Raw genomic sequence first — 55858 nt, forward strand, 5'->3', positions numbered from 1 at the left:
CCGTCGATGTTTTCCTTCAACAGGCCTTCTTTCATCATCAGACCCAGATTTGGGCGAGACCGGCGCCAAGGGGCATCGGCTGACTTATAGATGATATGGCGCAGGTCATTCAGACGCCCCGGCTGCTGCGGGCGACCATCTGCCAGCCATTGCTCGCGGCTTTGCCCACCTTTCCAGGCGCGTGTTGTAAAGCCGAGGATTTCAACTTTTACAGAGCAGCGCTCCAGCGTTCGGGCCAGAACATCGGCGCAGATTGCAGCAATCGAGATCGGACGACCGCGCATCGAACCAGAGTTATCCAATAAGAGCGTTACAACAGTGTCACGGAACTCGGTGTCTTGCTCGACCTTGAAGGACAGAGGCGTTGTTGGGTTGGCTACAACCCGCGCCAGGCGACCGGCATCCAGAATGCCTTCTTCCTGATCGAACGACCAGCTGCGGTTCTGCTGCGCCTGCAGGCGGCGCTGCAGCTTGTTGGCTAAGCGGCTCACTGCACCCTTCAGCGGCTCCAGCTGTTGATCGAGGTAAGCGCGTAGGCGCTCCAGCTCGGCCTGTTCCGCCAGCTCTTCGGCCATGATCTCTTCGTCAAACTCGGTGTTGAAGACCTGATAGTCGGGATCAGCATCGGAAATCGGCTGCGGGGCAGGTGGCTCCAGAGGGGCCTCCCCATCCGGCATCTCTGCCTCATCCGCCATCTCCTCATCGGACATATCGTCCATGGTGACCTGCGCTTCAGAGCTGTCCTGCTGCTCTTCCTGAGAACTCTCAGGCGTCGCATCCGTGTTCTCTTCTTCGCTGTCGTCCTGACCTTGAGAATCCGGGTCGTTTTCTTCGTCCGGCTGCTCCTCGGCTTCATCCTGTTGATCTTCGTTCAGATCATCAGGGTCATCACCTAGCTGATCGCCGTATCCCAGCTCATCAATGATCTGACGCGCGAATTTCGCAAACTTCGCCTGATCTGACAGCATGTCTTGCAGATCTTCGAGCGTATCGCCAGCGTTCTGTTCAATAAAGCCACGCCATAGGTTCATGACATTTGACGCTGCAGGCGGCAGATCGCGCCCGGTTGCCAAATGACGGATCAAATAGTTTGCCGCCATATCCAGTGGCGCATCAGCCGCCGCTGTGATCTTGTCGAACTTACGCCCCAGCGCTTCGTTTTCGATTTTGGCGTCAATATTGACGGCGGTGCCCGGCATGTCGCGCGCACCCATGGCTTCGCAGCGCGCGATCTCCATGGATTCAAACAGCTGCCGTGCCATGCTGCCGCGCGGAGGCGCATATTTATTAAACGTATTGTCGTTGTGGTAACGGCGGTGCAGGGCGAGACTGTCAGCCGTTCCACGCGCAAGCATCACCTCATCGCGGGTCATGCGACGAGAAATCTGTGGCAGGCGCATCTGATCACCGGACAGACCAGAAGGATCAACGGTGTAGGTCACCGCTAATTCCGGATCATGCGCCATAACTTTGGTCGCTTCGGCCAGTGCCTTCTTAAACGGATCGGCCGGGTTATCAGATGGTTTTGACATTCCGCCTTATTCCTTCGTGCCTCAGCGCTCTCGCTCCCCAGATGCGAAAGAGCTTACAACGAACGGTCAGGGCGACGCCCGTCCCGCGGGTGGGTGCAAAGCGCCCGCCCATGGGGGCGGGTCGGGCGCTGCCCGGTCTGGCGACCGGGCGAAAGCCTTAGCCGATGCTCATGCTCGCCGCAGATTCCGGCAGTTCTTCGTCAAACAGACGCTGATAGAACTCTGCCACGGTCTGGCGTTCAAGTTCATCACATTTGTTCAAGAAAGTCAGACGGAAGGCATAGCCCACATCGCGGAAGATCTCAGAGTTCTGCGCCCAGTTGATCACGGTGCGCGGCGACATCACAGTAGAAAGATCACCATTCATGAAAGCGGTCCGGGTCAGGTCCGCCACGGTCACCATCTGACGCACGGTCTTGCGGCCGGCCTCGGTGTTGTAATGAGGCGCCTTCGACAGGATAATATTGGTCTCAGCATCGATGCTCAGGTAGTTGAGTGTGCTGACCAGAGACCAGCGGTCCATCTGCGCTTGGTTGATCTGCTGGGTACCGTGGTAAAGACCAGTGGTGTCACCCAGACCCACAGTGTTCGCGGTCGCAAACAGGCGGAAATGTGGGTGCGGGGTGATGATCTCGTTCTGATCCAGAAGTGTCAGCTTACCGTCTGTTTCCAGAACACGCTGGATCACAAACATCACGTCCGCGCGGCCTGCATCGTATTCGTCAAAGACGATCGCAACCGGGTTACGCAGCGCCCATGGAAGGATGCCTTCGTGGAATTCAGTGACCTGTTTACCGTCCTTCAGCTTGATCGCGTCTTTACCGATCAGGTCGATCCGGCTGATGTGGCTATCAAGGTTCACACGCACAGATGGCCAGTTCAGGCGCGCTGCAACCTGTTCGATGTGCGTGGATTTACCTGTGCCGTGGTAACCCTGGATCATAACACGACGGTTGTGGCTAAAGCCTGCCAGAATGGCCAGCGTGGTGTCTGGGTCAAACTTGTAGGTCGGATCAATCGGAGGCACGCGGTCGGTGCGCTCTGCAAAGCCCTTGACCTTCATGTCGGTGTCGATGCCAAACACCTCACGGACCGAAATCTCTTCGGTTGGTGTTGCGTTGATGTCTGTCATGCCGTCAGCCATGGCGCGGAATCCTTCTGTTCGCTACGCGTCGCGCGTCTTGTCTCCGTTCGCGGCCACAATATCGTTGGCTTGCCGGAGGGAAAGGGCAAAAGCGCCGTATCACCCCTTTACCACGCAAAAAATGACCGATTTTATGTTGGTGGACTCATAAGCAAATTTGATTGGCTTGTCGAGAATGAGACTTTAGGTCTCAAAAATGATAGGCAGTGCTGCATTCATCACAGGGATGTGACGCACGCATTCTTGAAAAGCCCGCGAGCTCTCTAGATCATCACCCTATCACAAGTTGAAGGATAGAATGATGAAAAGGCGTGAGATTTTATTGGGATCGGTGGCCCTGGGGCTTGTCGGATCTGGGCCAGCGGCGGCCGCTGGCGATTTTGAAATCACACGCAGCAAGGCGGAATGGAAAGCGATGCTGACCCCGTTGCAGTATAAAGTCATGCGCGAACATGGGACCGAGCGCGCCTTTTCCTCTCCGCTCGATAAAAACTATGAAAAAGGTGTTTATCACTGCCGTGGCTGCGACCTGAAACTCTATTCTTCCAAGCATAAATACGACAGCGGCACCGGTTGGCCAAGCTTCTACAAATCGCTGTCAAATGCTGTTGGTACGCAGCCTGATCGTTTGCTCTTGCGCGTCCGCACTGAAGTTCACTGCCGCCGATGTGGTAGCCACTTGGGGCATATCTTTGATGATGGTCCGAAGCCCACAGGCAAACGTCACTGCCTGAACGGGGTTTCGCTGGTTTTCAAAGCGGCATAAGGCAGCAACCTAGGCTGTGCGTTTTTCTAGGAAAAGACCAAACAAAAAGCCGCCCGGTGGGCGGCTCATTTCGTTCTCAAGCACTTACTTAAAGCTGTTTGAATCTTTGATCTGATCCCAGGCCCAGACAACCTCTTGCAGCTGTTCTTCTTGGCTCCGGTCCCCACCATTCATATCTGGGTGCAGCACTTTGATAAGCTTCTTATAGGCCTTGCGGATATCGGCCTTTGTCCAAGTGGCTTCCGCTTCCAGAATATCGATTGCGCGCTGTTCCGTCGGTGGCAGGCGGCGACCAGCAGAACGGCCAGGGTTTTGAGTGGCATTGCCACCCAGAACCTGATGGGGGTCTTCGATGCCCAAACGTGCCCAAGCGCGCGCCTCTGGGTCGCCCATCTTTTTGGTTTCCCGCTCCCAAACCTTGTCCTTGGATTTCTGCGCGTTGGTTTCCGCTTCGGTCTTACCGTCAAAGAAACTCCATTTGGCATTATACTCGCGCACGTGTTCTTTGCAGAACCAGCGGAACTCATCCAAGACGTCCGGTGCTTTAGGCGCGCGGAACTTCCCCGGCTCATTGCACCCAGGTGCTTCACAAACACGGGTAGATGTCGTGGATTCCCCAGACATGCCGCGACGCCCACGTGGGTTTTTCTTCTTCGCAGAAGAGACGGACATATCGAATCCGAAGGGATCTGGTTTCGGCATTCTCTCACCTTTTCGACTCGGAGCGGAGAGTTTAATCTATTGGTCACAAGATTGAAGAGGGCAGGTCAAAAAAATGAGTGTCAAAGACGAAATTTATGAGCGGTTGTCCGCTGCCTTTAACCCAAGTGCGCTTGAGGTTGTAGATGACAGCGAAAGCCACCGCGGCCATGCCGGTTATCAGGAAGGTGGTGAAAGCCATTTCAACGTGAGGATACGCGCTGAAGCTTTTGATAAGATGTCACGAATTGCGCGCCACCGCGCTGTGCACAATGCGTTGGGCAAAGAACTTGTCGGCCGTATCCACGCCTTAGCGCTGGATATTTCTGCCTAGATTATTCCGCCGCGATTTTGCGTTTGGAGCGTTTCTGAGTGGCTCGCCGACGCAACGCGGCTGGCAGCGCGCTCCGGTCGGGCTTCTGAGCGCGAAAGCTCTCTGAGGAGAAAAACGCATTTTCTTCATCCACGTCAGAATCTTCCTCAACCATATCCAATTCGAGTTCCGGCGCCGGTGTGACATCCTTCAGATCAGGTGAATGATCCTCGATCTGCTGCAGCGGCGCAGATGGGGCAATCTTGGGTGCGGTCGGCTCGGATATTGGCGTGGGTTCTGCGACAACTTTAGCTCTGCGGAATACCAGAACACTGCGGAAGGTTGTGGAACTGCTGGTCAGTCCGGTGCGTTCTTCATGGGGCAGGGTTTCACTGCGCTGATATTCCCAGCCATCAAGGGCCATGGAATTCATCACCTCTTCAATCGAATAGGCAAACTTGTCCTCGGAACGACGAATGCCACGCGCCTTCTGCCCCTTCGTGGGGGCCGGAACCACCTTGTACTCAAATCGATCCATGTTGGCCTGCCTCAGTTTTTGTGAAGCATAGTCGATCTTATCCACAAAGTCCGTGGGTTTATCCACAGAAGTGGCATGGAATTCAAAGTGTTGCGCTGAGGCCTCTTCAGAAGGCAACAAACAAAAAGCGGGCCCGAAGACCCGCTTTGTTGCAATATTTGTGAGGGCTTAGCCTTTCAGCTTTTGTGCCACCAGCTGGTTCACAGCCTTTGGGTTCGCCTTGCCGCCGGTCGCTTTCATAACCTGACCGACAAACCAGCCCGCGAGTTTTGGGTTCTCTTTGGCTTTTTCGACCTGCGCTGGGTTCGCGGCGATGATCTCATCAAGCGCTGCTTCGATTGCACCAGTGTCAGTCACCTGCTTCATACCGCGTTCTTCCACGATCTGCGCAGGATCACCACCTTCGGTGTAGACGATCTCAAACAGGTCTTTTGCGATCTTGCCAGAGATGGCATCAGAGCTGATCAAGTCAATGATGCCACCCAGTTGGGCAGGCGAAATTGGACTTTCGTTGATGCCCTTGTCGTCTTTCTTCAGGCGGCCGAAAAGCTCGTTGATCACCCAGTTTGCAGCAAGCTTGCCGTTGCGACCGTTCGCAACATCTTCAAAGAAGCTCGCGTTCTCTGCCTCTGCAGTCAGAACAGATGCGTCATATTCAGAGAGGCCGAAGTCATTGACGAAACGAGACTTTTTCTCGTCTGGCAGCTCTGGCAGGGAGGCCGCAATGTCATCAACCCAGCCTTGTTCGATTTCCAAAGGCAGCAGGTCTGGATCCGGGAAGTAGCGGTAATCATGCGCTTCTTCTTTGGAGCGCATGGAACGTGTCTCGTTTTTATCCGCGTCGTAAAGACGGGTTTCCTGATCCACGGTTCCACCGGCTTCCACAATCGCGATCTGACGACGCGCTTCGTATTCAATCGCCGCTTGGATAAAGCGCATGGAGTTCATGTTCTTGATCTCACAGCGTGTGCCGAGGTGAGAGAAGTCCTGCGTTTCTTGGTATTTCTCATACTGACCCGGACGGCAGATCGACACGTTCACGTCAGCCCGCAGGTTGCCGTTCTGCATGTTACCATCACAGGTGCCCAGATAACGCAGAATTTGACGCAGCTTGGTCACGTAAGCTGCGGCCTCTTCTGGGCCACGGATGTCTGGACGGCTGACGATCTCCATCAGCGCAACACCGGTGCGGTTCAAGTCGACGAAAGACATGTTCGGGTCCATGTCGTGCACGGATTTACCAGCATCCTGTTCAAGGTGGATGCGTTCAATGCGCACTTTGCGCGCCACGCCCGGACCCATATCGACGATGATCTCACCTTCACCCACAATCGGGTGGTAAAGCTGTGAAATCTGATAGCCTTGCGGCAGGTCAGGGTAGAAATAATTCTTACGGTCAAAAGCAGATTTCAGGTTGATGTCAGCCTTCAGGCCGAGACCAGTCCGCACCGCCTGTTCAACGCAGAATTCATTGATCACAGGCAGCATGCCCGGCATCGCCGCATCAACGAAAGAGACATTGGCGTTTGGCTCAGCACCGAATTTGGTGGAGGCGCCAGAAAAGAGTTTCGCGTTCGAGCTGACCTGCGCGTGCACTTCCATCCCGATGACCAGTTCCCAGTCATGTTTCGCGCCTGCGATGACTTTTGGTTTTGGGGTTTCGTATGTCAGGTCCAGCATCTGCCGTCGCTCCAATATATAGGTTCAGATGGCGTTCTAAGACAGGGCGCGGGAAGGGGCAAGAGGAGTGAACGACGTAGGGTGGTGTTTTACCCCTCCATTTTCCGAAACGTTAACGTGAGGTCGGGTGAAACCCCACCCTACGATCTATGTCTAAGGTTGAAACTCGGTAATCCATCCGGGCAAAGTGGATGGTCAAGCCAGCTTCAAGGTCTTTCATGGAGGGTTCATTCAAGGCTTTAGCTTTGTTCGAAACATGGCCTACCAACGATCCATCGGCTGCACGATCACAGATTTTAGAGTGTTACTTAGCCTTTTTCTGCGAGAAATTAGCGACGAGGTCGGCATTTCACGATGCCGCGCATATCGAAATTTATCTGTGTCCCCACAAATCTGGTAGATTCTTCGCTTTTTGGTTTGAAGTGAACTCGAACATCGGTCAGCGGAGCATCAATATCTAGGATTTCAGCACTTTTGGAACGAATATTGCTGTTCTTGACCAATGTCCGAAACGTTTTTTCAGCAAAAAGTCTGCAGACAGAGCGAGCGTCGTTCATTGGGTTATAATTTGCATTCGGGTCAAGTTGCAAAGTTAGCGTCAGCATGTTTTCATTGCTGTTGCCATAGCTCGTAAAAATACCAGAAGTAAGCACTGCTTTTGCTCCTGATTTCAGGAGAATTTTTTCCGCGGCAGCAGAAGAAGTCAAAATAAGAGTAGCGACTGCCACCAGGCCGAGGGTTCGAGACAAAAGGTTCATTCAATCGAGACTTTGGATGCATTGCCATCGGCGACGAGCCAGTCTTCCTTGTGATCGTACTATAAAAAGTGAGCTGACAGTGTTGGGCGAAGTTTAAGGCTGAATCTCCGTAATCCCATCCGGTCCAAAGTGGATCGTCAATCCCGCTTCAAGGTTTTTCATAAAGGGCTGCGCTACAGCGTTCATCGCAAAGTCGCGGCCCTTTTGAGCCAAGCGTTCAATCGAAACGCCACGTACACCGTTGTCAAAACCCAACTCTGCATGGCCCCAAATCAGCGGGTGCACTTCGCGCAGGGAATCCTGCACCACATCCTCAAAGGCAGCGCGCAGGGCCGCCAGTTGTTCAGATCCAGCACCTGTCTCGCGATAGCGCTGACGCGCAGCTTGCCATGCGCAGTAAAGCTGGGCGGCCATCAGATTAGCAGTCGCCTGATCGGGCTGCTGTGCCAGAATGTCTTTTGCGCCATCGACAAAATAGTCAGTGTCCACATGTTCCAAACCCTGTGGATCAGTGAGTAGTGCATCAAACCAGACCCAAGCGTAGGCACCAGCACCCCAGAGATCATAGGTGCGTGCCGCAGTGCGACGCGCCTGCAGATCAAGGCTGGCGAAGTCACCGTACCATTGCGGTAGCATATAGGTGCCAAGCGCCCGCATATGGCGCGGGTTTTCAGGGTCGAGATCAATCAGGTCTTCAAAGTCGTCAGCCACACGGTCCCCAGGATGCGCAGACCCTGGCAGGAGGGCACAGCGCGCAGCCGAGAGGGCTGCGGAATTCAATTCATGGGCGCAGAAGCTGTCCAGAATTTCTTCAGCCCGTGCAAAATGCGCCAGGAAGGCTTCGCGGTTGGCTGGTTTCAGATCAGCCTCAGCCACAGTCCCGCGCCAGGCCCAGCCAATATCGATGTGCATATGTGCGACAACCAACGCGATGGCATAGTCTTCCGGATTTTCGCTGAGAACCAACTCGAAATCTTCGATCCCGGCAAAGAAATTGGAATCTTCGGCGGGGCGGCCATGCAACAGGGCGTGTTCCGCAGCGCTCACCACATCAGCGCGGGCTCCAAAGAGCATCAGGTCCACCACAGGAGTACCTTTGACAGTCGTATCGCGAGATTTGTCCGCCATACGAATGCGCTCGCTCAGACAATCCCAACGGTCCTGACGTGCCAGGAACTGCGCATTCTCACGCACTTCATTGTCACCTTTCAGGCGCAGGGAGGCGTTGTTCACAGGAATTTTGATACGATCGACCAGATCTTCCGTTGTGACATCCGCTTCTGGCAGGAAAGCCAGAGGCGCATCATCACGCGGGGCAGAAAACTTACGCAATACAGCCTTGAGAGGCTCTGGAAGGCGTGGCTTCTGCAACACCGGTTTGGAAAAATCGAATTTCATCGCGGGCTCCGTTCGTCTTGGAGCCTTTGTCGCGTTCAATTTAGGCGGGAAATGGGCGCGCCGTGGGAAACTCGCGGACCATTGCACGTCGCTTTGCGGTGTGATTGGGGCAATTGGCAGGCGAACCCGCTAAATTGCCCCGATCAATGAAGGATTGTTCCCAAATTGCGCACAGTTAACGTTGAGTTAACAAAGATTAACCCAAAATGCGCGAGATCATCTCATGCGTGTCGCGGCTGAGATTTGGCACCGCCAGAATACGCTCAAGCTGGGATTTGATGAGTGCCTGACGTTTGTCGTCATATCGCTTCCAGGTCTGGAAAGATGTGCACATGCGCGCTGTTGTCTGGGGGTTCAGCGGATCAAGTTTGATCAGCCAATCCGCAAGCAGCTTATATCCCGCACCGCTCTCGTGGTGGAAGCCGGCGTGGTTGGCGGCCAAAGCGCCTAAAGTGCCGCGGAAGCGGTTTGGGTTCTTCATGTCAAAGTCAGGATGCTGAGTGAGGCGCTCGGTCACCGCAGCAGTTTCTTCCGGCTTGGCCAAGGAGATTTGCAGGCCGAACCATTTGTTGATGACCAGACGGTCTTCTTGCCATTGGTCATAGAAGGCTTGGACCTCGGCATCGCCTTCACCCTCACGAACCAAGGTCGCCAGCGCAGCGATCTGCTGAGTCATGTTGTCAGCCGATGCATATTGCGCGCGGGCTTTCCCGACATCCCCCAGCTTGCCCATCAAGGACATGGCGGCATTGGCCAGAGCACGCTGACCGCTGCCCCCGGCATCAGGTGCATAATCGCCATTTGGTTGGTTGTCGGCGTAAAGCGCAGGCAGGGCGTCGGCGAGGCTTTCTGCTTTCGCTTTGGATAGCGCTTTCGCGGCGGTGTGGATTTTCACCGGATCAGGGGTGTGACCCATTTCTGCAATCACGCCTGCCAGTTCGGTCTCGCTTGGCTGGTTCAACATAAGAGCGCGGTAAGCGGCATCCAGGGACGTGTCGGTGACAACGCGCTTGAGACCTTCCAGATAAGCCGCATCTGGTGCAGCATCTTCCAGGATCATCTTCAGCAGCGTATCGCGCGCCAGCTCTCGGCCTGCTTCCCAGCGGTTGAAGGCATCCGTGTCATGCGCCAGCAGGAAGGCACGACGGGAGTTGTCGATGTCTTGCTCGAGCATCACAGGCGCAGAGAAGCCACGCAGGATTGATGGCACAGGGCGCGCACCCAGACCGGTAAAGGTCATAGACTGCTCGGCCTCGGTCATCTCAAATATCTGAGTTGGGTGGGTCTCATCGCCGTTTGGATTGAGCAGACCCAATGCAATTGGAATGACACGCGGGTCTTTCACATCTTGGCCCGGTGTTGGCGCTGTGGATTGGCTGAAGTGCAGGGTGAATGTGCCGGCATCCGCGTCCCACGCCTCGCTTACCGAAACCTTTGGTGTGCCAGACTGGCTGTACCAGCGCTTGAACTGCGCCAGATCACGGCCTGTGCTGTCTTCAAAGACTTTGATCCAATCTTCAATCGTGGCCGCATCGCCGTCATGGCGCTCAAAGTAGAGGTCCAGCGCCTTGTAATAGGCGTCATGGCCCACGAGCGACTTCAGCATGCCGATGACTTCAGCACCTTTTTCATAGACTGTCGCTGTGTAGAAGTTGTTGATCTCCTGGAATTCCTCAGGACGCACAGGATGTGAGAGCGGCCCTTGATCCTCTTGGAACTGACGCGCACGCAGGGCGATGACGTCATCAATACGTTTCACAGGCTCAGAGCGCATATCGGCCGTGAATTGCGCGTCGCGGAATACGGTCAGGCCCTCTTTCAGGCAAAGCTGGAACCAATCGCGGCAGGTGATGCGGTTACCTGTCCAGTTATGGAAATACTCATGGGCAATGATCGCTTCGATGCGTTCAAAGTCCGCATCGGTTGATGTCGCTTGCGAGGCCAAAACGCAGGACGAGTTGAAGATGTTCAGCCCCTTGTTCTCCATCGCGCCCATGTTGAAGTCATCCACGGCCACAATGTTGAATATGTCGAGGTCATATTCACGGCCATAAACATCTTCATCCCATTTCATGGAATCTTTTAGCGCCTGCATGCCGAAGGCGCATTTATCCTCGTCACCGGGGCGGACATAGATATTCAGCTCAACATCTTTACCAGAGCGGGTTGTGAAAGACCCCGGATGGTTGATCAGATCGCCAGCCACCAAAGCAAAGAGGTAGGCTGGCTTCTTCCAAGGGTCAGTCCATTCTGCGAAACCATCGCCGGTTGCACCGGGGTTACCGTTAGACAGCATGACTTTTTCAGTGCCCTCAACGCGCACATCAAAGGTGGCCATCACGTCAGGACGATCCGGGTAGTAAGTGATCTTGCGGAAACCCTCTGCCTCACATTGGGTGCAGTACATGCCGTTAGACATATAAAGCCCCTCAAGTGCGGTATTGGTGGACGGCGAAATCTCGACCTCTGCTTCCCAGATGAAGGGCGCGCTGGGCACATCCACGGTGAGACCTTCGTCGGTCAGAACAGGGGAAACCTCAGCGCCATCGATCTTGGCAGAGATCAGCTTCAGCTCTTCACCATGCAGGAAAAAGGTCTTGTCGGTGGCGTCTGGATTTGGGCGAAAGGCAATGCGCGACAGAACCCGCGTCTCGGTTGGGTGCAGCTTGAAGGTCAGTGACACGCTGTCGATCAGGTAACCGAATGGGGTGTAGTCTTTCAGGTAAATAGTCTGCGGTGCAGCGTCGCGCATCTGGGGCTCCATGAATGATGTCTTGAAGCTAGATGTAATAGGTGGGGCGCGACCTGCAAGCGGAATGCTAGGTCAGTAGGGCTGACTATTTGGATTTTATCAGCGTGAAGCCATGGCTGGTTGTCAGTCGGTTCCGATTTTGACGACGCAGAGTATAGCAGGTTTCATTCCCGCCGCGCAGATTGACAAGTCTTGTGCAGACCGCATGGCCTTTGATCTGCCATGTTCCGCCTTCTGGCGCGCCGCTTTCGGTTTTGACAACGAGGCTTCCTCCGGCTGCGTAAGTCAGATTGCCTGAAAGACGACGCCCGTTGACCATACCAACATAGTCATAGCTTTGCCCGGACAGAGCGGTCTCTATTTGAGCACCATTCAAAGTCTGAGCAGCGAGAGAGGTGGTAAAGAGTGAAGCGACGACTGATATCGTCAGGACAGAAATGCGCATGTTCACTAACTCATTGGGGTCAATGCTGTTAAAATTGCGACAAAGGCCGATTGGCGTCAATGATTGGTTGAAATTTGGCAGAGCCTCGCGGCGATTGCAGCGAGGCCCCGTCGTATTCGATCGTAAGTTACGCTTTAGAACTTGCCGTTTTCATGCGCCATCTCTGAAGGGATTTCTTCCACTGTGTCCCAATGTTCTACAATCTTGCCGTCTTCAACACGGAAGAGATCAAAGAAGGCCGTCGGCGCGTCACCAAAGACACCTTCGGAGGCCGTAAAGACAAAGTTGCCCTGAGCAACGACCATATGAGTTTCGGTGTAGGCCAGTGTGGTGCCAGACTCAGCAAGGCCTGAGAGGAACGTGCCCAATCCTTCCAATCCATCGGCGACATAGGGATTATGCTGCATATAGGTTTCGGTAGAGATGTAGTTGGTGATCTTCTCAGGGGCCTTCCCGTGTAGCACGTCATGGACGAAGCCGGTCACCAGCGCCTTATTCTCTGTCGTTTTATCCAGATCGGTCACTTCAACAGAGCCATCTGTCATAGAGCGACCAGATGCGGTTTCTGCCAATGGGGCCTGAAGATTGTCCCAGTGCTCCACAACTTTTCCATCTTCAACGCGGAAGACATCGAAAGAGACAAGCGTGTCAGCTCCCAGAAGCTGAATGTTGTTAAAGGTGTTGTGAGTCACAACCAGATCACCTTCGCTGATCACACGGTGGGTGGTGGCCTCAAAGCCGCTTTCTTTCAGCGCAGGAAGAAAGCTAATGATCGCTTCTGCACCTGTCGGGATATTCGGGTTGTGCTGGATATAGCCGGGGGCCAGCAGCTCACGTGCGGCGTCCACATCAAAGTTCACAAAGAGCGCGGTCACAGCGCTGATGACGGTTTCAGTAGGGGTCATGTTTCCATCCTTTGAATCAGTTTTGAATTTCTGACCTAATGTGGTACCAAAAACATACCAAGTATCAATTACGCACTATTTAGGAACTAGGTATGCTTAAGGTAACTGCGGACTCAAAAATCGATGTCGACAATTGCCCCGTGCGGCAGGTTCTGGCGAAGGTCTCTGGCAAATGGCAGGTGCTAATCGTCCTTGCGCTCAGAGATGGCGCCCTACGCTTTGGTCAAATCAAACGTGAAATCGGGGATGTCACTCAGCGCGTTCTGACAGAGAACCTGAGAAACCTTGAACGGGACGGTTATCTAACTCGCGAGGTTGTGCCGGGGCCGCCCATTGAGGTGCATTATGAACTAACTGACCTTGGGATGGAGCTGAAGGAGCTTCAGAAAGCCATGGTGGTCTGGGCCGATCGTAACCACCCTGTGGTGCGCGATAATCGCGCAGCCTACGATCAGCGGCAGACGTAATGTCAGCCTGTATTGGCGCATTTTCTGGTAATTTTTGAAAACCAATATTGTTGCCCCAAATAGACTTCTACTCTAACCACAGATCGGGTTACGTCTGAAGGGGAGCATTATGGCGCGCGTTGAAATTCATCAGATGCAGGTTGATGCCAAGTTTGCGGCCTTTATTGAGGCCAAGGCTTTGCCGGGAACCGGTGTGTCTTCCGAGGAATTTTGGGCCGGGCTTTCAAAGTTGGCTCATGAGTTCGCACCCGAAAACCGGGCGCTCCTTGCCGAGCGTCAGGATCTTCAACAACAGATCGATACCTGGCATGTGGCGCGCAAAGGCCAGATCCATGATGCCACTGCCTATAAGGCATTCCTGAAAGAGATTGGCTATTTGCTCCCAGAGGGCGGCGACTTTGAGATCGAAACGCAGAACGTCGATCCAGAAATCGCTTCAACGCCGGGACCTCAGCTTGTCGTTCCAATCACAAATGCCCGGTATGCCCTGAATGCCGCAAATGCACGTTGGGGGTCACTCTACGACGCTTTTTATGGCACCGATGCGCTGGGCAGCCTGCCTGAGGGCAAGGGCTATGATGAGGCACGCGGGGCTCAGGTGATTGCCGCCGCAAAGGCACATCTTGATGACGCAGTACCGTTTGATGGGCTCAGCTGGGCAGATGTGACGGGTTTTGACTACCGCGACAGCATTTTTGTGGGGGTCTCCAAAAACAAAACCGCGCCGCTACTGGATCAATCCCAGTTCATTGGCATCAAAGAAGACCTGTCTGAGCTGCTCTTTAAAAAGAACGGGCTGCATCTGCGGGTCGTGATCAATCCTACGCATCTGATTGGTAAAACCGATCCTGCAGGTATCGCTGATGTGATCATTGAAAGTGCGATGTCCGCCATTATGGACTGCGAAGACTCTGTGGCCTGCGTGGATGCCGCCGATAAAGTGCTCGCTTACACGAACTGGCTCGGCCTGATGAAAGGTAACCTAGAGACCACGTTCTCCAAGGGTGGGAAAGACGTCACCCGGAAGCTTAACGACGATCTGAAATTCAACGCACCTGACGGAAGCGCAGTCGACCTGAAGGGCAGGGCGCTTTTGTGGATCAGAAATGTTGGCCACCTGATGACCAACCCCACAGTGCTTGATCGCGACGGAGAGGAAATCTTCGAAGGTCTGATGGATGCGCTTACTACAGTCCTGATCGCGAAACATGATCTGCGACGCGAAAGCGGCAACTCCGTGCACGGATCGGTCTATATCGTGAAACCAAAGATGCACGGGCCAAAAGAGGTTGCCTTCACAGATCGCATATTCAGTGAAGTGGAAGACATTCTTGGTCTGCCGCGCAACACAGTAAAGATCGGCATTATGGATGAGGAACGACGTACCTCTGTGAACCTTAAAGAATGTATCCGCGCCGCGAAATTCCGTGTGGCGTTTATCAACACGGGTTTCTTGGATCGCACGGGGGACGAAATCCATACATCCATGGAGGCAGGGGCTTTCCTACGTAAGGATGAGATCAAAGCCCAGGAATGGATTGCCGCTTATGAAGACTTGAACGTTGATATCGGCCTGGAATGCGGCTTGAAAGGCAAGGCCCAGATCGGCAAAGGCATGTGGGCGGCGCCAGATATGATGGCCGAGATGCTGAAACAAAAGATTGCTCACCCAGAAGCTGGCGCCACCTGCGCATGGGTACCAAGCCCAACAGCAGCCACATTGCATGCTTTGCACTATCATAAGGTCAATGTGCTGGAAGTTCAGGATGCACTTCGCAAAGGAGGGCGCCGTGCCACTGTGGATAGCATTCTGACTATTCCATTGGCGGGAGGCACCAACTGGTCGCAAGACGACATTCAGCGCGAGTTGGAAAACAACGCGCAGGGCATTCTCGGCTATGTTGTGCGCTGGATCGATATGGGGGTCGGCTGTTCCAAAGTGCCTGACATCAATGATGTTGGACTGATGGAGGATCGCGCCACCTGCCGGATCAGTGCCCAGCATATTGCCAATTGGCTTTACCATGATGTGGTCAGCCGTCAGGACGTGATGGATGCAATGCAGAAGATGGCTGTCGTCGTCGATGGTCAGAATGCTGGCGATCCCGACTACACGCCGATGGGACCAAACTTCGAAGGTATCGCCTTTCAAGCGGCCTGTGATCTTGTGTTTAAAGGGCGAGAGCAACCTTCAGGCTACACGGAGCCTGTGCTGCATGCGAGACGTCTCGAACTGAAGGCAACTCAACTTTAAGCCTTTTCATGCAAATAGTTTCGGCGACTGGGGTTGAAAGCTATTGCCTTTCATAGCGGTTCTAGTCCCTGCTAAAACTAAGTAACGATAATGGGCAGGGAGGCCATCATGGCAGACATTAATTTGCGCAAGGCGCGCACGATCATCCGTAAGACATTAGAAAAAGCACGTGAGATGGAGTTGCGCCCAATTTCTGTGATCGTGATGGATGCAGGCGGGCATATCTTGGCTTTTGAGCGTGAAGATGGTTCAGCTCCTGGGCGTTTTGGTATCGCGCAGGGTAAGGCCTATGGTGCGGTGATGCTTGGGATGGCGGGGCGCGCGCAGATGGCGCGTGCCGAGCAGCAGGCCTATTTCATGGCCGCCATCAATGGTGTCTATGGCGGACAGGTGGTGCCGGTTCCCGGGGGCCTTCTGGTGCGCGACAAGAAGGGCGTGATCATCGGCGCTGTTGGCGTCACCGGTGACACCAGTGACAATGATGCAGAGGCCGGTTTGGCAGGCATCGCCGGCGCTGGGCTGGAAGGCGAAGCGTAAACGCACAGAGCTAGAAAACGCGTGCAGTTCTGCACATCGGGTTGCGCGCGAAAAGCCTTTGGTTTGTGGGTGTTCATTGCATAAGTTCATCCTTGGAAAGGATGAACTCTATATGACTCGACCTATTGTTGGTATTATTGGCAACCAATATCTGATCAATGACCAGTACCCGGCCCATGCCGGAGGCAAGATGAACTCTGAGGCCATCGCAGGTGTTTCAGAATGCATGCCGCTTTTGATTCCCGCCGACCCTCGGTTTGTCTCTGTTCCAGAGTTGATGGAGGCCTGTGATGGCTTCCTATTAACCGGCGGTCGGCCAAATGTTCATCCAACGGAATATGGCGAAGACCCGACTGAGGCGCATGGTGAATTTGACCAAGCCCGCGATGCGATTGTATTGCCTCTGGTGCGTGCTTGCGTCGCCAGTGGACAACCGTTTTTAGCCATCTGCCGTGGCTTTCAAGAAGTCAACGTCGCCATGGGGGGCTCTCTTTATCCTGAAATTCGCGATTTGCCGGGGCGCATGAACCACCGCATGCCTCCCGATGGCACATTGGAAGAAAAATTCGAGCTGCGCCATGAAGTGACCTTTGCCAAAGACAGCGTGTTTCACGGGCTGATGGGGTTTGAAAAAGTCATGACCAATACGCTGCACGGGCAGGGGATCAAGCAGGCCGGTGATCGGGTGGAAATTGATGGGCATGCATCGGATGGCACACCGGAAGCCACCTATATCGATGGCGCGCCGGGCTTCACTCTGGCGGTACAATGGCATCCGGAATGGAACGCGGCTGATGATCCGGTCAGCAGACCCTTGTTCAAGTCTTTTGGTGAGGCTGTGAGGGATTGGGCGAAAGGCGCCCAACCCTTTGATGTCAAACGTCTCTGTGCCTGATTAAGCGGCTTTGGTCTGCATGCCGCGGACCATTTTCAGAACGGTACGGCGTGGCAGCAGAGGGGTGACCCAGTTCAGCAGGAAGGACAGGCGTCCCTCGTTGATGATCACAAGCTTACCTTTCATCATGCCGTCATAGCCGATCTTGGCAACGCTCTCTGCAGTTGCGCCTTTTTGATTGGCGAGACCAGTGTCGCCGAGGTCTGCTGCGGCAACGAATTCCGTGTTTACCAGTCCTGGGTTCAGGGAAGACACCGTCACGCCAAATTCACGCAGCTCTTCATCCAGGGCTTGAGAGTAGGACATGACGTAGGCTTTGGTCGCAAAGTAGTTGGCCTGGAAAGGGCCGGGCATCATCGCAGCCGTAGACGCCACGTTCAGGATTTTGCCACCTCCGCGCGCCACCATGTCTTTGCCAAAGGCGTGGGATAATTCGACCAAAGCGCGGACATTCAGATCGATCATTGCCTTCTCTGCGGCCCAGTCACGCTCTGTATGCAAGCCATGACCGCCAAACCCAGCATTGTTGATCAGGATGTCCACGTGCAATCCGCGTGTTGCAACCTCATCGATCAACATGCGCGCACCATCTTCTGCCGCCAAATCCAAGGCAATTGTGTGCACCGTCACGCCGTGTTTGCGCTCAAGCTCGTCTTTGAGGTCATTCAGGGCTTCTTCGCGACGGGCAGTGATGATCAGGTCACCGCCTTTTGAGGCGTGATAGCGGGCGAATTCTTTGCCGATACCTGAGGACGCACCGGTGATCAGAGCAAGATTGGTCATAGTAGGTCTCCTGAGTTTCGCAGGGCAGCGCGGTTGTGTTTCTGACTGTATGACATATTTGGTTTAAAGTGTCATTTTGTCAATTGACAAAATATGCGAAAACTGTCAGAAAGTTTCCTATGGATCAAAAAATCGAGCAATACCAAGACCCTAAGTTGAAAACTATTTTGTATGCGGCCTTTGATGCCTTCGCAAAATACGGGTTTAAGCGCACCTCTATGGCAGATATCGCCGAGGGTGCTGGCATGTCGCGCGCCGCGCTTTACATGCATTTCAAGAACAAAGACGACATTTTCCGCAGCATGATCGAAGCCTACTACGCCCAGTCCTGCGCCGATGTGGCTGAGGCTTTGAGCCGGGGTGGCGCGATCAGGGATCAGCTGAAGGCGGGTTTCTATGCGCAGTCTGGCGAAGCTTTCAAGGCACTGCTCGACTCTCCTCACGGGGCCGAAATCATAGATGTGAAATCCGCCGCGCGAGATGTGGTGAAAGAAGGTAATCAGGCTCTGAAACGCGTATATGCGGATTGGCTGGCGGTTCAGTCAGACTGCGGACGTGTGAATTTTCAGGCCATATCAGATGACCCTGCTCAAGTGGCCGGGGTCATGTTGAAGGCCTTGGAAGGGCTGAAGTCCGATGTGCCAACTTACGATGACTATTCAGAGAGATGTGATCTTTTGGCTAAGGTTTTCGGTCAGGCTCTGTCGACCTCGTAAGGTTGGGGGCACCTATTCCAACATCTCAAAGCGTTTGGGCTTCAGGAATTCCCAACTCCAAGCGTTTTTTCTTGGAAAGCCCAGAGGCCACCAGATCGTATGACACATCTATATGCGTCTTGAGCTCTGTGTCTGACAGACCCGGCTCATCGTAATTTTGCAGCCATTTCATGCCGCGCGAGGCCAGGTAAGGGGCCGGGCGTACACCGGGTTGTTCTTGTAAGACCTCAAAGGCCAAAGGCGTGACTTTGAAGGTAAATGCGTCGCGTCCATCAGCCCAGCCGCAGATTGCAAAAACCTTACCGCCGACCTTCCAAACATCTGCATTGCCCCATTGAACCACATGAGAAGTGGCGATTTTTGCGCCGCAATAGGCGTTGAACTCGTCTCGTGTCATGGGCGTCATCCTATGGGCTCGCGCTGAGAATTCAATTCGCTTCCATGACCAGAGTACTTAGCAAACGCAGAGAGCATTTCTGCGACGCAGAAAAAACACTTGCGTCGGTAATAAAATTACGCATATTGACCTCAGGTGCGAAATCTTCGTTCGTGTTCGATTTTGATTGGCCGGTGGGCAGCTGATCAAAAGGGCGCAGCAAGACGGAAACACATGACTAAAATGGAGACGCCCATGACATTAACCATCGCATGTTTGATTTCTATTTGTTTACTGGCGGTTATCGCCAAAACATCACCGACACCCCAGCGTGTCAAAGCAACGTATCGTCGTAAATAATCGACAATACCGAGCGGGTTTCGACAAAAATTGGGTCACAGGTTGTGACACAGAATCGCAAGGAAACGACAAATCCTTGTGAAAACTCGACCGGATTAGTAAAGGAACGTCGAGCGGCGAAGACCGTATCGGGGAATGGAAAGTTCTGAATAGGGGGACTGGAAACGTGAAAATCGGAACGCCAAGGGAGATCTTTGAGGGAGAAGCGCGTGTCGCTATGACCCCGGACTCCGCCAAGCAGCTTCAAAAGCTTGGTTATGAATGCGCAATCGAAAAAGGCGCAGGCGAAGCTGCGGGTTTTTCCGACGCGCTTTATGAAGCGGCGGGCGTAGAGGTCATCAAGACCCCAGCCGCGCTTTGGAAAGAAGTCGACATCATCGCAAAGGTGCGTCAGCCAGATGCAACCGAGATGAAGCGCCTGACAGCGGACAAGACGCTAATCTCCTTCTTCAACCCAGCGGGCAATGAAGAGGGCATGGAGACGGCCAAGTCCAAAGGCGCAAACGTGATTGCCATGGAAATGGTGCCACGTATTTCTCGTGCTCAGAAGATGGACGCCCTGTCCTCTATGGCAAACATCGCCGGTTATCGCGCGGTGATCGAAGCGGGTAACAACTTTGGTCGCTTCTTCACCGGTCAGATTACCGCGGCGGGTAAAGTGCCTCCGGCGAAGGTTCTGGTTGTCGGTGCGGGTGTTGCGGGTCTTGCGGCAATCGGTACCTCCACATCGCTTGGCGCGATCACCTACGCATTTGACGTGCGTCCTGAGGTGGCTGAACAAGTTGAATCCATGGGCGCTGAGTTCGTCTATCTGGATTTTGAAGAAGAACAACAAGACGGTGCCGCAACTGGCGGTTACGCATCTGTGTCTTCTCCTGAGTTCCGCGAAGCGCAGCTGGCGAAGTTCCGTGAACTGGCGCCAGAGATGGACATCGTCATCACAACCGCGCTGATCCCGAACCGTCCAGCCCCTAAGCTGTGGCTTGAGGATATGATCGCGGCCATGAAGCCGGGTTCCGTGATTGTCGACCTCGCGGCAGAGCGCGGCGGTAACGCCGAAGGCACTGTGGCGGACGAGAAAATCGTCACAGAAAACGGCGTGACGATCATCGGCTATACCGACTTCCCATCCCGTATGGCAGCGCAGTCTTCCAGCCTCTATGCGACCAACATCCGTCACATGATGACTGACCTGACCCCTGAGAAAGACGGTCAGATCAATCACGACATGGAAGATGACGTGATCCGCGGCGCGACGGTGACATTTGAAGGTGAGATCACCTTCCCACCACCACCGCCAAAGGTTGCGGCCATCGCGGCGCAGAAGAAACCAGAGGTCAAAGAGCTGACCCCTGAAGAAAAGAAAGCCGAAGAAGCGGCCGCCTTTAAAGCGCAGACAAAACAGCAGGTTACCCTGTTGGCAATCGGCGCAGGTCTGATCATGGGCGTGGGTCTTATCCCGAACATGCCCGCGAGCTTTATGCAGCACTTCATCGTGTTTGTTCTGGCGGTCTTCATCGGCTTCCAGGTCATCTGGAACGTGGCACACTCGTTGCACACTCCTTTGATGGCTGTGACCAACGCAATTTCCTCGATCATCATTCTGGGCGCGCTGATCCAAATCGGATCCGGTGGCTTCCTTGTGATCCTGCTCGCGGCTCTCTCGGTCTTTATGGCCGGTATCAACATCTTCGGTGGCTTCCTCGTCACCCGGCGCATGCTCGCCATGTTCCAGAAATCTTAAAGAGGGACAGGACACATGGAAAATTCATTCACAATGGCAGCCTACGTGGTTGCTGGCGTTCTGTTCATCCTCTCTTTGGGTGGTTTGTCTGGCCAAGAAAGCGCGAAACGCGCGGTTTGGTATGGCATTGTTGGTATGGCGATTGCGGTCTTCGCAACGCTGGTTGGCCCGGGTTCCGGCCTGTGGCTGCTGTCGATCCCACTGATCGCAGCGGGTGGTATCATCGGTTACTACGTTGCACAGAAAGTGCAGATGACCGAGATGCCTCAGCTGGTGGCGGCGATGCACTCGCTGGTCGGTCTGGCAGCGGTCTTTGTTGGCTTTAACGCTGAGATGACCATCAACCTTGTGGAAGCAGCGAAAGCGGCAAATGAGACCGTGGACGGTGCCTTTGCGAAGCTGGTTTACAAGAAAGAGCCAATCGAGATTGCGATCCTGAAGATCGAACTCGCATTGGGCATCTGGATTGGTGCTGTGACATTCACCGGTTCCGTGATTGCTTACGGCAAACTGGCGGGTAAGGTGACCTCTGCAGCGACCAAACTGCCGGGTGGTCACATCCTGAACGCAGCAGCTGCGGCTCTGTCTCTGATCTGCCTGATCTGGTACCTGAACTCTGGCGCAATGTTCCCACTGCTCATTCTGACCCTGGCGGCGCTTTTCATCGGGTACCACCTGATCATGGGCATCGGCGGCGCGGATATGCCGGTTGTTGTTTCTATGCTGAACTCCTATTCCGGTTGGGCAGCAGCAGCGATTGGTTTCTCCCTCGGCAACGACCTTTTGATCGTTGTGGGTGCGCTGGTTGGTTCCTCTGGTGCGATCCTCAGCTACATCATGTGTAAGGCGATGAACCGTTCGTTCGTCAGCGTTATCCTTGGTGGCTTTGGCGGCACAACGGGTCCAGCCATGGAAGTGGAAGGCGAGCAGATTGCTATCGATGCAGAGGGTGTTGCCACCGCTCTGGACGAGGCAGACAGCATCGTGATCATTCCGGGCTACGGTATGGCGGTTGCGCAAGCGCAGCAGAACGTGGCGGAACTGACCCGTCGTCTGCGTGCGAAGGGCAAAGAGGTTCGCTTTGCGATCCACCCGGTTGCGGGTCGTCTGCCAGGTCACATGAACGTTCTCTTGGCGGAAGCGAAGGTGCCTTATGACATCGTGCTGGAGATGGATGAAATCAACGATGATTTCCCGGAAACAGACGTGGCGATTGTTATCGGTTCCAACGACATCGTGAACCCAGCGGCACAGGAAGATCCGAACTCCCCAATCGCGGGCATGCCGGTTCTGGAATGCTGGAAAGCCAAGCAGGTGTTTGTCTCAAAACGTGGTCAAGGTACCGGGTATTCCGGCATCGAAAACCCGCTGTTCTACAAAGAAAACACCCGCATGTTCTATGGCGATGCGAAAGCATCCCTCGACACACTGCTGACCATGATCAGCTAAGTCTTAGGACAAAGGAAATTGAGAAGCCCTGCCAAATCGGTGGGGCTTTTCCTTTGTGTGTTACGCTAAGGCTGAACATGATGGAGTTTGGATATGCAAAAAGTCACAGGAATAGGCGGTTTCTTTTTCAAAGCCGAAAACCCGCAAGCCTTGGCAGAGTGGTATGACACCCACCTTGGTATTGATCCTGTAGGTGCCGTGCCTTGGTCGACGGAAGCAGGACACACAGTTTTTTCGCCTTTCGCCAAAGACACCGACTATTTTGGGCGCGACATCCAGCAATGGATGTTGAACCTGAGGGTCTCCGATTTGGCCGCGATGATTGCCCAACTCGAAGCTGCGGAGATTCCTGTGGAAACACGCGACGAATGGGACGGTGAATATGGTAAGTTCGCACGCATACAAGACCCTGAGGGCAATCCGATCGAGTTGTGGGAGCCTCCAGCCGCCTAAACAATTTTTGACCATTCGGGAAGGGAATTCCAATTCGGCGCTAATCCCAATCACTTAGCTTGAATTCCAATCGTGGGTATACAAATGTATTCCTGTAACGCACTGAAACACAAAAGAAATTTCTTTACAGCCCCATTTTCCAGTCTAGGGTGGCCTCTTGAAAGGGACTACTATGACTCCGATTGGCGACCATCCTCAACGCTTTGCGCTGTCTAATGAGCTGCACGCGCGGCCATTCCCCTCGCTTTTAGCGCCGGCAACCGCAGTGTTCCTGGCGATTAAGAAGCCCAAGGACGCGGCAGCGCGGGATCGAGATGAAGATTTGGCCTATTTGATCCAATTGCTTGACCGCTTTGGAGCGTCGCATCCCCGCCCGGGTGCAACGCATTATCAGGGCCAGATCGGGCGGCACCACCTGAAATGGGAACAGCATACGGAATTTGTGACCTATACGGTTTTCACCGAGGGGCTATCTTCCCGGCCGTTTGATCCTGCTGAGTTTGAGGTCTTTCCTGAGGATTGGCTGGAGGCTGCTCCGGGACAGCGATACACCTCTGCGTTGGTTCGGATTGCGCCACGACCGTCGCCGGAAAAAATCGCAAAACACCTGAAGAGTTGGTTTGTCCCTGAAAGCCTCGCTGTCAGCACGGTTCTGGATGATTCCGCATTGATCGCCGGTGACTTCCGCATCGATTCCGCGGGCCATTTGCGGTTTGCCGTCTTCCCAAGCGAGGACACAGGCCAGCAGCGTATTGGCCGCGTGGTGCAGCGGCTTTGTGAGATTGAAATTTATAAGTCGATGTCGATGCTCGGCTTCTCACGCGCCAAGGAAATGACAGAGCAGATGGGGCGCATCGAACCACGGTTGATGAACCTGATCGGGGAGATTGGCGAGACCGAGGCGGAAGAAACCCTGAACGAGCTGCTGGGAATTTCAGCGCAGCTTGAAGGGTTAGCCGCCAAAGCGTCATTCCGCTTTGGCGCGACAAAAGCCTACACCGCCATCGTGGAGCAACGAATCAAGGTGTTGCGCGAGGTGAGCTATGAATCGCGCCAAACATTCGCTGAATTTATGATGCGTCGCTATGATCCTGCCATGCGCACAGTGGAGTCGACTGAAGCGCGACTTCAATCGCTGGCGGATCGGGCCATGCGGGCAGGGGAATTGTTGCGAACAAAGGTTGACGTCTCTCGTTCAGCACAGAACCAAAGCCTCTTGGAAAGCATGGACAGGCGTGCGGATATGGCGCTGCGGTTACAGGAAACTGTCGAAGGATTGTCGGTGGTTGCGATCAGCTATTACGCGGTTTCACTCGCGGGTTACCTTTTCTACCCGCTGACATCGGCGCTCGGACTATCAAAAGGGATGCTTCTGGCGATGTTGACTTTGCCTGTGGTTGCCATGGTTTGGTTCATGGTGCGGAAAATTAAAGCGCGGATGCACTAGTTGCCCTAGGAATTCCAGCATGCTCCGCTAAGTTGATCCAGCATAGTGCGAGGATTTCCATGGCAGAGCGTCTGTCCCCCCGTGACCTTCTTGAAAAGCTGGTCAGTTTTCCGACTGTGAGTTCAGAAAGCAATCTGCCCCTCGTGGAGTGGATCGAAGCCTATCTGGCCTCCCATGGGATCACTGCAAACCGGCACTACGATGATACCGGCAACAAGGCCGCGCTTTTTGCGCATGTTGGGCCTGACAAGACGGGTGGCGTGGTGCTTTCGGGGCATACGGATGTGGTGCCTGTAGAAGGGCAGCCTTGGGAGAGCGACCCTTTTACGGTCTTGGAAAAGGACGGGCGGCTTTATGGCCGGGGCACCTGTGACATGAAGGGCTTTGATGCCTTGGCGATCTGGGCTTTGGTTGAAGCGCAGTACGCTGACGTGAAACGACCTCTGCAACTGGCGTTGAGTTATGATGAGGAAATTGGCTGCGTCGGTGCTCCTGGTATGATTGCGGCCATGCAAGAGGTGCTGCCAAAGGCGAGCGCCGTGATTGTGGGCGAGCCTTCGATGATGAAGACTGTTTCTGGTCATAAGGGCACGATGGGCTATCAAGTCCATCTGCGTGGCTTTGAGGTGCATTCCTCGATGCTGCACAGGGGGGTCAGCGCGATCATGTCAGGGGCCAAGCTGATCGACTGGGGCAATGTAAAAAACGCCGAAGGGCAGGCCGGTGAGCCGTCTGAAATGGCTTCGGTTTTTGACCCGCCCTTTACCACAGTGCATGTCGGCATGATCGAGGGGGGCGTGGCCCATAATATCACGGCCAAGGACTGCCGATTTGAGCTCGATTTTCGCACTGTGCCCGGTGATAGACTTGCTGAGTGGCAAGCTGCCTTTCTGGCAAAGGTTGACGAAGTGCAGGCTGAGATGCAGGCCGTGGTACCAGAGACCGGCATTGATCTGGTTGAGGGGTTCAACGTGCCGGCCCTGGCGCCAGAGGAAAACGGTGAGGCCGAAGCGCTGGTGCGGCGTTTGACCGGAGATAACTCGTCAAATGTGGTGAGCTACGCCACGGAAGGGGGCCAATTCCAAGAGGCGGGGTATTCGGCGGTGGTCTGTGGGCCAGGAGATATTGCACAGGCCCATCAACCCAATGAATACCTAGAGGTTTCACAGCTTGAGGCCGGTCAGGAATTCATGCACAAACTGATAAAAGAATTGGCGGGGTAGCCCCGCAAGTCGGAGACATTCATGCCCATCAAAAACCGCTTCGCTGAGCTATTGCCTGAAATCACTGAATGGCGTCGCGATATTCACGCCCATCCTGAAATCCTGTTTGAAACCCATCGCACATCCGCGCTTGTGGCTGAAAAGCTTAAAGAATTTGGATGTGATGAGGTCGTAACCGGTCTCGGTCGCACAGGTGTTGTCGGTGTGATCAAGGGACGGGAAAATGGATCTGGCAAGGTGGTTGGTCTGCGCGCTGACATGGACGCGCTGCCGATCCATGAAGAAACCGGCGTAGAATACGCCTCGAAAATTCCGGGCGCCATGCACGCGTGTGGGCACGACGGGCATACCTCCATGCTGCTGGGTGCTGCCAAATACCTCGCTGAGACACGGAATTTTGATGGGACTGTTGTGGTGATCTTCCAGCCCGCTGAAGAGGGCGGTGGCGGTGGCCGGGAGATGTGCGAAGACGGTTTAATGGACCGGTTTGGCATTCAGGAAGTCTACGGTATGCACAATTGGCCCGGGCAGCCTGCGGGACAGTTTGCCATTCGTCCTGGCGCATTTTTCGCAGCAACAGATTTGTTTGAAATCACACTGATCGGCAAAGGCACACATGCCGCCAAACCTCAGGACGGGGTCGACCCGACGGTCATGGCGAGCCATATCGTCATAGCCTTACAAAGCATTGCCAGCCGGAATGCGGACCCGATTGATCAGCTTGTGGTCTCTGTGACTTCGTTTGAAACCAGTTCAAAAGCGTTCAATGTGATCCCGCAGAGTGTGACAATCAAAGGCACCGTGCGCACGATGAGCAAAGACATGCGCTCTCTGGCAGAAGAGCGTATCAAGGCGATCTGCACGCTGCAGGCCGAAAGTTTTGGCGGGTCTGCAGAAATCAACTATATGCGCGGCTATCCGGTTATGGTGAACCACGAGATGGAAACTGACTTTGCTGCGGAGGTTGCAAAGTCCATTTCAGGCCAATGTGACGAAGCGCCTCTGGTCATGGGCGGCGAAGATTTCGCCTATATGCTGGAGGAGCGTCCGGGGGCCTATATTCTTGTGGGCAATGGCGATACTGCCATGGTCCACCACCCGAAATACAACTTTAACGACGATATCATTCCGGCCGGCTGTTCCTGGTGGGCGGAGATCGTAGAGCAGCGGATGCCGTTGAAGGGGTAGTTAACCACCCGTATGGCTCATGTGGCGGGTCATTTGCCCGTCTACAACCTGTCGGGAATAGTCGAAATCATGACCCTTGGGCTTCAGTGAAATCGCTTTGCGGATGGCCTCTTCTAAAGGGGCATCATCTTCGCTTGCACGCAAAGGCGCGCGCAGGTCGGCCATGTCTTCTTGGCCGAGGCACATATAAAGCTCACCGGTGCAGGTCAGGCGCACGCGGTTGCAGCTTTCGCAGAAATTATGCGTGAGCGGCGTGATAAAGCCGATCTTTTGACCGGTTTCTTCCAGCCGCACATAGCGCGCAGGGCCGCCGGTGCGTTCTGAGAGTTCGGTCATTGTATAGGATTTTGCCAGTTCGCGGCGCAGGTCATTGAGGGACCAGTATTGCCCGATCCGGTCCTCTTCACCCATGTCGCCCATTGGCATGACTTCGATCCAGGTCAGGTCCATGTCGCGTTCTGCACACCACTTGGTGATGGTGATCATTTCGTCTTCGTTAAACTCTTTCAGCGCAACGGCGTTGATCTTAACCCGCAGGCCAGCCTGCTGGGCTGCGTCGATACCTCGGATCACGTTTTCTAAACGTCCCCAACGGGTTACGCGTTTAAACTTATCCGGATCAAGCGTGTCGAGTGATATGTTCACACGGCGCACTCCGCAGGCATAGAGATCATCAGCAAAACGGTGGAGCTGGCTGCCGTTGGTGGTCAGGGTCAGCTCTTTTAGTGCCCCGGTGTCCAGATGTTTTCCCATCGCCTTGAAGAACGTCATGATGTCACGACGCACCAATGGTTCACCACCGGTGATGCGCAGCTTTTCAACGCCAAGGCGGACGAATGTTGAGCACATGCGCTCCAGCTCTTCCAGCGTCAGCAGGTCTTTCTTTGGCAGAAAGGTCATGTCCTCGGACATGCAATAGACGCAGCGAAAATCGCAGCGGTCGGTGACAGAAACACGCAGATAATTGATGGCGCGCTGGAATGGGTCGATCAAAGGGGTGGTCATAAGGTAAGATTTAGGCATCGGGGGCCCTTCGAGCAAGGTGTTTTGCCCCTTGGGAGGTGCGAAATGAGGGAGAGTTTACTGGGGTTAATGGTCGCATCACTGCTGATGGGTTGTGAGGATGTGTCGTTTCAGGGTGGCAAAGCAGAAGAACAGTCGGTCGTTCCTGATACAGCGGAGCTCGGTGCCATTCGTCCAGTTGCCCGGTCAGATGTGAACGCGCAGCGACAGGCCGCAATATCTGGCAATCTCGGAGAAACAGTGGCGACGCTAGTTGAGACGTTGCCCGGGCTCACACTGAAAACCCCGCTGGTGACAATGCGACAGGCGGGATCCATCCAATTCGGGGCAAAGCGATTGAATGTGACATTGATCCCGTTGGAGAGTGCAGAGGCATCCGGGAGTTTGATTTCTTTGGAGGCGATGGAGGCCATCGGCGCCCCAGTTACGGGGTTTCCGCAGCTGACCGTTTTTGGAATTTAGGCGGGCAAATGCCGCGCGGCTTCTTTGCGGGCAAAGGGTTTCATTCGTTCTGAATAGGTTTCCAAAAACGCGCGTGTCCGGTCCGCATCGTGTTTAGAGAGGTCGCGGAGCCACCAAGCAACGGCTTTCTGAATGAACCAATCATGGTCATCAACATAACCCGCAGCCCAGCCCAAGATGCGATCACGTGCTTCCAGCTCATGCGGCTTAGGAAAATTCTGTTTTGTCCAGGGCAGGGTGATCACCAGCGCAGCACGACGCGTCCACATGTGATCTGAGGTCGTCCATGTTTCTACCTGCTCAAGGCGGGAAGGATCTGCGACCAGACGTTTCTGCCCGGCCATACAGGCGTGATCCGCGATGGCCCAGCTGTCGAAGTCAGGCACCCAGGACTGAATGAGTTCCCAGGCGGCCTCATCCGGGCGCAGCCGCGCTTGGGTGAGCACTTTCGAAGCTGCAAGGCGGGCTTCAAAAATGTCGGTCTTCCAAAGCTCAGATGCCAACGTAACACGCTCATACACAGTCAGCGTTTGACGCCAAGTTTTCGTCAGGTCGTTGGTTGCGGGATTGGGTATACCGATCACTTCGCGGGTTTGCTTGTGATAGGCTGCCATTTGTTCAGCCCGGCCGGGTTCGGCCAGAGCTCTTAGTTGATCCATCGCTTGATCAAGTGACAGTGTCATTCCACCGTCACTGACTTCGCGAGGTTGCGTGGCTGATCCACATCTGTGCCTTTCGCAACTGCTGTGTGATAGGCGAGAAGCTGAGCTGGCAGCGCATAAAGGATCGGCGAAAGAACCGGATCGATCTCTGGCAGCAAGACGGTCTGCCATGCTCCCTCTGAACCCTCTGCTGCACCAGCCTTGTCGGTGATCAATAGAACCTTACCGTTGCGCGCCATGACCTCCTGCATATTGGAGATCGACTTGTCAAAGAGGTTGTCTTTTGGAGCGAGAACTACCACAGGAACGTGTTTGTCGATCAGGGCGATCGGGCCGTGTTTTAACTCGCCGCTCGCATAAGCTTCGGCGTGTATATAGCTGATTTCTTTCAGCTTTAGCGCGCCTTCTAGTGCGAGCGGATACATCAGGCCGCGACCCAGGAACAGGATGTCACGCGCCTCAGCAAGCTTGCGCGCGGCTTCCGCCAGTGGCGCTTCGCAATCCAGCGTTTCATTCAATGTACCCGGCAAGGCGCGCAGTTTGATCAAAAGGTTGCTGACCTCTTCTTCGGTCATAGCGCCACGATCTTGCGCAGCTTTCAGCGCCAGCATCAGAAGGACGGTCAGCTGACAGGTGAAGGCTTTGGTTGAAGCAACTCCAATTTCTGTGCCAGCGAGAATTGGAAAGGCAACGTCGCTTTCCCGCGCAATAGAGCTTTCAGGGACATTCACCACGGAGAGGATCTTGTCCGCCTTGCCTTCGCAGTAACGAAGCGCTGCCAGTGTATCTGCGGTTTCACCTGACTGGCTGACAAAAAGCGCAACAGTGCCTTTTGAAATCGGAGGCTCACGGTAGCGGAATTCTGAGGCAATATCGACCTCAACAGGAATGCCAGCGAGCTGTTCAAACCAGTATTTTGCGGTCAGACAGGCGTAGAAAGCCGTACCACAGGCCACCATGGTCAAGCGATCGATCTTGGTGAAATCAAGTTCTTCACCCGGAAGCTGTATGCCAGAGCCGTCGGTGGACAGGTAGTGGCGCACAGCTTCGCCGATTACTGTTGGCTGTTCAGCGATTTCCTTGGACATGAAGTGCTTGTGGCCCGCTTTGTCCACACGCGCTGTGTCGATCTGGATTTTGCGCTTTTCACGGTTGGCGATTTCGCCGGACTCATTGCGAATTTCCAGAGACGTGCGGGTGAGAACCGCGCTGTCACCCTCTTCGAGATAGGTGATTTCATCTGTCATAGGCGCCAGGGCGATAGCGTCTGATCCGACAAACATCTCTCCGTCACCATGGCCGATTGCCAGCGGAGAACCTTTGCGCGCGGCAACAATCAGGTCTTCTTCGCCGTCAAACAGGAATGCCAATGCAAAGGCACCATCGAGACGCGATAGTGTTGTTCGCGCGGCCGTTACCGGGTCTTGGCCTTGCTCCAGATACATCTGGGTCAACAAAGCGACGGTTTCTGTATCGGTTTCGGTGACAAATTTGATGCCTGCGGCAGCCAGTTCTTCGCGCAGTTCGCGGAAGTTTTCGATAATGCCGTTGTGCACGACAGCCACCGGGCCAGCCTGATGTGGGTGGGCATTGTCGACAGACGGCGCACCATGGGTGGCCCAGCGGGTGTGGCCGATGCCGGATTTACCCGGAAGCGGGTTATGCACCAATGTGTCTGACAAATTCACAAGTTTGCCAACGGCGCGACGGCGGCCCAGTTTACCTTCATGTACGGTCGCAATACCCGCGCTGTCGTAGCCGCGGTATTCAAGGCGTTTAAGCGCTTCCACCAGCAATGGGGAGGCTTCGTGGCTCCCAAGAACTCCAACAATTCCGCACATTATTCTTTACCTTTAACTTGCTTGGCCTTCTTGGCGCGCAACATTTCAAACAATTTTCGGGCCATATTTGGCTTATTCACCTGCTGTGCCCGCGCAAGCGCAAGTGCGCCGTCTTCGACGGGCTTGGTCACCACGGAGCCACTTGCAGTCATCGCGTCATCGCCGACAGACACCGGCGCTACCAGCATTGTATTGGAACCGATGAAGGCGTTTTTACCGATGGTGGTTTTGTGTTTCATCACCCCGTCATAGTTGCAGGTGATGGTGCCGGCGCCGATATTGGCCTTCTCGCCGACCTGAGCGTCACCGATATAAGACAGGTGGTTAACCTTCGCGCCCTCGTCGATGATGGCGTTTTTGGTTTCAACGAAGTTTCCGATCTTTACGTCTTCGGCCAGTTCTGTGCCCGGGCGCAGTCTTGCGTAGGGGCCGACAATACCACCGCGAGACACGTGTGCGCCTTCCAGATGGCTGAAGGCTCGGATGCGCACGCCACTTTCAACAGTCACATCAGGGCCAAAGAACACGTTTGGTTCAATAACGGTATCGCGTCCAATGACGGTGTCAAAGCTCAGCCAGACAGAGTTTGGATCAACAAAGGTAACCCCGTCAGCCATTAATTCTCCGCGTGCACGTGTTTGGAAGGCGGCCTCTGCTTCAGCCAAATGAGAGCGAGAATTCACACCCATTGTTTCGCTTTCGTCACAGGAGACAGCGGTGGCAGTCAGGCCCTTGTCGCGCGCTGCTTTGACCACATCGGTGAGGTAATATTCACCAGAGGCATTGTCGTTGTTTGTCGCGTCCAGGAGATCAAACAACACGGAGCTTTTGGCCAGCATAACGCCACTATTACAGAAGCTTATGTTGCGAATGTCATCTCTGGCGTCGGCATATTCAACGATTGCTTCAAGCATATCGCCGTCCATTACAAGGCGACCGTATTTTTCAGATGTGTCTGCTTCAAAACCCAACACGACAACAGCGTGACTGGCTCGCGCTTTGACCATGTTTTCCAGTGTTTCAGGTCGAACAAAAGGCGTGTCGCCATAAAGCACAATGATATCGCCATCAAAGTCTTTGAGCGCCTCACGGGTCATCATGACCGCATGGCCGGTGCCGTTTTGCTCTTCCTGCAAAACAACCTGCGCTTCGGGATCATAGGCCTTAGCCGCTGCCTCAACCGCATCTGCGCCATGACCGGCAACAACAACTGTGCGTTCAGGGTTCAGTGTCGCGCCTGCCTTCATCGCATGCACGAGCATTGGGGCACCCGCAATCTCATGCAAAACCTTCGGCATGTCAGAATTCATCCGGGTGCCTTTGCCTGCGGCAAGGATGACGAGGGCGATGCTCATAATGATTTCTCTTTGTAATTCATTTCCGCACGTTTTATCCGGTTGATTGTAACGCGCAAGTGGCGAAACCATCAAAGAAGGTTGCGACTTGTAACAGCGGTGGCGGGATTTCGCCCCGCAAGGAGGAGCGAGCAGCATGAAATCAGTTATCTTTGATCTTGATGGTACCTTGGCAGACACTTCAGGTGACCTATTGGCGGCTGCAAATCATTGCTTCCGGGACATGGGATTTGGCGATGTTCTGACTCATGGCCCAGACAGTGGCGTTGCCCTGCGTGGTGGAAAGTTCATGCTGACAACCGGTCTGAAGCGTGTCGAGGCTTATGAAGAAGCCAAAGTTGATGCCTATTACCCTATGCTGCTTGAGGCATATGGAGCCGCGATCTCGCAACAAACGACGCTCTATCCGGGAGCGATGGAAGCTGTCGAGATGCTGAAATCGCAGGGATATGCCGTTGGGATTTGCACAAATAAGCCTGAAAACCTTGCGCATCAGTTGTTGGAAGAGCTTGGCGTGCTGTCCGCTTTCGGCTCGCTTGTGGGTGCCAATACATTGCCAGTGCGCAAGCCAGACCCAGCGCCGCTTTTTGAAGCTGTAAAGAGATTGAATTGCGACCCCAGGCAATGTCTGCTGGTTGGTGACAGCGACACGGATCGGAATACAGCAAAAGCAGCGGATGTTCCGTCGGTTCTGGTGACCTTTGGCCCAAGCGGAGAAGATATGGCTGCTCTGGAGCCAGAGGCGCTACTCGAAGATTTTGCGGCTTTGCCAAGTGTCGTTCAGGCATTGCTTGGGCCGGCTAAGTCTTAAGCGCGCCGTAAATCTGGATTTCAATAATTTGAATAAAACCTTGGAGGCGTTGACGCCCTAGGGGCAAACCCACAGAGTGACCCAATGACAGAGATATTCACCGGCAATTTCACCCAGCAAGAACCCATTCCTGAAGAGGGTATTCAAGCTGCTATCGAGGTTATGCGGTCTGGCCGCATCCACCGCTATAACGTCGCAGAGGGCGAAGATGGCGAGACAGCTTTGTTGGAAAAGGAATTTGCCGATCAGCTGGGTGTGAAATATTGTCTCGCCGTCGCTTCTGGCGGTTATGCCATGGGGGCTGCTTTGCGCGCCATGGGCGTGGTCCCGGGCGCGCGGGTTTTGACAAATGCTTTCACGCTGGCCCCAGTGCCTGGAGCGATTGCATCTGTCGGCGCGGTGCCTGTTTTTGTGGGTGTGACCGAGGATTTGGTCATCGATCTGGACGATCTCGCGGCCAAGGCCGATCAAGCGGATGTGCTGATGCTTTCGCATATGCGCGGGCATCTTTGCGATATGGATCGCCTGATGACGATTTGTGAGGCCAACAATCTCCGTGTCATCGAAGACTGTGCTCATACCATGGGGGCAAGCTGGCGGGGCAAGCCTTCCGGGCTATGGGGCGACATGGCCTGCTATTCGACACAGACCTATAAACATGTGAATTCGGGCGAGGGTGGTTTGCTGGTCTCAAACGACCCAGAGTTGATGGCGCGTGCGACGATCCTCTCAGGATCTTACATGCTTTACGGTCGCCATCTGGCTGCGCCGGAACCCGAAGTTTTTGAAAAGGTGAAATACCATACGCCGAACGTTTCTGGCCGTATGGATCACCTGCGTGCGTCCATTCTGCGCCCTCAGCTGCGCAATCTGGAAGCGCAGTGCGAAGCCTGGAATCTGCGATATCGCACTGTCGATGAGGGCATCGCGGAAACGCCGGGGCTCACTCGGATCAACCGCCCTGAAGAAGAATTCTATGTCGGATCCTCGATCCAGTTCCTGCTTTTGGACTGGGACGAGGCCAAAATCCACGAGGTGATTGCGCGGTGTGGCAAACGTGGTGTCGAACTCAAGTGGTTTGGTGGCAAAGAGCCGGTCGCCTTTACGTCGCGCTACGACAGTTGGCGTTATGCGCCGTCAGAACCGATGCCGAAAAGTGACCGCGTTCTGAAAGGCGTGATCGACATGCGCATTCCTCTGACATTCACAGTGGAAGATTGCGCCTTGATTGCCCGGATCATCAAAGCTGAGGTCAGCGCTGTTTTTCAGGGCGCCTGACGGCGTTTTGCGGCAGGCAGGCTGACCGTTTCAATAAAGAATGTGCCGACGATCATCACGGCACCGATCCATTGCACCAGTCCAAGCCGTTCTTCTGGTAGGAAAATCGAGGCTGAGATCACGGCGACCAGCACTTCGGACATCATCAACAGTCCTGCACGGCCCGGAAAGACATGTTTCTGGGCCCAGAAAATCGCAAAAGCGCTTGGGATGAAGACCAGCAGGGACACTGCAGATGCGATTGGCAAGCTACGTGTGATTAGGCTCAGACTTGGCCACTCCACGCCCATAACTGCGGCAATGCCGATACCCAGCAGCGTGATGGTCAAAAACTGAGCGCCTGTCATCGCGCGTAATGGCAGCTCTGGGCTGCGTTTGATCAAAACTGCGGCGACAGCCCAAGCAAAGCCCGATGCTAATGCAAAGGCGTCGCCGAGGTTGAAGCCATTTTGCTCGCTTGTTCCAACAAGCAGGGCAACACCGCTGAGGCCAATGCCTATGGCAAGCCACCTGCGCCAAGTCACGCGTTCTGACAGGACAATGATACTGATCAGCGTTGACCAGATCGGGGTCAGATAAAACAGCAATGTGGCGCGCACGACTGAGCCATAGACGATACCCGCAGAATAAAGTCCAAAGCCAAGGCCTGCGATGACGCCAACGTAAAGCGCGCGCATGGCGTTTGGCTGTTTTGGGCCAAAGCCAAAGGCGGCGATCAGCATGACGATGGCAGGGGCCAGATTCAGTGACACCATCGCCATCATCCCATGCATGCCCTGCGCTTCCAGATAATAAAGCGGTACCCAGTATAGGCCCCAGACAGAGGTCGCGCCGACCAATGTCAGGGAAGCGAGGGTTTGGGTCTGCATGGTTTCATTGCCTCAATTGATCTGGTTTGACTTGTGTCAGCCAATAACTAGTGGAGTGAATCCATTTGGGAGGCAATCGATTTTCTGTCGGAGATAGCGGCGCGCTGCAGAAAGAACGTCGCGTCGCAAATACCTCGACAGACTTGATCGCGAGCTGGGCACTCCTGTATGAAATGAACAAACGTTCAATAACGGGGTTGCCCATGTTTATGCACACAATGAATTTCGATCTTGGCGAAGAGGTCAACGCACTGCGCGAGATGGTGCATCGTTGGGCGCAAGATCGTGTGCGCCCCATCGCGCAAGAGGTTGATGAGAAAAACGAATTTCCGGCTGAACTATGGAAAGAAATGGGTGAGCTGGGCTTGTTAGGCGTGACTGTTCCAGAAGAGTTCGGCGGCGCGGGTATGAGCTATCTGGCGCATGTGATTGTAACCGAAGAACTGGCGCGGGCCTCTGCTTCTGTGTCTTTGTCTTACGGTGCACACTCCAACCTTTGCGTGAACCAGATAAAGCTGAATGGTAGTGCGGAGCAGAAAGCAAAGTATCTGCCGAAGTTGGTTTCTGGTGAAGCCGTGGGTGCACTGGCGATGTCTGAAACCGGCGCGGGGTCTGATGTTGTTTCCATGAAGCTACGGGCCGAAAAGAAAAACGACCGCTACGTGCTAAACGGCAACAAATTCTGGATCACCAATGGTCCGGACGCCGACACTCTGGTTGTCTATGCAAAGACCGATCCTGATGCCGGTTCCAAAGGCATCACGGCCTTTATCATCGAAAAGGAGATGGCAGGCTTCTCGACTTCCAAACATTTCGACAAACTGGGCATGCGTGGCTCAAACACAGCGGAACTGATTTTTGAAGACGTCGAAGTGCCGTTTGAGAACGTGCTGGGTGAAGAGGGGCGCGGGGTGCGCGTTCTGATGTCCGGTTTGGATTATGAACGGGTTGTTCTCTCAGGGATCGGTACCGGCATCATGGCGGCTTGCCTGGATGAGGTGATGCCTTATCTGGCAGAGCGTAAGCAGTTTGGCCGTCCAATAGGCGACTTCCAACTGATGCAGGCCAAGATCGCGGACATGTATACCAAAATGAACTCGGCGCGCGCCTACACCTACGAGGTCGCAAAGGCCTGTGATCGGGGGCAGGTGACTCGTCAGGACGCGGCGGCCTGTGTGCTTTATGCTTCTGAAGAAGCCATGGTCGTGGCGCACCAAGCAGTGCAGTCCATGGGAGGCACGGGCTTCATGAATGAAACCCCGGTCAGCCGTATTTTCCGTGATGCCAAGCTGATGGAGATTGGCGCGGGCACCAGCGAAATTCGCCGGATGCTGATAGGACGCGAGCTGATGGGTAAGATGGCTTAGGCCTCAAAGAAATGAATTTTCAGGAGGTTACGCCATGAAGTTGAATTCTGCGGCGATGCCATCATCCGAAGGCTTTAAAGCCAATGTAGCGGGCCACCTTGCGGCACTGCAGGTGGTCTCCGAGGTCGCGCAGGCTGCGGCTTTGGGCGGTGGAGAACGCTCTCGTGAGCGCCACATCAGCCGTGGTAAAATGCTGCCGCGCGAACGCGTGGCCAACTTGCTCGATGCTGGCTCTCCTTTTCTGGAAGTCGGTGCGACGGCGGCCCATGGCATGTACGACGGCGCTGCCCCTTGTGCGGGTGTAGTGGCGGGGATTGGTCGCGTGCATGGCCAAGAGGTGATGGTGGTCTGTAACGACGCGACTGTGAAGGGCGGCACTTATTATCCACTGACGGTCAAAAAGCACCTACGTGCTCAAGAGATCGCCGAGGAATGCAACCTCCCCTGCATCTACTTGGTGGACAGCGGTGGGGCGAACCTCCCCAATCAGGATGAGGTTTTCCCCGACCGCGATCATTTTGGCCGGATTTTCTACAATCAGGCGCGGATGAGTGCGAAGGGCATTCCGCAGATTGCCGTGGTGATGGGGTCCTGTACCGCGGGCGGCGCCTATGTGCCAGCGATGTCCGATGTAACCATCATTGTGAAAGAGCAGGGCACAATTTTCTTGGCCGGTCCTCCACTAGTGAAAGCGGCGACGGGTGAGGTTGTGTCCGCTGAAGACCTTGGTGGCGGTGATGTGCACACGCGCCTGTCTGGGGTGGCAGATTATCTGGCGGAAGATGATGCTCACGCGCTGGCGTTAGCACGTCGAGCGGTACAGAGTTTGAACCGTGAAAAACCATCAACGGTTCGCTGGGAAAGCCCGGAAGAGCCAGCCTATGATCCGACTGAGATTCTGGGTGTTGTGCCTGCTGATCTGCGCACGCCATATGACATTCGCGAAGTGATTGCACGGGTGGTGGATGGCAGCCGGTTTGATGAGTTCAAACCACGTTTTGGCGAAACATTGGTGACTGGCTTTGCTCATGTCAAAGGCTGCCCGGTTGGGATCGTAGCCAACAACGGTGTCTTGTTCAGCGAAGCTGCGATTAAGGGTGCGCACTTCGTGGAGCTATGCTCGCAACGCAATATCCCATTGGTTTTCCTGCAAAATATCACGGGGTTCATGGTTGGCCGAAAATACGAAAGCGAAGGCATTGCGCGCCATGGCGCGAAGATGGTGACCGCTGTGGCCTCTACCAACGTCCCGAAGATCACCATGCTGGTTGGCGGTTCCTTTGGTGCTGGCAACTACGGGATGGCCGGGCGCGCTTATTCCCCGCGTTTCCTCTGGACCTGGCCGAACTCAAGGATTTCCGTGATGGGCGGCGAGCAGGCCGCAGGGGTTCTCGCTACGGTGAAGCGCGATGCTATTGAGCGTCAGGGTGGCACTTGGTCCGCAGATGAGGAAGCGGCCTTCAAGCAGCCCACAATCGATATGTTCGAAGAACAGAGCCACCCGCTTTATGCCTCGGCACGTCTTTGGGATGACGGGATCGTGGACCCTCGCAAGACACGGGACGTTCTGGCGTTGTCGCTAAGCGCGTCGCTCTGTGCGCCGATTGAGCCAACGAAATTTGGGGTATTCCGGATGTAAGCAGGCTAGGGGGGTAGCCCCCAGAAGCAGACAAGCTGGGGGCCTGCCCCCAGACCCCCGGAGTACTTTGACAAAGAAGAAGATCAAGGCCTGAGGAGGCTGCCGATGTTTGACAAGATTTTGATCGCCAACCGTGGCGAAATTGCCTGCCGCGTGATGGAGACAGCGCGCGATCTGGGAGTGAAGACCGTTGCCGTTTATTCTGATGCTGATGCGGGTTCGAAACACGTCGCGATGGCGGATGAGGCGGTGCATATTGGCGGGTCGGCTCCGGCGGATAGCTATTTGAAAGGTGACGTCATCATTCAGGCGGCTTTGGACACGGGCGCGCAAGCTATTCACCCAGGCTACGGATTTTTGTCTGAAAACCCCGAGTTTGTGGATTCGGTTGAGGCGGCGGGTCTGACGTTTATTGGGCCGTCAGCCAAGGCCATTCGGGCAATGGGTCTGAAGGATGCGGCCAAGGTATTAATGCACGAGGCGGGTGTGCCCGTCGTGCCGGGGTACCATGGCGAAAATCAAGATGCGGCCTATCTGCAAGCGCAGGCGGAGGAGATAGGCTATCCTGTTTTGATCAAAGCAGTTGCTGGTGGTGGTGGCAAAGGCATGCGCCTTGTCGAGGCTTCATCTGAATTTGCGGATGCTTTGGCTTCGGCTCAGAACGAGGCGACAACCGCCTTTGGCAACCCGGATGTTCTGATCGAAAAATACATCCAGCAGCCACGCCATATAGAGGTGCAGGTTTTTGGCGATGGCCAGACAGCAGTGCATCTTTTTGAGCGCGATTGTTCTTTGCAGCGCCGCCACCAGAAGGTCATCGAAGAGGCGCCTGCGCCGGATATGCCTTTGGATGTGCGCGAAGCCATGGGGCAGGCGGGAGTCCGTGCAGCTGAGGCCATCGGTTACAAAGGCGCAGGCACGGTAGAGTTCATCGTGGATGGCTCTGACGGGCTGCGCGCGGATGGGTTCTGGTTTATGGAAATGAACACGCGTTTGCAGGTGGAGCACCCGGTGACTGAGCTGATCACCGGCGTAGATCTGGTGGAATGGCAACTGCGTGTGGCCTCTGGGGAGCCAATTCCTGTTGCGCAGGAAGACCTAAGCATCAAAGGCTGGGCGTTTGAATCTCGTCTCTATGCCGAGGATGTGCCGAAAGGGTTTTTGCCAGCGACGGGCACGCTGAGCCATCTGGCCTTCCCGGAAGGTTGCCGCGCCGATAGTGGTGTGCGGAGCGGGGATACGATCAGCCCGTTTTATGATCCGATGATCGCGAAGGTCATCGTGCATGGGCCATCCCGTTCAGCTGCACTCTCAAAAATGCGTCAGGCTTTGGCGGGCTGCGAAGTGGCCGGTACTGTGACCAACCTAGAGTTTCTTGGCGCGCTTTGTGCGCATGAGGGATTTGCGAAAGGCGACGTCGATACGGGTTTGATTGCGCGGGACATTGATGTGTTGACGGCGTCGGAATCGGTTTCAGCTGAGATCACCGCGCAGGCCGCTTTGGCCGTGGCAGGTGTCTTGGATCAGCCTGCGGATACGCTTGGATTTGTGCTTTGGCGTCCGTTGCGCCATTCGGTCTATCTGCGCCGGGATGAAGAAGAAATCACGGCGAAGATCAAATTCCTCTCGGCAGATGAAGTCGCAGTTGAGCTGGGTAATGTTGAAGTCACAGGGACACGCACCCCGAAAGGCTGGCGTATGGGTGGCAAGTTGGTTGCCCCTGCAGTTGTTGCGAATGGCGAAGTCACGGTCTTTGAGAACTATGGCGTTGCCTTTGAAGTGGTTGATCTGCTGGATAAATCCGCTGCTGTTGGTGCAGCCGGAAATATCATCGAAGCGCCAATGCCGGGGCTGGTGAAGGCTGTCTTTGTTGAGGCCGGTCAGACCGTTACAGAAGGCGATCGACTTGCAATTTTGGAAGCCATGAAAATGGAGCACTCCCTCTTGGCGGCGCGCGATGGTACGGTTGCTGAGGTGCTGGCAGTGGCCGGTGGACAGGTCGAGGCCGGTGCGGCTCTGATCAGGCTTGAGGATGAGGAATAAAGTATGATCACGCTTCACCATGTGGCGGCGTCCCGTTCGTTTCGCACGCTTTGGCTTTTGGAAGAGCTGGGGCTGCCCTATGCGGTGAAACACTATAAGATCCGCGATGGATCCTTGCGTGATCCGGCGTTTCTGGAAATATCACCTGCTGGGCGTGTGCCTGCGCTGGAAATTGACGGGAAGGTCATTTTCGAAAGCCAGGCGATTACGCAGTATCTCTGTGAATCACGCTCACTTGCAGGGCTGGCACCGAAACAGGATGAACCAGAACGGGTGGAGTACCTGCAATGGCTGGCTTTCGCAGAAACACAAGCCAGCATCATCGCGTCGCTGAATTTACAGATGGTATTTTTGCGCCCGCCTGCGAAGCCCTCTGTGGTGGTTCTTAAACTGGAAATTGCGCGATTGGCAGCGACGCTGAAGCCGCTCGAAGAGGTTTTGGACGCGCAGAATTGGCTCCTTGCAGGTGGGTTTTCTGCGGCCGATACGATGCTGGGGTTCAACCTGTTTGCGGTTCAGTATTTTGTGGACCTGTCAGCCTTCCCGAATATCCGCGCCTATATGGAGCACATGGAGGAGCGGCCCGCGTTTAAGCGCGCGCGTGCGAACGATGGTGATCAGGAATTCTACGACAAACCGTTCTATGCGCCTGAGGATTATGCCTGAGATGTCTGAATTCGTTGAGATTTTTGAAGTCGGCCCGCGGGATGGTTTGCAAAACGAAAAGGTGGAGATCAATACGGAAGCCAAGGTGGCTTTGGTTGACCTGCTAAGCTCTGCAGGCTTCAAGCGCATTGAAGTTGCGAGCTTTGTATCCCCGAAATGGGTGCCGCAAATGGCGGATTCAGCGGATGTACTGGCGGGGATCACGCGTAAGGTAGGCATTTCCTATGCGGCGCTGACGCCGAACAAAACGGGGTTTGAGCGGGCATTAGACGCGCGGGCGGATGAGATTGCGATTTTTGCCTCTGCATCTGAAGGGTTCTCCAAGGCCAATATCAATGCGACGATCACCGAGAGCCTGGAGCGTTTTGAATCCATAGCCGAAGCGGCCAAAGTGGCAGGCATACCAATGCGGGGATATGTCAGCTGCGTCACTGACTGTCCGTATGACGGTAAAACGGATCCAGCGGATGTTGCGCGCGTGGCGAAAGCTTTATTTGACTTGGGCTGCTACGAGATTTCATTGGGCGATACCATCGGGCAGGGTACGCCAGACAGTATTGGCGCCATGTTGAAAGCGGTGACCAATGTGATCCCCGCGGAGCGCCTTGCGGGGCATTATCATGATACTTCTGGACGGGCGCTTGAAAACATCGAAGCCTCGCTGGATTTTGGTGTACGGGTCTTTGATGCGGCTGTGGGGGGGCTTGGCGGGTGTCCTTATGCGCCAGGGGCTGCAGGCAACGTCGCCACCGAAGCGGTTGATGCGCGTTTGAAAGCGCTTGGATATGAAACCGGCTTGGACGCCGAAGTGATCGGAAAAGCCGCCGAAATGGCGCGGGCCATGCGGGCAGGGAGCTAGGACCATGTATAATACAATCTCGATTGGCGTTGATATGCGTGGTGTCGCCACTCTGACTCTGGATCGGGTGGAAAAGCACAATGCAATGTCAGCAGAGATGATGCGTGAACTGACAGAAGCTGCGCATACGCTGGGCGCCGATAAATCTGTGCGTGTGGTTGTCCTGACCGGGGCAGGGAAATCCTTCTGTGCTGGCGGTGACCTTGCGTGGATGAAAGAGCAGATGGCGGCTGACCCGGAAACTCGGTTTATCGAGGCGCGCAAGCTTGCTGAGATGTTGCAGGCGTTGAATACCCTGCCAAAGCCGCTGATAGGCCGTTTGCAGGGCAATGCCTTTGGTGGTGGCGTCGGTTTAGCTTCTGTTTGCGATGTCGCCATCGGTGTGGAAAGCTTATCCATGGGTTTGACAGAAACCCGTTTGGGCCTGATCCCGGCCACCATCGGTCCCTATGTTTTGTCTCGTATGGGCGAGGCCATGGCGCGTCGGGTCTTTATGTCTGCGCGCCTTTTTGGTGCAGAGGAAGCGGTCTCGTTGGGTTTGCTGGCGAAAGCCGTGCCCGCAGACGCACTGGATGCATCAGTCGAAGCCGAAGTGAAACCCTACCTAGCTTGCGCCCCAGAAGCCGTTGCGCGGGCCAAGGCTCTGGCACGCCGTCTGGGACCACGGATCGACGATGAGGTGATCGATCATACCATAGGGGAATTGGTTGCCTGCTGGGATGGGGATGAAGCCAAAGAAGGGGTCAGCGCCTTCTTTGAAAAGCGCAAAGCAAGCTGGAATTCTTAAAGCAAGGGTCGGAGGTTTCCGATCCTTCTTCGTTAGGGATGAGTCGCACAAATTGGCGAAAAATTCTGCCTGAACGCTAAATATAGGCCGCGGCTGAAAAAGAATCTCATACGATTTCCTGTAAATTCTGCGTGAAAGAGCAGAAATTTTTTTACATTTTATGTCTCGAAAGGGGCTTTAAGGCTTTGTGAGCTTAAAGAATCTGACAGGTGCGACACATGTGCCTATTGCGACTCGTTAAATGCGCAAGGATACGGGCGGATTTGGTTGACCATCTCCTAAGGCATAACTACAACCGTCAGGACTATACAGCTATTTGAATTGCCGCTGGATTCCTTGAATTGGGCCGCATGAAAGGAGCCACCTGTGGAAGAGATGCTGAGGGAATACCTTCCCATTCTCGTCTTTCTGGCCATCGCAATCGCACTTGGCCTTGTTTTGATCCTCGCCGCTGTTGTTGCTGCTGTTCGTAATCCCGATCCTGAAAAAGTTTCCGCATATGAATGTGGCTTTAACGCTTTTGACGATGCGCGGATGAAATTTGACGTCCGGTTCTACCTCGTCTCGATCCTCTTCATCATCTTCGATCTGGAAATCGCGATGCTCTTCCCATGGGCAGTGGCATTCAAAGACATCAGCATGGTCGGCTTCTGGTCGATGATGGTTTTCCTTGGCGTACTGACCATCGGCTTTGCTTATGAGTGGAAGAAGGGGGCTCTGGAATGGGAGTGATGACCGGAGCCAACACAGCGGGTGTCGACAAAGAAGTTGCGACCCAGGCGCTGAACGCTGAGCTGCAGGACAAAGGCTTTCTGCTGACGTCTACCGAAGACATAATCAACTGGGCGCGTACAGGGTCTTTGCACTGGATGACTTTCGGTCTGGCCTGCTGTGCGGTTGAGATGATTCAGCTTTCTATGCCGCGCTATGATCTTGAACGTTTTGGCACAGCACCGCGTGCTTCTCCGCGTCAGTCTGACTTGATGATTGTGGCTGGTACGCTGACCAACAAAATGGCGCCGGCGTTGCGCAAGGTCTACGATCAGATGCCAGAACCTCGTTACGTGATCTCCATGGGATCCTGCGCAAACGGCGGCGGCTACTACCACTATTCCTATTCTGTTGTGCGTGGCTGTGACCGGGTTGTACCGGTTGACGTTTATGTGCCGGGCTGCCCTCCAACAGCTGAAGCACTGCTTTACGGCATCCTGCAGCTGCAACGTAAAATCCGCCGCACGGGGACACTGGTACGATGAGCGACGCCCTGAATGAACTCGGCGCTCTGATTGAGGCCAAACGCCCGGACTGTGTACTTGCTTGGGATGTGACCCACGGCGAGCTGAACATCGACGTGGCTCCATCCAACATCGTGAATTTTATGGAGTTCCTGAAGAAGGAGCCCACCTGCATGTTCACCTCATTGATGGATCAGACAGCGGTAGACTACCCAGATCGCGATAAGCGCTTTGATGTTGTCTATCATCTGCTCTCGATGCATCAGAACCAGCGCGTTCGCTTGCGGGTTTCCATTCGCGAAGACGAGATGGTGCCATCGGTCACCGAAATCCATCCCGGTGCAAACTGGTTTGAGCGTGAAACCTTCGATATGTTTGGGATCATCTTCACTGATCACCCGGATCTGCGCCGCCTACTAACGGACTATGGTTTCCGTGGGCACCCGCTGCGCAAGGATTTCCCAACCACGGGCTACACTGAAGTGCGTTATGACGAAGAGCTGAAACGCGTCGTTTATGAACCAGTGAGCCTGCCTCAGGAATACCGTCAGTTCGATTTCATGTCCCCATGGGAAGGGGCGAATTACATCCTGCCGGGTGATGAGAAAGAAGGGGAGAAAGCATGAGCTCGATCGGATATCTGATCATGGCGGCTCTGACCTTTGTGCCGTTCTGGATCTTCCTGCCAAAGTTCAATCTGCCGTCTTGGTTTGCGATTTTCTCGCTCACACCATTCACGGTGATCCCACTTCTTTGGGTAATGGCATTCCGTGACAAAATTAAAATTCCGGGGATCGACTAATGGACGGCTCCAAATTTGATGACGGCAGCGTTGACGCGCTGCAGGGCGAACAGAAAATTCGCAATTTCAACCTGAACTTCGGCCCACAACACCCTGCGGCGCATGGTGTTTTGCGTTTGGTGCTTGAGCTTGATGGTGAGATCGTGGAACGCTGCGATCCCCACGTAGGACTACTGCATCGCGGTACCGAAAAGCTGATGGAAAGCCGCACATATCTACAGAACCTGCCGTACTTTGACCGGCTGGATTATGTGGCTCCGATGAATCAGGAACACGCTTGGTGCTTGGCAATCGAGAAGCTGACAGGCACCGAAGTCCCACGCCGTGGCCAGTTAATCCGCGTGCTGTTCTGCGAAATAGGTCGTGTGCTGAACCACCTGATGAACGTGACCACACAGGCGATGGATGTTGGTGCGTTGACACCTCCGCTCTGGGGCTTTGAAGATCGCGAGAAGCTGATGATCTTCTACGAACGGGCTTGTGGTGCGCGTCTTCACGCGAACTACTTCCGTCCGGGTGGGGTGCATCAGGATATTGATGACAAACTGGTTGATGACATCGAGGAATGGGCAATCACATTCCCAGAACGTCTGGATGACATCGATGGGTTGCTGACTGAAAACCGCATTTTCAAGCAACGCAACGTAGATATTGGCGTCGTCACTCCTGATGACGTGCACGAATGGGGCTTTTCCGGCGTGATGGCGCGTTCTGCCGGGCTGGCATGGGATTTGCGCCGTGCTCAGCCATATGAGTGCTACGACGAGTTTGAATTCCAGGTGCCGGTTGGCAAAAACGGTGACTGCTATGACCGCTACCTGATGCGCATGGAAGAGATGCGTCAGTCGGTTTCGATCATCCGCCAGGCCATCGTGAAGCTGCGTGAAGCGACCGGCGACGTGCTGGCGCGAGGCAAAATCACACCGCCGAAGCGCAGCGAAATGAAAACGTCCATGGAAAGCCTGATCCATCACTTCAAGCTTTATACCGAAGGTTTCCACGTGCCTGCGGGCGAAGTTTACTGCGCGGTCGAAGCGCCAAAAGGCGAGTTTGGCGTTTACCTGGTGGCTGATGGCACCAACAAGCCGTATCGCAGCAAAATCCGCGCGCCGGGCTATGCGCATCTGCAAGCCATGGACCACATTTCCAAAGGCCACCAGCTGGCTGATGTCGCTGCCATCATCGGCACCATGGACATCGTGTTTGGGGAGATCGACCGCTAATGCTCCGCCGTCTTTATCACGAACAACCGGATAGTTTCACCTTCACTCCGGCGAACCAAGCTTGGGCTGAAGCGCAGATCACTAAGTATCCTGAGGGCCGTCAGGCCTCTGCTGTGATCCCACTTTTGTGGCGCGCGCAGGAGCAGGAGGGCTGGGTCACGAAGCCAGCGATCGAGTATATCGCGGACATGCTGGATATGGCCTATATTCGGGTGCTGGAAGTCACGTCTTTCTACTTTATGTTTCAGATGCAACCTGTTGGTTCCGTTGCGCATTTGCAGATTTGCGGAACCACTTCCTGCATGATTTGTGGCGCTGAAGATCTGATTGCGGTTTGTAAAGAAAAGATTGCTGCCAACCCTCATGAGCTTTCTGCAGATGGCAAGTTTAGCTGGGAAGAGGTGGAATGTCTGGGTGCTTGTACAAACGCCCCGATGGCGCAGATCGGTAAAGACTATTACGAGGACCTGACTGCAGACGGTCTCGCCAAAATGATCGATGAGATGGCGGCGGGCAATGTGCCTGTGCCGGGGCCTCAGAACGGGCGTTATGCGGCAGAGCCTTTGTCTGGGCTGACATCGCTGACCGAATTTGATAGCGGCAAGACGCAGTATAACGCATCGGCACAGCTGGCAACTGATCTGGGTGACAGCATCAAGCGGATCGATGGTTCTGAAGTGCCTTTGACGACACCTTGGATTGGTAAAGACGGCAAGGTTGCTGGCCGGGATACGGCTGAGCCTACACCTAAGGCGCCTGCGCCAGCAAAACCTGCTGTGAAGCAGGCGGAAGAGGCTAAGAAAGCCGAAAAGCCAGCCAAGAAACCTGCTGCGAAAAAGCCGGCTAAGAAAGCGACTGATTCAGGTACAGATGATCTGAAAGAACTGAAAGGCGTCGGACCTGCACTTGAGAAAAAGCTGCATGACGCAGGCGTGACAAGCTTTGCGCAAATCGCAGCCTGGGGTGCAGATGATATCGCTGAGATGGACGACAAACTGTCGTTCAAAGGGCGCATTGAGCGTGATGGATGGATCGAACAAGCAAAGAAACTCGCGGCAGGTGAAGCCACAGAGTTTTCCAAGAAAGTCAAAAAAGGTGACGTTTATTAACAAGTTCTGAAACGGGGGAAATGCAATGGGACAAACAGATCAAAACAAAACGTGCAGCGCAGTGTGCTGGGTGATAGCGGCGGTATTGGGGATAATCCTCTTTTTCCTGCTTACACCGGCTGTGGCGTTCTTGATTGCATTAATCCTTGCGGTGGTGGCGGTGTTTGTTTTGGCGATGCTGTTTAAGAAGTTTTTTTGCAGCAACGCGCCTGAAGCGGTTGAAGCGGCACCCGCACCAGCTCCGGCTTCTCCAGCACCTGAGCCAGCTCCTGCACCGGAGCCTGAGGTAGAGGCGGTTGCGACCGCAGCCGAGCCCGCTGCCGAAGAAGCTCCTGCCGAAGAGGCGGCTCCGATGGAAGAGGACAAACCATCTGCTCCGGCAGCGGCAGCGAGTGCCGGTGCAGCGGATAATTTGAAATTACTGAAAGGCGTGGGACCTGCGCTGGAGAAAAAACTGCATGCGGCCGGAGTGACAAGCTTTGCGCAGATTGCAGCTTGGGGCCCAGAAGATGTGGCAGAGATGGACGATAAACTATCGTTCAAAGGTCGCATCGATCGGGACAATTGGATTGGTCAGGCGAAAGACCTGGCTGGGAAGTAAAAGAAACTGTCGCGTCCTTCGGGGCGCGTCGTGAAACGGCGGAATATGACGGGAACCGAAAGAGATCAGCTGCTGGCGCGCAAAGGGCGCATGCTGAGCCTTGTGATTGCAGGGACGTTGATCATCTGGATGCTTCTGCAAGTCATTTCACCAATGATTGGACTGCCGGGGCGTTTTGCTCTGCTGTTTGATTTCGCGGCGATGGCGGCGCTGGTTTGGGCGCTGGTCAATGTTTATCAGCTCTGGCGCGCGCGCCGGGAAGAAGAAGGGTAAAACGGGATGCTCAAAGATCAGGACCGTATCTTTACCAACCTCTATGGCATGCACGAGCGCACGCTTGCGGGCGCGAAGCAGCGTGGCCATTGGGATGGCACGGCGGGCATCATCGAAAAAGGTCGCGACTGGATCATCGACAATATGAAGGCCTCTGGCCTGCGTGGTCGCGGCGGCGCGGGCTTCCCGACGGGGTTGAAGTGGTCCTTCATGCCGAAGGAAAGCGATGGACGCCCCGCGTATTTGGTGATCAACGCAGATGAATCCGAGCCAGGCACCTGTAAAGACCGCGAGATCATGCGCCATGATCCGCATACGCTGATCGAAGGGGCCTTAATTGCCTCCTTCGCGATGAATGCCCACACCTGCTACATCTACCTGCGCGGCGAATATATCCGCGAGCGCGAGGCGCTGCAGGCCGCCATCGACGAATGTTATGACGCGGGTCTTCTGGGTCGCAATGCCGCCGGTTCCGGTTGGGACTTTGACGTCTTCCTGCACCATGGCGCAGGGGCTTATATCTGCGGCGAAGAAACGGCTCTGATTGAAAGCCTTGAAGGCAAAAAGGGCATGCCGCGCATGAAACCGCCTTTCCCAGCGGGCGCAGGTCTTTATGGCTGCCCAACCACCGTGAACAACGTTGAATCCATCGCCGTTGTACCAACCATCCTGCGCCGCGGGGCCGAATGGTTTGCGGGCTTTGGTCGCGCGAACAATGCGGGCACCAAACTCTTTGCGATTTCGGGCCATGTGAACAACCCATGTGTGGTCGAAGAGGCCATGTCGATTTCATTCGAAGAGCTGATCGAGAAACACTGCGGTGGCATTCGCGGTGGCTGGGACAATCTTCTGGCGGTCATTCCGGGTGGGTCTTCCGTGCCTTGCGTGCGGGGTGAAAACATGCGCGATGCGACCATGGATTTTGATTACCTGCGCAATGAGCTGGGGTCGGGCCTTGGTACTGCTGCCGTGATCGTCATGGACAAGCAGACCGATATCATCAAAGCGATCTGGCGTCTTTCAAAGTTCTACAAACACGAAAGCTGCGGTCAGTGTACTCCGTGCCGTGAAGGCACCGGGTGGATGATGCGCGTGATGGACCGTCTGGTGAAAGGCGAGGCCGATATTGAAGAAATCGACATGCTTTGGGATGTGACCAAGCAAGTTGAAGGCCACACCATCTGCGCGCTTGGCGATGCAGCAGCTTGGCCAATTCAAGGTCTCATTCGTAATTTCCGCGAAGAGATTGAAGATCGCATTAAATCAATAAAGACAGGTCGCGTTTCAGCGATTGCAGCGGAGTAATTCCTTTGAAGAGCATTTCAATTTCCTTGGTGATCAGTTTTGCGGTTTTGGCGGGATGCCAAACCACAACCAACGGAGATACCGTGTCGTCAGCCTCTCAATGGAAGCAGGCGCAGGAGGTACGTAGTGCTAAGCTCAATTCACCAGCGCGACTGCGGTTTTCTGCATTGACAGACGAAGAAGGGTTCGCTGCATTTGCAGTCGCTGCCCATATTTTTGAACGTTGTGACGGCATGGAGGTCAGTAAATTTGCTCAAGAATATGCACGTCCAACGTTCAACCGAGCAGCTGTTTTCAAAGGCAAAGATAAGGTCGCGGCTGCATTTGAACGTGCAAAAGCAAATTTTGCTGCAAAGTATGGCAAGCCACTCATTTCAGACGCCAACCATTGTGATGCGGCGCAAAGAGAGATCAAGGAACAAACCGCCGCGAGCTTCTTCTTTGATACTTCGAATACTGGGGCAGCAAATTCATGAACATTCGTGTTGTAATATCAATCGGACTGGTTGCATTGATGGCAACTTCGGCCTGTTCGCGCTTGAAGAAGGATGATGGGGTGCGGTTTGACGGACAGAAGTTCCGCATAAAAGCCTCCAAGGTCGACAAAGACGATCGGAGCCGCTTTGTGACGTCGGCCGCTCCGGCTTCAAAATCTTTGGACGGTGCGCGCGAGGCTGCAGCTTATGGCGGTACCGAATATTGCATCGCGCAGTATGGCACTTCTCTGATTGCTTGGGCCCACGGTCCAGAGGATGATCCAAAATTTGATGGCGACCGTTTGGTGCTGGAAGGACAGTGCAAACCGTGATCCAGCCATCGGCATATCCGGGGCCGTGCAATGTGCGGGGCCCAGCCGATGATCGGCAAAACTGCGCTGATTTCAGCGCAGTAGGGGCGTGTTATTGCATAACAGCCTCCCAAATCCCTGATCTAGACCAGAGCGGGTGCTTTTTGAGCGCCTCTTTTGGCATGAACGGAGATTTGACATGCGTATGATTATGATTGCGGGCCTTGTGGCCACCACTTTGATGTCCTCGACCGGTATTGCTCAGGCAAAACGGCCTTTGGAAGAGGTGTCCAGCATCACCGATGGCCTGCTTTGGATTGGTATTGCAGATGAGATCCGCAACACCTGCCCAAGCATTTCGGCGCGGATGTTCCGGGCGCTTAATCGCATCAACAGCATCCACAACGAAGCCAAGTCGCTTGGCTACACCAAAGATGAAATCGAAACCTTCCGCACAAGCGATGCCAATAAGGCAGAGTTGCGCCGCAGAGGCGAGGCCTATCTCGCGGCCAATGGCGTGAAGTTTGATGATCCCGAAACCTATTGTGCAGCTGGACGCGCGGAAATCGCAAAATCTAGCCAGATCGGCACGCTTTTAAGGGCGAACTAACTATGTCTGACCTACGCAAGATCAACATTGACGGGACCGAAGTGGAAGTCGACGGCGCGATGACGCTGATCCAGGCCTGTGAAGAGGCCGGGGTCGAGGTTCCGCGCTTCTGCTACCACGAACGTCTGTCCATCGCGGGCAACTGCCGGATGTGTCTTGTTGAGGTCGTGGGCGGCCCGCCAAAACCAGCCGCGTCTTGCGCGATGCAGGTGCGGGATTTGCGTCCCGGTCCTGAAGGGCAGGCGCCAGTTGTCAAAACCAACTCGCCTATGGTGAAGAAAGCCCGCGAAGGTGTGATGGAGTTCATGCTGATCAACCACCCGCTGGATTGCCCGATCTGCGACCAGGGTGGTGAGTGTGATCTACAGGATCAGGCGATGGCTTATGGCTTGGCGGGTACGCGTTTCAAAGAAGCAAAGCGCGCAGTGGATGATCTGGACCTTGGTCCGCTAGTCTCAACCACCATGACCCGCTGTATTTCCTGCACCCGCTGCGTGCGTTTCACCACGGAAATCGCGGGCATCACCCAGATGGGCCAGACCGGTCGCGGCGAAGATGCCGAGATCACCAGCTATCTGAACCAGACCTTGGACAGCAACCTGCAGGGCAATATTATCGACCTCTGCCCAGTTGGTGCGCTGACCTCCAAACCTTACGCCTTTACCGCGCGCCCGTGGGAGCTGACCAAGACAGAAACCATCGACGTGATGGATGCTCTGGGCTCTAACATTCGTGTGGACACGAAGGGTCGCGAAGTGATGCGCATTCTTCCGCGTAACCATGATGGCGTGAATGAAGAGTGGATTTCAGACAAGACCCGCTTTGTCTGGGACGGGTTGCGTCGTCAGCGTTTGGATCGCCCGTATGTGCGCGAAAACGGCAAGCTGCGTCCGGCCACATGGGGCGAAGCGCTGAGCAAAGCCGCCGAAGCCATGAAGGGCAGGAAAGTTGCGGGTCTGATTGGTGATCTTGTCTCCACCGAAGCGGCATACGCCCTAAAAGCGTTGGTTGAAGGGCAGGGCGGTAAAGTCGAATGCCGTACTGACAATGCGCGTCTGCCGATTGGGAACCGTTCTGGTTACGTTGGCACGGCTTCTGTAGAAGACATCGACAGCGCGAAAGCGATCATGCTGATCGGCACCAACCCAGAAGTCGAAGCACCGGTTCTGAACGCGCGCATCCGCAAGGCGTGGCTGAATGGCGCGAAGATCGGCGTGGTCGGTCCGAAATTGGATCTGTCTTACGAATACTTCCACATCGGCGAAGATCGCAAAGCGCTGGAAGGACTGCTTGGCCCGAACACGAAAGACGCACTAGGCAAAGACACTCTGGTTATTCTCGGGCAGGGCGCGATTGGTGAAGCAGACGGTCTGGCTGTACTGGCGCATGCTCAGAAATTTGCCGAGATGACGGAAAGCAAGTTCCTTGTTCTGCACACAGCAGCATCTCGTGTCGGCGCAATGGACGTGGGCGCGGTGACCGAAGGTGGCATGCTGGCCGCGACCGAGGGTGCTGAAGTCATCTTTAATCTGGGCGCAGACGAAGTTGAAATCGATGCAGGACCGTTTGTGATCTACCAAGGCTCTCATGGCGATCGGGGTGCAAACCGCGCTGACGTGATCCTGCCAGCGGCGGCTTACACGGAAGAGAACGGTCTCTTCGTGAACACCGAGGGTCGCCCACAGCTCGCGATGCGTGCGAATTTTGCGCCGGGTGAAGCCAAGGAAAACTGGGCGATCCTGAGGGCGCTTTCTGCGGAACTCGGCGAAGCATTGCCCTATGATAGCCTTGCGCAGCTGCGCACTGCCATTATCAAAGAAGTTCCGCACCTGAAGAAGGTCGACCAAGTCATTGAAAATGAATGGCAACCTTTGGAGCTTGATAAGCTCGGCGATGCGACTTTCCGCACCTCTATCAAAGACTTCTACCTGACAAACCCAATCGCCCGCGCGAGCACATTGATGGCGGAACTCTCTGCCAACGCCAAAGCGCGTAGCGAAACCAAGATCGCAGCGGAGTAAGTCACAGAATGCGCACCTTCCTTCATATCGCAGCAACGACACTGGCAGCCGCCAGCCTGTCGGCCTGCGCAATGCAGGATGAAGGCGTTGCGCGTGACAATCTGGCGTTTGATCCAACTTACCAAAGCGTGCGCACAGACCTGCTGGACGGTGATCTTGTGAACTTCCACGTGGAAATGACCGGCGCGCGCAATGGCGCTGATGTTCATGCCTATGCGGAATGCGCTGCCGCGCAATATGCACTGATCCGGGGCTACGGGTTTGCGCGCCATGTGCGCACAACAATTGAAACTCAGGGCGATGCCTGGAGCGGGGATGCGGTTTACACCATCTCTGCCGCGCTGCCCCGTGGTTTGAAAACCATCGACGCCGAAGTCGTGGTCTCAAACTGCGCAGAAAATAGAATACCGACGGTGTGAGGACCTATGGCTGACTTCTTTACCACCCCCCTCGGACTAGGCGTCCTGATCATCGCGCAAGTATTGGCCGTTGTTGGCTTTGTGATGGTCTCGCTTCTGTTCCTTGTTTACGGGGACCGCAAGATCTGGGCGGCTGTGCAAATGCGGCGCGGACCAAACGTGGTTGGCGCTTGGGGCTTGCTCCAGACCGTGGCTGACGCGCTGAAATACATCGTGAAAGAGATCGTGGTGCCTGCGGGGGCGGACAAAACAGTCTTCCTGCTTGCGCCGCTGACATCCTTTGTTCTGGCGATGATCGCCTGGGCCGTGATCCCGTTCAACGATGGCTGGGTACTGTCCGACATCAACGTGGCGATCCTCTATGTTTTCGCGGTCTCTTCGCTGGAAGTCTACGGCGTGATCATGGGCGGTTGGGCATCGAACTCGAAGTACCCTTTCCTTGGCTCTCTGCGCTCTGCGGCGCAGATGATTTCTTACGAGGTTTCCATCGGTCTGATCATCATCGGCGTGATCATCACCACTGGGTCTATGAACTTCGGTGACATCGTAAAGGCACAGGACGGCGACTATGGCTTCTTCAGCTGGTACTGGCTGCCACACTTCCCGATGGTCTTCCTGTTCTTTATCAGCGCCTTGGCGGAAACCAACCGCCCGCCGTTCGACCTGCCAGAAGCGGAATCCGAACTCGTTGCAGGTTACCAAGTAGAGTATTCCTCCACACCGTTCCTGCTGTTCATGGCCGGTGAATATATCGCCATCTTCCTGATGTGCGCGTTGACATCGCTCCTGTTCTTCGGTGGTTGGCTCTCCCCAATCCCAGGTCTGCCAGATGGCGTGCTGTGGATGGTTGGCAAAATGGCCTGCTTCTTCTTCATCTTCGCGATGGTGAAGGCGATCACGCCACGCTACCGTTATGACCAGCTGATGCGCATCGGTTGGAAGGTCTTCCTGCCGCTGTCGCTCGTTTGGGTGGTCGTAGTGGCATTCCTCGCAAAATTCGAAGCCTTCGGCGGTGCATATGCACGCTGGGCGATTGGAGGCTGATCGGTGCGAATGGGTTTTCAAATACCTATAGCAGTGCTGGTATCGCTGTTGTCCGCGTCCATTGGTTTTGCGAAAACGCCAAGGGAAGCGATGCAGTCGCTTTGCCCGACGGAAGTGCATGACCTAGAATCTAAGTTTAACGGTGCCGAGAACTATGCATCGGTTGATGACAATCCTGCGGTCCAAAACTTTTGGTCTCAGAATTTTGCGATTGATGTAGAAAATGATAGCCCGATTGTTGATCCGGTTTCGCAAGGCATTACAGCCGTTGGGGTAATCGCTAATTTTGGGATTGTTTCTGCTGCTCGCAAACTGGATGAAGTGAGCAGAGAAGATCATCAAAACGCGGACATCTTAGAGGTGCAGATCGCAATGCTTGATTGTGTGAGTTCCAAGTCAAAAGAACTCCCGCTTTCGGCAAACGTTGTCCTACAAGCTCTAGAATTCTGTGGGTATCGTGAAACCCTTGCTGAATTTGAAACAGTTTTTAGGTCTGGAAACTCGCAGGGTTTGAACTGGCGGCAAATCCTTGATGAAAATCTAAAGGATGACGATCGATGCCAAGCAGCACGAAAGGCAATCTAACATGACCCAAATCGACTACACCCGCGCTGCCAAATATTTCCTGCTGGCGGATTTCGTCAAAGGCTTCAAGCTGGGTTTCAAATATTTCTTTGCCCCTAAAGCGACGCTGAACTACCCGCATGAAAAGGGGCCGCTTAGCCCACGTTTCCGTGGTGAACATGCGCTGCGCCGCTATCCAAATGGCGAAGAGCGCTGCATTGCCTGCAAACTCTGCGAGGCGATCTGCCCGGCACAGGCCATCACCATTGACGCGGAACCACGCGAAGATGGCAGCCGCCGCACCACGCGTTATGACATCGACATGACCAAATGCATCTACTGCGGTTTCTGCCAGGAAGCCTGCCCGGTGGATGCGATTGTCGAAGGTCCAAACTTTGAATTCGCGACCGAAACCCGGGAAGAACTGTTCTATGACAAGGAAAAACTCCTTGAGAACGGCGAACGCTGGGAAGCCGAGATCGCACGCAACCTAGAACTGGATGCACCTTACCGATGACCGACTCTTCAAACCCGTTCGAAAAAATGATCCAGCAGTATCAGGATATGGCGAAATCGCTGAATCCTGCGCTGGAGTCCTTCACCCCGAAAGGGTTTGAAAAGCTGATGCCTACGATGCCCAAGGACATGATGGAAATGTTCTTTGGCAACACGCTGAACAAAGACGGTTTGGACGCAAAGACCCGTTTGCTGTTGACCTTAGGCGCTTTGACTGTGCTGGGCGGGCAGGCTGAGGCGCAGGTGCGTTTGACCGTGAAGCACTTGCTGGAAGCAGGTGCGACGAAACAAGAGATTGTCGAAACCATCGGCCAGATGTCGATGTTTGCAGGCATTCCAGCCATGACCAAAGTGATGGAACTCGCGCAAGAGGTCATGGACGCAAGCGAGGAAGACGACACATGACAATTGCAGCTCTGGCATTTTATCTTTTTGCCTTCTGCGTGATAGCAGGCGGTCTGCTGACCGTGATCAGCAAGAACCCGGTGCATTCCGTGCTTTGGCTGATCCTGGCCTTCATCAGCTCGGCTGGCTTGTTTGTTCTGCTCGGCGCTGAATTCGTCGCGATGCTTCTGATCATCGTCTACGTGGGCGCGGTGGCCGTGCTCTTCCTGTTTGTCGTCATGATGCTGGATGTAGACTTTGCCGAACTCAAAGCGGGCATGGCGCAATATATGCCCATCGCGATCCTGATTGGGGTGGTTTTGCTAATGCAATTCGGTCTGGCCTTTGGCTCTTGGACCGAAGCAGAGCAAGCCGCGAGCCTGCGTGAAGCCGTTGCGCCGGAAGGTGTGGAAAATACCGCCGCATTGGGTCTGCTTATTTACGACCAATACTTCCTTCTGTTCCAACTTGCCGGGCTGAT

Annotated in this window: 58 protein-coding genes (2 of these 58 only partly in view); 41 read left to right on the forward strand and 17 right to left on the reverse strand. The window is 54.7% G+C overall.

The window, feature by feature from the left end; all coding sequences use genetic code 11:
- A protein-coding gene (gene cobT, locus M0D42_RS04225) for a cobaltochelatase subunit CobT (RefSeq protein ID WP_265020361.1) crosses the window boundary here: on the reverse strand, positions 1 to 1532 show its 5' portion. 346 nt of this gene lie to the left of the window's left edge; 1532 of the gene's 1878 nt are visible here — the first part of the coding sequence; it begins with the start codon at positions 1530 to 1532; its stop codon lies off the left edge, out of view.
- A 157-nt stretch (positions 1533 to 1689) separates the two neighbouring features.
- Positions 1690 to 2676: a cobaltochelatase subunit CobS gene (gene cobS, locus M0D42_RS04230; RefSeq protein ID WP_265020362.1), complete on the reverse strand. Its 987-nt coding sequence runs from the start codon at positions 2674 to 2676 to the stop codon at positions 1690 to 1692.
- Between the two features lie 301 nt (positions 2677 to 2977).
- Between cobS and msrB the strand changes: the two genes are divergently transcribed.
- Complete coding sequence (gene msrB / locus M0D42_RS04235) at positions 2978 to 3442, forward strand: peptide-methionine (R)-S-oxide reductase MsrB (RefSeq protein WP_265020363.1); 465 nt, start codon at positions 2978 to 2980, stop codon at positions 3440 to 3442.
- A gap of 84 nt (positions 3443 to 3526) precedes the next feature.
- On the opposite strand, the gene M0D42_RS04240 is transcribed toward msrB, so the two are convergent.
- Entirely contained in the window at positions 3527 to 4144 is a 618-nt protein-coding gene (locus tag M0D42_RS04240) for a J domain-containing protein (protein WP_265020364.1), read from the reverse strand.
- Positions 4145 to 4217: 73 nt separating this feature from the next.
- On the opposite strand from M0D42_RS04240, the gene M0D42_RS04245 reads away from it, so the two are divergent.
- Positions 4218 to 4475, forward strand: coding sequence for a BolA family protein (locus tag M0D42_RS04245; RefSeq protein ID WP_265020365.1), 258 nt, complete (start codon positions 4218 to 4220; stop codon positions 4473 to 4475).
- Position 4476: 1 nt separating this feature from the next.
- Here the strand turns inward: M0D42_RS04245 and M0D42_RS04250 are convergent, their stop codons facing one another.
- The 7 genes from M0D42_RS04250 to M0D42_RS04280 form a co-directional block, all read right to left on the reverse strand.
- Positions 4477 to 5058: a DUF4177 domain-containing protein gene (locus tag M0D42_RS04250; RefSeq protein WP_330221187.1), complete on the reverse strand. Its 582-nt coding sequence runs from the start codon at positions 5056 to 5058 to the stop codon at positions 4477 to 4479.
- 102 nt (positions 5059 to 5160) lie between these two features.
- Positions 5161 to 6672 carry an Asp-tRNA(Asn)/Glu-tRNA(Gln) amidotransferase subunit GatB gene (gene gatB, locus M0D42_RS04255; protein WP_265020366.1) on the reverse strand — a complete coding sequence of 504 codons (1512 nt, stop codon included), beginning with the start codon at positions 6670 to 6672 and terminating at the stop codon, positions 5161 to 5163.
- Positions 6673 to 7001: 329 nt separating this feature from the next.
- The gene (locus M0D42_RS04260) at positions 7002 to 7430 is read right to left on the reverse strand and encodes a hypothetical protein (protein ID WP_265020367.1); all 429 of its coding nucleotides are present in this window, start codon (positions 7428 to 7430) and stop codon (positions 7002 to 7004) included.
- A 93-nt stretch (positions 7431 to 7523) separates the two neighbouring features.
- Positions 7524 to 8828: a hypothetical protein gene (locus M0D42_RS04265; protein ID WP_265020368.1), complete on the reverse strand. Its 1305-nt coding sequence runs from the start codon at positions 8826 to 8828 to the stop codon at positions 7524 to 7526.
- Positions 8829 to 9024: 196 nt separating this feature from the next.
- Positions 9025 to 11580, reverse strand: a complete 2556-nt coding sequence (gene pepN, locus M0D42_RS04270; protein WP_265020369.1) for an aminopeptidase N — start codon at positions 11578 to 11580, stop codon at positions 9025 to 9027.
- 85 nt (positions 11581 to 11665) lie between these two features.
- A complete protein-coding gene (locus tag M0D42_RS04275) occupies positions 11666 to 12025 on the reverse strand; it encodes a hypothetical protein (RefSeq protein ID WP_265020370.1) in 360 nt (119 codons plus the stop codon).
- A gap of 134 nt (positions 12026 to 12159) precedes the next feature.
- On the reverse strand, positions 12160 to 12930 hold the full coding sequence (locus M0D42_RS04280; RefSeq protein ID WP_265020371.1) for a nuclear transport factor 2 family protein: 771 nt from the start codon (positions 12928 to 12930) through the stop codon (positions 12160 to 12162).
- Positions 12931 to 13022: 92 nt separating this feature from the next.
- On the opposite strand from M0D42_RS04280, the gene M0D42_RS04285 reads away from it, so the two are divergent.
- The 4 genes from M0D42_RS04285 (at position 13023) to M0D42_RS04300 (ending at position 17083) form a co-directional block, all read left to right on the forward strand.
- A complete protein-coding gene (locus tag M0D42_RS04285) occupies positions 13023 to 13397 on the forward strand; it encodes a winged helix-turn-helix transcriptional regulator (protein WP_265020372.1) in 375 nt (124 codons plus the stop codon).
- A 109-nt stretch (positions 13398 to 13506) separates the two neighbouring features.
- Complete coding sequence (locus M0D42_RS04290) at positions 13507 to 15651, forward strand: malate synthase G (protein WP_265020373.1); 2145 nt, start codon at positions 13507 to 13509, stop codon at positions 15649 to 15651.
- Between the two features lie 108 nt (positions 15652 to 15759).
- Positions 15760 to 16188, forward strand: a complete 429-nt coding sequence (locus tag M0D42_RS04295) for a GlcG/HbpS family heme-binding protein (RefSeq protein WP_265020374.1) — start codon at positions 15760 to 15762, stop codon at positions 16186 to 16188.
- A 112-nt stretch (positions 16189 to 16300) separates the two neighbouring features.
- Entirely contained in the window at positions 16301 to 17083 is a 783-nt protein-coding gene (locus M0D42_RS04300; protein ID WP_265020375.1) for a gamma-glutamyl-gamma-aminobutyrate hydrolase family protein, read from the forward strand.
- Here M0D42_RS04300 and M0D42_RS04305 read toward each other — a convergent pair whose 3' ends face one another.
- On the reverse strand, positions 17084 to 17866 hold the full coding sequence (locus tag M0D42_RS04305; protein ID WP_265020376.1) for an SDR family NAD(P)-dependent oxidoreductase: 783 nt from the start codon (positions 17864 to 17866) through the stop codon (positions 17084 to 17086). It abuts the gene before it with no gap.
- A gap of 119 nt (positions 17867 to 17985) precedes the next feature.
- On the opposite strand from M0D42_RS04305, the gene M0D42_RS04310 reads away from it, so the two are divergent.
- The gene (locus M0D42_RS04310) at positions 17986 to 18582 is read left to right on the forward strand and encodes a TetR/AcrR family transcriptional regulator (protein WP_265020377.1); all 597 of its coding nucleotides are present in this window, start codon (positions 17986 to 17988) and stop codon (positions 18580 to 18582) included.
- A gap of 25 nt (positions 18583 to 18607) precedes the next feature.
- Here the strand turns inward: M0D42_RS04310 and M0D42_RS04315 are convergent, their stop codons facing one another.
- Entirely contained in the window at positions 18608 to 18979 is a 372-nt protein-coding gene (locus M0D42_RS04315) for an MmcQ/YjbR family DNA-binding protein (protein WP_265020378.1), read from the reverse strand.
- A gap of 505 nt (positions 18980 to 19484) precedes the next feature.
- Here M0D42_RS04315 and M0D42_RS04320 point away from each other — a divergent pair.
- From M0D42_RS04320 to M0D42_RS04345, 6 genes are all read left to right on the forward strand, one after another.
- Positions 19485 to 21062, forward strand: coding sequence for a Re/Si-specific NAD(P)(+) transhydrogenase subunit alpha (locus M0D42_RS04320; protein ID WP_265020379.1), 1578 nt, complete (start codon positions 19485 to 19487; stop codon positions 21060 to 21062).
- 15 nt (positions 21063 to 21077) lie between these two features.
- Positions 21078 to 22511, forward strand: a complete 1434-nt coding sequence (locus M0D42_RS04325; protein ID WP_265020380.1) for an NAD(P)(+) transhydrogenase (Re/Si-specific) subunit beta — start codon at positions 21078 to 21080, stop codon at positions 22509 to 22511.
- 93 nt (positions 22512 to 22604) lie between these two features.
- Positions 22605 to 22964, forward strand: a complete 360-nt coding sequence (locus tag M0D42_RS04330) for a VOC family protein (protein WP_265020381.1) — start codon at positions 22605 to 22607, stop codon at positions 22962 to 22964.
- A 172-nt stretch (positions 22965 to 23136) separates the two neighbouring features.
- A complete protein-coding gene (locus M0D42_RS04335) occupies positions 23137 to 24411 on the forward strand; it encodes a DUF3422 family protein (RefSeq protein ID WP_265020382.1) in 1275 nt (424 codons plus the stop codon).
- A gap of 59 nt (positions 24412 to 24470) precedes the next feature.
- Positions 24471 to 25634 carry an acetylornithine deacetylase gene (argE, locus tag M0D42_RS04340; protein ID WP_265020383.1) on the forward strand — a complete coding sequence of 388 codons (1164 nt, stop codon included), beginning with the start codon at positions 24471 to 24473 and terminating at the stop codon, positions 25632 to 25634.
- 21 nt (positions 25635 to 25655) lie between these two features.
- Positions 25656 to 26822: a M20 aminoacylase family protein gene (locus M0D42_RS04345; protein ID WP_265020384.1), complete on the forward strand. Its 1167-nt coding sequence runs from the start codon at positions 25656 to 25658 to the stop codon at positions 26820 to 26822.
- Here M0D42_RS04345 and moaA read toward each other — a convergent pair whose 3' ends face one another.
- Positions 26823 to 27827, reverse strand: a complete 1005-nt coding sequence (gene moaA / locus M0D42_RS04350; RefSeq protein WP_265021094.1) for a GTP 3',8-cyclase MoaA — start codon at positions 27825 to 27827, stop codon at positions 26823 to 26825.
- A 63-nt stretch (positions 27828 to 27890) separates the two neighbouring features.
- Here moaA and M0D42_RS04355 point away from each other — a divergent pair, with 63 nt between their 5' ends.
- Positions 27891 to 28307, forward strand: coding sequence for a hypothetical protein (locus M0D42_RS04355; protein ID WP_265020385.1), 417 nt, complete (start codon positions 27891 to 27893; stop codon positions 28305 to 28307).
- Here the strand turns inward: M0D42_RS04355 and M0D42_RS04360 are convergent.
- From M0D42_RS04360 to glmU, 3 genes are read right to left on the reverse strand one after another with little or no spacing between them, the layout of a single operon-like run.
- Positions 28304 to 28990 carry a DNA alkylation repair protein gene (locus M0D42_RS04360; RefSeq protein WP_265020386.1) on the reverse strand — a complete coding sequence of 229 codons (687 nt, stop codon included), beginning with the start codon at positions 28988 to 28990 and terminating at the stop codon, positions 28304 to 28306. The genes M0D42_RS04355 and M0D42_RS04360 overlap by 4 nt on opposite strands.
- Positions 28987 to 30810 (reverse strand): glutamine--fructose-6-phosphate transaminase (isomerizing), encoded by a 1824-nt coding sequence (gene glmS / locus M0D42_RS04365; RefSeq protein ID WP_265020387.1) that lies wholly within the window; start codon positions 30808 to 30810, stop codon positions 28987 to 28989. Before glmS ends, M0D42_RS04360 begins: the two co-directional genes overlap by 4 nt.
- Positions 30810 to 32165, reverse strand: coding sequence for a bifunctional UDP-N-acetylglucosamine diphosphorylase/glucosamine-1-phosphate N-acetyltransferase GlmU (gene glmU / locus M0D42_RS04370; protein ID WP_265020388.1), 1356 nt, complete (start codon positions 32163 to 32165; stop codon positions 30810 to 30812). The genes glmS and glmU overlap by 1 nt, the downstream gene beginning before the upstream one ends.
- 136 nt (positions 32166 to 32301) lie before the next feature.
- Here glmU and M0D42_RS04375 point away from each other — a divergent pair, with 136 nt between their 5' ends.
- Both M0D42_RS04375 and M0D42_RS04380 read left to right on the forward strand, forming a co-directional pair.
- Entirely contained in the window at positions 32302 to 32976 is a 675-nt protein-coding gene (locus tag M0D42_RS04375; protein WP_265020389.1) for an HAD-IIIA family hydrolase, read from the forward strand.
- A gap of 84 nt (positions 32977 to 33060) precedes the next feature.
- Positions 33061 to 34254: a DegT/DnrJ/EryC1/StrS family aminotransferase gene (locus tag M0D42_RS04380; protein ID WP_265020390.1), complete on the forward strand. Its 1194-nt coding sequence runs from the start codon at positions 33061 to 33063 to the stop codon at positions 34252 to 34254.
- On the opposite strand, the gene M0D42_RS04385 is transcribed toward M0D42_RS04380, so the two are convergent.
- Complete coding sequence (locus M0D42_RS04385; RefSeq protein ID WP_265020391.1) at positions 34242 to 35123, reverse strand: DMT family transporter; 882 nt, start codon at positions 35121 to 35123, stop codon at positions 34242 to 34244. The two genes, M0D42_RS04380 and M0D42_RS04385, sit on opposite strands and share 13 nt — an antisense overlap.
- Before the next feature lie 203 nt (positions 35124 to 35326).
- On the opposite strand from M0D42_RS04385, the gene M0D42_RS04390 reads away from it, so the two are divergent.
- From M0D42_RS04390 to M0D42_RS04510, 25 genes are all read left to right on the forward strand, one after another.
- Positions 35327 to 36490, forward strand: a complete 1164-nt coding sequence (locus tag M0D42_RS04390; protein WP_265020392.1) for an isovaleryl-CoA dehydrogenase — start codon at positions 35327 to 35329, stop codon at positions 36488 to 36490.
- 34 nt (positions 36491 to 36524) lie between these two features.
- Complete coding sequence (locus M0D42_RS04395) at positions 36525 to 38129, forward strand: carboxyl transferase domain-containing protein (RefSeq protein ID WP_265020393.1); 1605 nt, start codon at positions 36525 to 36527, stop codon at positions 38127 to 38129.
- Between the two features lie 105 nt (positions 38130 to 38234).
- The gene (locus M0D42_RS04400; protein WP_265020394.1) at positions 38235 to 40172 is read left to right on the forward strand and encodes an acetyl-CoA carboxylase biotin carboxylase subunit; all 1938 of its coding nucleotides are present in this window, start codon (positions 38235 to 38237) and stop codon (positions 40170 to 40172) included.
- A gap of 3 nt (positions 40173 to 40175) precedes the next feature.
- The gene (locus M0D42_RS04405; RefSeq protein ID WP_265020395.1) at positions 40176 to 40838 is read left to right on the forward strand and encodes a glutathione S-transferase family protein; all 663 of its coding nucleotides are present in this window, start codon (positions 40176 to 40178) and stop codon (positions 40836 to 40838) included.
- Between the two features lies 1 nt (position 40839).
- Positions 40840 to 41697 carry a hydroxymethylglutaryl-CoA lyase gene (locus M0D42_RS04410; RefSeq protein ID WP_265020396.1) on the forward strand — a complete coding sequence of 286 codons (858 nt, stop codon included), beginning with the start codon at positions 40840 to 40842 and terminating at the stop codon, positions 41695 to 41697.
- A gap of 4 nt (positions 41698 to 41701) precedes the next feature.
- The gene (locus M0D42_RS04415) at positions 41702 to 42484 is read left to right on the forward strand and encodes a crotonase/enoyl-CoA hydratase family protein (protein ID WP_265020397.1); all 783 of its coding nucleotides are present in this window, start codon (positions 41702 to 41704) and stop codon (positions 42482 to 42484) included.
- Positions 42485 to 42850: 366 nt separating this feature from the next.
- Positions 42851 to 43216, forward strand: coding sequence for an NADH-quinone oxidoreductase subunit A (locus M0D42_RS04420; protein WP_265020398.1), 366 nt, complete (start codon positions 42851 to 42853; stop codon positions 43214 to 43216).
- Positions 43216 to 43740: a NuoB/complex I 20 kDa subunit family protein gene (locus M0D42_RS04425; RefSeq protein ID WP_265021095.1), complete on the forward strand. Its 525-nt coding sequence runs from the start codon at positions 43216 to 43218 to the stop codon at positions 43738 to 43740. Before M0D42_RS04420 ends, M0D42_RS04425 begins: the two co-directional genes overlap by 1 nt.
- Positions 43737 to 44345 carry an NADH-quinone oxidoreductase subunit C gene (locus M0D42_RS04430; protein ID WP_265020399.1) on the forward strand — a complete coding sequence of 203 codons (609 nt, stop codon included), beginning with the start codon at positions 43737 to 43739 and terminating at the stop codon, positions 44343 to 44345. Before M0D42_RS04425 ends, M0D42_RS04430 begins: the two co-directional genes overlap by 4 nt.
- On the forward strand, positions 44342 to 44521 hold the full coding sequence (locus M0D42_RS04435; RefSeq protein ID WP_265020400.1) for a hypothetical protein: 180 nt from the start codon (positions 44342 to 44344) through the stop codon (positions 44519 to 44521). The genes M0D42_RS04430 and M0D42_RS04435 overlap by 4 nt, the downstream gene beginning before the upstream one ends.
- Positions 44521 to 45744, forward strand: coding sequence for an NADH-quinone oxidoreductase subunit D (locus M0D42_RS04440; RefSeq protein WP_265020401.1), 1224 nt, complete (start codon positions 44521 to 44523; stop codon positions 45742 to 45744). Before M0D42_RS04435 ends, M0D42_RS04440 begins: the two co-directional genes overlap by 1 nt.
- Entirely contained in the window at positions 45744 to 46853 is a 1110-nt protein-coding gene (gene nuoE / locus M0D42_RS04445) for an NADH-quinone oxidoreductase subunit NuoE (protein WP_265020402.1), read from the forward strand. Before M0D42_RS04440 ends, nuoE begins: the two co-directional genes overlap by 1 nt.
- Positions 46854 to 46878: 25 nt before the next feature.
- Positions 46879 to 47454, forward strand: a complete 576-nt coding sequence (locus M0D42_RS04450; protein WP_265020403.1) for an NADH:ubiquinone oxidoreductase — start codon at positions 46879 to 46881, stop codon at positions 47452 to 47454.
- Positions 47455 to 47499: 45 nt separating this feature from the next.
- Positions 47500 to 47727: a DUF5337 domain-containing protein gene (locus tag M0D42_RS04455; protein WP_265021096.1), complete on the forward strand. Its 228-nt coding sequence runs from the start codon at positions 47500 to 47502 to the stop codon at positions 47725 to 47727.
- A 6-nt stretch (positions 47728 to 47733) separates the two neighbouring features.
- Positions 47734 to 49032, forward strand: a complete 1299-nt coding sequence (gene nuoF / locus M0D42_RS04460; RefSeq protein WP_265020404.1) for an NADH-quinone oxidoreductase subunit NuoF — start codon at positions 47734 to 47736, stop codon at positions 49030 to 49032.
- 5 nt (positions 49033 to 49037) lie between these two features.
- On the forward strand, positions 49038 to 49508 hold the full coding sequence (locus M0D42_RS04465) for a hypothetical protein (RefSeq protein ID WP_265020405.1): 471 nt from the start codon (positions 49038 to 49040) through the stop codon (positions 49506 to 49508).
- The gene (locus M0D42_RS04470) at positions 49505 to 49840 is read left to right on the forward strand and encodes a hypothetical protein (protein ID WP_265020406.1); all 336 of its coding nucleotides are present in this window, start codon (positions 49505 to 49507) and stop codon (positions 49838 to 49840) included. Before M0D42_RS04465 ends, M0D42_RS04470 begins: the two co-directional genes overlap by 4 nt.
- Before the next feature lie 178 nt (positions 49841 to 50018).
- Positions 50019 to 50429: a DUF5333 domain-containing protein gene (locus M0D42_RS04475; protein WP_265020407.1), complete on the forward strand. Its 411-nt coding sequence runs from the start codon at positions 50019 to 50021 to the stop codon at positions 50427 to 50429.
- 2 nt (positions 50430 to 50431) lie between these two features.
- On the forward strand, positions 50432 to 52450 hold the full coding sequence (gene nuoG, locus M0D42_RS04480; protein WP_265020408.1) for an NADH-quinone oxidoreductase subunit NuoG: 2019 nt from the start codon (positions 50432 to 50434) through the stop codon (positions 52448 to 52450).
- An 8-nt stretch (positions 52451 to 52458) separates the two neighbouring features.
- Positions 52459 to 52869, forward strand: a complete 411-nt coding sequence (locus M0D42_RS04485) for a hypothetical protein (RefSeq protein ID WP_419195958.1) — start codon at positions 52459 to 52461, stop codon at positions 52867 to 52869.
- Between the two features lie 6 nt (positions 52870 to 52875).
- Positions 52876 to 53913: an NADH-quinone oxidoreductase subunit NuoH gene (nuoH, locus tag M0D42_RS04490; RefSeq protein WP_265020409.1), complete on the forward strand. Its 1038-nt coding sequence runs from the start codon at positions 52876 to 52878 to the stop codon at positions 53911 to 53913.
- 9 nt (positions 53914 to 53922) lie between these two features.
- Complete coding sequence (locus M0D42_RS04495) at positions 53923 to 54498, forward strand: hypothetical protein (RefSeq protein WP_265020410.1); 576 nt, start codon at positions 53923 to 53925, stop codon at positions 54496 to 54498.
- Position 54499: 1 nt separating this feature from the next.
- Positions 54500 to 54994, forward strand: a complete 495-nt coding sequence (nuoI, locus tag M0D42_RS04500) for an NADH-quinone oxidoreductase subunit NuoI (protein ID WP_265020411.1) — start codon at positions 54500 to 54502, stop codon at positions 54992 to 54994.
- A complete protein-coding gene (locus M0D42_RS04505) occupies positions 54991 to 55398 on the forward strand; it encodes a carboxymuconolactone decarboxylase family protein (RefSeq protein ID WP_265020412.1) in 408 nt (135 codons plus the stop codon). The genes nuoI and M0D42_RS04505 overlap by 4 nt, the downstream gene beginning before the upstream one ends.
- A protein-coding gene (locus tag M0D42_RS04510; RefSeq protein WP_265020413.1) for an NADH-quinone oxidoreductase subunit J crosses the window boundary here: on the forward strand, positions 55395 to 55858 show its 5' portion. It continues 145 nt past the right edge of the window; only the first 464 of its 609 coding nucleotides appear in the window; the start codon lies at positions 55395 to 55397; its stop codon lies beyond the right edge, outside the window. Before M0D42_RS04505 ends, M0D42_RS04510 begins: the two co-directional genes overlap by 4 nt.

It is taken from the genome of Cognatishimia activa (assembly GCF_026016445.1).
Taxonomy (GTDB): Bacteria; Pseudomonadota; Alphaproteobacteria; order Rhodobacterales; family Rhodobacteraceae; genus Cognatishimia; species Cognatishimia activa_B.

Bases quoted from the DNA above. Each gene is read 5' to 3' on its own strand.
- nuoG (WP_265020408.1), top strand. From the start codon at position 50,432: ATGTCTGACCTACGCAAGATCAACATTGACGGGACCGAAGTGGAAGTC.
- M0D42_RS04345 (WP_265020384.1), top strand. From the start codon at position 25,656: ATGCCCATCAAAAACCGCTTCGCTGAGCTATTGCCTGAAATCACTGAA.
- M0D42_RS04400 (WP_265020394.1), top strand. From the start codon at position 38,235: ATGTTTGACAAGATTTTGATCGCCAACCGTGGCGAAATTGCCTGCCGC.
- M0D42_RS04335 (WP_265020382.1), top strand. From the start codon at position 23,137: ATGACTCCGATTGGCGACCATCCTCAACGCTTTGCGCTGTCTAATGAG.
- M0D42_RS04395 (WP_265020393.1), top strand. From the start codon at position 36,525: ATGAAGTTGAATTCTGCGGCGATGCCATCATCCGAAGGCTTTAAAGCC.
- M0D42_RS04505 (WP_265020412.1), top strand. From the start codon at position 54,991: ATGACCGACTCTTCAAACCCGTTCGAAAAAATGATCCAGCAGTATCAG.
- M0D42_RS04430 (WP_265020399.1), top strand. From the start codon at position 43,737: ATGAGCGACGCCCTGAATGAACTCGGCGCTCTGATTGAGGCCAAACGC.
- M0D42_RS04300 (WP_265020375.1), top strand. From the start codon at position 16,301: ATGACTCGACCTATTGTTGGTATTATTGGCAACCAATATCTGATCAAT.
- nuoI (WP_265020411.1), top strand. From the start codon at position 54,500: ATGACCCAAATCGACTACACCCGCGCTGCCAAATATTTCCTGCTGGCG.
- M0D42_RS04455 (WP_265021096.1), top strand. From the start codon at position 47,500: ATGACGGGAACCGAAAGAGATCAGCTGCTGGCGCGCAAAGGGCGCATG.
- moaA (WP_265021094.1), bottom strand. From the start codon at position 27,827: ATGACCACCCCTTTGATCGACCCATTCCAGCGCGCCATCAATTATCTG.
- M0D42_RS04495 (WP_265020410.1), top strand. From the start codon at position 53,923: ATGGGTTTTCAAATACCTATAGCAGTGCTGGTATCGCTGTTGTCCGCG.
- M0D42_RS04260 (WP_265020367.1), bottom strand. From the start codon at position 7,430: ATGAACCTTTTGTCTCGAACCCTCGGCCTGGTGGCAGTCGCTACTCTT.
- M0D42_RS04375 (WP_265020389.1), top strand. From the start codon at position 32,302: ATGAAATCAGTTATCTTTGATCTTGATGGTACCTTGGCAGACACTTCA.
- cobS (WP_265020362.1), bottom strand. From the start codon at position 2,676: ATGGCTGACGGCATGACAGACATCAACGCAACACCAACCGAAGAGATT.
- M0D42_RS04380 (WP_265020390.1), top strand. From the start codon at position 33,061: ATGACAGAGATATTCACCGGCAATTTCACCCAGCAAGAACCCATTCCT.
- M0D42_RS04280 (WP_265020371.1), bottom strand. From the start codon at position 12,930: ATGACCCCTACTGAAACCGTCATCAGCGCTGTGACCGCGCTCTTTGTG.
- M0D42_RS04325 (WP_265020380.1), top strand. From the start codon at position 21,078: ATGGAAAATTCATTCACAATGGCAGCCTACGTGGTTGCTGGCGTTCTG.
- M0D42_RS04425 (WP_265021095.1), top strand. From the start codon at position 43,216: ATGACCGGAGCCAACACAGCGGGTGTCGACAAAGAAGTTGCGACCCAG.
- argE (WP_265020383.1), top strand. From the start codon at position 24,471: ATGGCAGAGCGTCTGTCCCCCCGTGACCTTCTTGAAAAGCTGGTCAGT.
- M0D42_RS04435 (WP_265020400.1), top strand. From the start codon at position 44,342: ATGAGCTCGATCGGATATCTGATCATGGCGGCTCTGACCTTTGTGCCG.
- M0D42_RS04390 (WP_265020392.1), top strand. From the start codon at position 35,327: ATGTTTATGCACACAATGAATTTCGATCTTGGCGAAGAGGTCAACGCA.
- M0D42_RS04405 (WP_265020395.1), top strand. From the start codon at position 40,176: ATGATCACGCTTCACCATGTGGCGGCGTCCCGTTCGTTTCGCACGCTT.
- M0D42_RS04485 (WP_419195958.1), top strand. From the start codon at position 52,459: ATGCGCACCTTCCTTCATATCGCAGCAACGACACTGGCAGCCGCCAGC.
- M0D42_RS04360 (WP_265020386.1), bottom strand. From the start codon at position 28,990: ATGACACTGTCACTTGATCAAGCGATGGATCAACTAAGAGCTCTGGCC.
- M0D42_RS04440 (WP_265020401.1), top strand. From the start codon at position 44,521: ATGGACGGCTCCAAATTTGATGACGGCAGCGTTGACGCGCTGCAGGGC.
- M0D42_RS04310 (WP_265020377.1), top strand. From the start codon at position 17,986: ATGGATCAAAAAATCGAGCAATACCAAGACCCTAAGTTGAAAACTATT.
- msrB (WP_265020363.1), top strand. From the start codon at position 2,978: ATGAAAAGGCGTGAGATTTTATTGGGATCGGTGGCCCTGGGGCTTGTC.
- M0D42_RS04450 (WP_265020403.1), top strand. From the start codon at position 46,879: ATGGGACAAACAGATCAAAACAAAACGTGCAGCGCAGTGTGCTGGGTG.
- M0D42_RS04240 (WP_265020364.1), bottom strand. From the start codon at position 4,144: ATGCCGAAACCAGATCCCTTCGGATTCGATATGTCCGTCTCTTCTGCG.
- M0D42_RS04285 (WP_265020372.1), top strand. From the start codon at position 13,023: ATGCTTAAGGTAACTGCGGACTCAAAAATCGATGTCGACAATTGCCCC.
- M0D42_RS04385 (WP_265020391.1), bottom strand. From the start codon at position 35,123: ATGCAGACCCAAACCCTCGCTTCCCTGACATTGGTCGGCGCGACCTCT.
- nuoF (WP_265020404.1), top strand. From the start codon at position 47,734: ATGCTCAAAGATCAGGACCGTATCTTTACCAACCTCTATGGCATGCAC.
- M0D42_RS04290 (WP_265020373.1), top strand. From the start codon at position 13,507: ATGGCGCGCGTTGAAATTCATCAGATGCAGGTTGATGCCAAGTTTGCG.
- M0D42_RS04245 (WP_265020365.1), top strand. From the start codon at position 4,218: ATGAGTGTCAAAGACGAAATTTATGAGCGGTTGTCCGCTGCCTTTAAC.
- M0D42_RS04470 (WP_265020406.1), top strand. From the start codon at position 49,505: ATGAACATTCGTGTTGTAATATCAATCGGACTGGTTGCATTGATGGCA.
- M0D42_RS04315 (WP_265020378.1), bottom strand. From the start codon at position 18,979: ATGACACGAGACGAGTTCAACGCCTATTGCGGCGCAAAAATCGCCACT.
- gatB (WP_265020366.1), bottom strand. From the start codon at position 6,672: ATGCTGGACCTGACATACGAAACCCCAAAACCAAAAGTCATCGCAGGC.
- nuoE (WP_265020402.1), top strand. From the start codon at position 45,744: ATGCTCCGCCGTCTTTATCACGAACAACCGGATAGTTTCACCTTCACT.
- glmU (WP_265020388.1), bottom strand. From the start codon at position 32,165: ATGAGCATCGCCCTCGTCATCCTTGCCGCAGGCAAAGGCACCCGGATG.
- M0D42_RS04265 (WP_265020368.1), bottom strand. From the start codon at position 8,828: ATGAAATTCGATTTTTCCAAACCGGTGTTGCAGAAGCCACGCCTTCCA.
- M0D42_RS04475 (WP_265020407.1), top strand. From the start codon at position 50,019: ATGCGTATGATTATGATTGCGGGCCTTGTGGCCACCACTTTGATGTCC.
- M0D42_RS04415 (WP_265020397.1), top strand. From the start codon at position 41,702: ATGTATAATACAATCTCGATTGGCGTTGATATGCGTGGTGTCGCCACT.
- M0D42_RS04355 (WP_265020385.1), top strand. From the start codon at position 27,891: ATGAGGGAGAGTTTACTGGGGTTAATGGTCGCATCACTGCTGATGGGT.
- M0D42_RS04295 (WP_265020374.1), top strand. From the start codon at position 15,760: ATGGCAGACATTAATTTGCGCAAGGCGCGCACGATCATCCGTAAGACA.
- M0D42_RS04330 (WP_265020381.1), top strand. From the start codon at position 22,605: ATGCAAAAAGTCACAGGAATAGGCGGTTTCTTTTTCAAAGCCGAAAAC.
- pepN (WP_265020369.1), bottom strand. From the start codon at position 11,580: ATGCGCGACGCTGCACCGCAGACTATTTACCTGAAAGACTACACCCCA.
- M0D42_RS04275 (WP_265020370.1), bottom strand. From the start codon at position 12,025: ATGCGCATTTCTGTCCTGACGATATCAGTCGTCGCTTCACTCTTTACC.
- glmS (WP_265020387.1), bottom strand. From the start codon at position 30,810: ATGTGCGGAATTGTTGGAGTTCTTGGGAGCCACGAAGCCTCCCCATTG.
- M0D42_RS04305 (WP_265020376.1), bottom strand. From the start codon at position 17,866: ATGACCAATCTTGCTCTGATCACCGGTGCGTCCTCAGGTATCGGCAAA.
- nuoH (WP_265020409.1), top strand. From the start codon at position 52,876: ATGGCTGACTTCTTTACCACCCCCCTCGGACTAGGCGTCCTGATCATC.
- M0D42_RS04410 (WP_265020396.1), top strand. From the start codon at position 40,840: ATGTCTGAATTCGTTGAGATTTTTGAAGTCGGCCCGCGGGATGGTTTG.